Origin of the sequence: Propionigenium maris DSM 9537 (assembly GCF_027925155.1) — a bacterium.
Taxonomy (GTDB): domain Bacteria; phylum Fusobacteriota; class Fusobacteriia; order Fusobacteriales; family Fusobacteriaceae; genus Propionigenium; species Propionigenium maris.
This window is the reverse complement of sequence record NZ_BSDY01000015.1, coordinates 1-57,671: the sequence shown is the minus strand read 5'-3', so window position 1 is coordinate 57,671 and position 57,671 is coordinate 1. Positions and strand designations below refer to the sequence as shown.

Genomic DNA, 57,671 nt, shown 5'->3' with positions numbered 1-57,671 from the left:
CTCTCTCATGGGAATGGGCTTCAGCATGCATATGACCAGTGAGGGAGCCTTTCTCATGGAGAATGTTTCAGAGGAAAAACGGGTTAAGGTATTCAGTTACAACTTTGCATTAAAAAATATTGGAATAATTGCCGGGACCTTTCTGGGAGGAAGACTTTCAGATCTGTTGAAGATTAACTTTACCGGCCTCTCATCCCTGCGAATGATCTTTCTTCTCTTTGCCACCCTTCTATTTTCATTTACCGTTCCTATAAATAAAATTACGGAAAATAATGTGGAGAGGGAGTGGACAGGACTAGGAGAATATCTAAAAAGCTATAGAAGGGTAGTTCGTGGGCAAGTAGTGAAATTCCTCATCTACAATAGCACCATTGGTTTTGGGGCAGGTCTTGTGGTTCCCTTCTTCAGTATCTACCTGAAATATACACTGGATATAGGAAACAGCCTAGTGGGAACTATTTTATCCATAGCTCAGATGGGAGTAGCAGCAGGGGGACTCTTAGTACCCTTACTGGCCAAGAAGGTGGGCAGAGAAAAGACGGTAATACTCTGTCAGCTACTTTCCATCCCATTTCTTATCTCCATAGCATTTCCCCAGGGAATAGTTATAATAACCATATCCTTTCTCATGAGGTCAACCCTTATGAACTTAAACCACCCCATAGTTCAGAACCTTTCCATGGAGATGGTCGATGAGGATGAAAGGCCCATGCTCAGCAGCCTCTTTACCCTGTCTGGCAACTTGACCAGAGCACTGGGAATGGTGGCAGGGGGATACCTTATGGAAAAGGTATCCTACAATGCCCCCTACTACTTCACCATAATCTTCTACCTCTCAGGAACCTACCTCTTCTATAGATTATTCGGCAGAGGTGGAAGTAAGAATGTCTCTCCCAAATAAAAAGTCCCATCCTTATAAATACAGAAAAATTGTTAGACGGGACTTGAAGAAGGGATTAATTTACTTTTGTTTTTATCTAAATAGGCGATCCACAGTCCTTAATCACATCAGGCCACTTCCCCAAAATAGGAAAGTCCATTTTTAAAGATTTCCCTATAAAATAACCTAAAAAACCAAGTTATTCCAACTAATTCTTATAGATCCAATAATATATCTGTAGATAATTGTCATTATACTTAGATTTATTATCAGAGATAATTTTTTAGTGGTTTTTTAGAAATATCAGAAAAAAATGAAGCTCTAATTTAAGTTTTAAGGTCCTCGAATTTTGAAAAAGGATAGAATACAAAGACGGTTGGAAGCGAGTTCTTAAAAGTGAAATAATAAGATATTTTTAATTTCCGCCCTCTTTCTTTCTGTAATTTATTTAACAGGACTTTTTATTTGGGAGGGAGAAAGATTAAAAGAAATAAAAGATATTGGAGTATATATGAATATCAATATTAGGGAGGGATCTGTATGTATATAGAAGAGGTTAAGGGGTTTTATAGTATTTCCCCCTTGAAACTTTTTAGAAAAACCGAGGGAGTGGTATTTGACCTGGTTCCAGAGGGGATAGTGAAATCCACTAGTTCTGTGGACAGAGTAATACATAAAAACAATGCTGTTTCTCCTGGGAAGGTGGGTGAGGTGGAAAGACCCTGGTATATGCACTACCATCAAAAGGATAATCTGGTGGTGATGCACGGTTATAGAAGAGTTGAACTCTATAGCGGAGAACTGGGAAGAAAGCTCACCTTTGAGATACACCCGGACAAGATCTATCGTGACGGTGAGCTGATAGCTTCCGAGGGAGTGGTTCTCTCCTGGGATGTTAAGATCTTCCACAGGATAGTCAGTGGTGAGAATGGGTCGGCTTCCCTTAACTTTGCCATAAGAGATGAGGGGTTCGATATTAAGACCAACTTCAACATCTATGATCTCAATGAAGAAACCGGTGAGTATACAGTTGTGAGGGAGGGGTTCAAAGATCAGTTTAAAATTTAAATTTGTATTTTATAGTACAATGAGTATATAATATGAATATGATGGATAGAGAACTTATAAAAACAATTACAGAAATCGAGAAAAAACTCAGAATCAGGAAGTTAAAGGAGCTTGAGCTCAGAGGTGTAGTGGGACTGGCTCCTACCCACGGAGATATTCTTGTGGCCCTCTTCAGAAATGAAACCCTCTCCATGAGAGATCTCTCTGAAATTATCCAGAGGGACAAATCTACAGTAACAGCTCTTGTAAACAAGCTGGTAAAGTTGGGGTATGTGGAGAAGTATAAGGGTGTTGAGGACAGCAGAATAAACTTTGTGAGACTGACTCCCTTTGCATATGAAAAAAGAGAGGCCTTTATCGAGGCAGCGGATATCATTATAGAACAATTTTCAAGGCATATAACCGAAGAGGAGATAAAAACTGCTTTGAATATAATGAAAAAAATTAATAGTAGTCTCTAAAAAACCTCAGATGTCGAATCTGAGGTTTTTCCTATGGATATAGATTTTAACTTCTTTTTATCACCTTAATACTTTCTGTAATTACATTTATAGGACAAGGGAAATTAACCAGAACTATTAAAATTACAAATATCTGTTCTATGTAAAGCCTCATATAACTTATATCACTGCCCTTGATAAGGTAGGATATTATAAGAGATACTGCTATGGATGCGCTGAGCATAGTGTCTATCAGCCACCCCTTTCTTTCTAATCTCAGTACCTTAGAATCGGTATGTTTACTGCATCTGTCTAGGTAGTAAAAAAATATTCCCCCTCCCAGGACAGATATGAATGTGTATGCCCCTACGCTACCTGTATCTACAAGTTTTCCTCCCTGGAGAACTATGATTATATTTTCCCTGAGAAGATATAACAGAAAGGTTATAATTGCTCCCGATCTCAGTATAAGAAAGTACTCCTTGAGGCACCTTAGCTTCATCCTTTTGCTTCTATCCTCTCCCACCATTGTGGTAACCTTGAGGATCAGAAATGTAAAAAATGAATCCAGCAAACTGTAGCTACCATCCAGTAGTACCAGCTGAGACCTGCTCCACACCGCCATGACTAATCCAATTACTGCAAAGACTACTCCACCCCCAAATGAGATTTTCAGGCCTACTTCCTCTGCATTTGGATACATAAATATCACCCTCTATTTTTTAGATTCGTCTATTCCTTTTCTATGCACCGACTAGATCCCCCCCTTTTTAATCCCTTATATAGTTATTAAGAAAATTTAATCTATTCCTTTTTTTCAGAGGATCTTGATAGATATAAGATACTCTATAATAACTTTTTATGGGAGCCTGGACCTCTAAAAAAGTTCTGTTAGGTCTAGAAAAAACTTTATTAGCTTCGGTAGATCAAGGGAAAGATATTCAGCAGAATATTCATTAATCCTTCTCCCTATATTAATCATTGGTGCTGCCAAAGTTTCCATAGAAAAAAGGAGGCCCTAGCCTCCCCTATACATACCGTAAAATATGGTTTTTCTCCTTAAAAGCTCATGGAAGCTGCCGCTTTCAATAACTCCCTCCTCTCCCAGAACATATATCCTGTCAAAGTTCTTGAGGGTATCCAGCCTGTGAGCCACCGCCACTACAATCCTGTCCTTGAAGTAGCTGTGAATATTCTCCATGATCTTAGCTTCAGTAATGTTGTCCAGGGTATTAGTTGCCTCATCCAGGATTAGGATCTCAGGTTTCTTCAGAAATACCCTTGCAGCAGCTATTCTCTGCTTCTGACCTGAACTTAACTGGATCCCATTGCTTCCCGGTAGGGTAGACTCCCTCTCTGGAAGTTCCTCCACTACCTCATGAAACATAGATCTTTCAAGGCTTTTATTGAAATCCTCTATATCCATATCTCTCCTTACAGCCGTGATATTTTCCTCTACGCTCTCATTCATTATATGTTCATTCTGGTCTATAATTCCCAGCCTTCCCAGGTAATCAACTCTGTCTATAGAGGAGAGACAGACACCATTTATCAGGATCTTTCCCTCCTGTGGGACAAGCGCCTTCTTGATAAGGTTAAGCAGGGTACTCTTTCCTACACCGCTCCTTCCTACAAAGGCTATCTTCTCTCCTTTATTTACAGTGATATTCAGCTTAGAGATCACCTCTCTTCCCCCGTGGGAAAAGGTCAGGTCTTTTAGCTCAAGAGTTTCTATGGGATCCTCTATCTTATTTTTACCAGATTCCTCCTCCTTAGTATTCATTATTTCCCTGAATCTTGAGATACCAGTCATACCTCTCTGATAGATATCCACAAGGCCCATGAGCTTTATAAGGTAGATTCTGAACCTGTTTGTAAGGAGAAGAAAGGAGAGGATTACTCCCATGGTTATCCTTTCTCCGATATAGAGATATCCCCCTGCAAAGATAATTATCATCTGTGTCAGGTTATTGTAAAAGGTAATTCCAGACATAAGAAGGGAGATGTTGAAACAGTTCCTTCTCTCCTCCTCAAGGAGCTCTTCATTCCTTTCCTGAAATTTACCGTATCTATAACCTTCTAATAGATTATCCTTAATAAAAAATATAGTTTTGAGGGTATCGTGTATATTAGAGGTCAATTCACTGTTTTTCCCCCTTATAGCCCCGTAACCCCTCTTAAGCCTTTCATTTCTTAACCATACAAAGGCAGAGGTAAAGGGAAGGGGGAGAAGAGTTAAGACTGTCAGTGCAGGGCTGAATCCTACCATTACAAAAACAGCACCTATAATAGATAATATGGAAAACAATATGTCCTCAAGACCTCTATAGAGGAGTGTAGAGGAGCTTTCCAGGTCTCCGGTGAGCCTCGTTATTAGATCTCCACTCTTATTTTTATTAAAAAACTTCGAGGGAAGATCGAGAATCTTTTTATAGAGGTCATTTCTCATATGATACTTTAGTCTGTTCCCCATTAACTGTCCCCTGCTATAGGAGAAGAGGGAAACAGCAAACCTTAAAATGTATAGCCCTCCCAGAAGAAGGGAAGATCTTGCAAACCTATTCATATCTCTTGCTGGAATAATGTCATCCATGAGAACTCTAACTAAATTTGGAGCCCAGAGATCCATAAGAGTAACAGCAAAGCTGCTGACTAAAAATACTGTCAGCAGCTTCCTTTCCAGCTTGTAGTAATCTCTTAACTTAACTTTCAAGGGATAACTCCTCATATAGCTCCCTCACTACCTCTATTATTCTAGGTGTCGGTCTGAGGATCTTATCTGAATCCACTATAGCGATATTTCCTGTTTTTCCAGCTTCAGTATCCTTTACAAAGGGATTGCTGTTAACAATATCCTCCTTCTTAAATATACCCATTGCTCCCAGAAGGACATTTGGATTGGAGGCAATCATAAACTCTGCTGAGATAATTGGTCTTCCTCCTGGAAGGTTGTCTGCAATATTTTCGATTCCAAGAAGGTTAAAGACCTGTCCTGGTAGAGATTTGGAGTTAAATGCCATCAGTGGAGAAGTACTAAAGAGGAAGGCTCCCTTAAGTCCCAGAGGCTTATCCTCTACCTTCTCTCTTAAGTCACCAAGCTCTTCTTCATACTCAGATCTGACTTTAGCTGCTTCCTTTTCCCTGCCGGCAAGAACTCCATATACACTTACATTATTTAAGATCTCATCAAAGTTGTTTCCGCCATTTACAATGAAGGGAATGTTTCTAGCCTTTAATGTCTCTCCAAAACCTGCAACCATAGGGTTTAATATAACAAGACCTGGGCTATAAGATATAACATGCTCTATAGATGGTTTTGTTATTGTCCCTACAGAGGGAAGGTGCTCTGTCTTATCTTCAGGCCATATCTTAGTAGTAGTAGTTCTAGCAATAGCAGCTATATTCTTCTCTCCACCTATCATGTAGAACACCTCTACAGCTGCAGGATCTATAGCGATTATTCTCTTATACTCCCTAGCCTCTACACTGTTCCCCACAAAGTCTGTTATCTTACCTTCCTCTATACTTAGTGCCATTGAACACACTGAGATTATAAACATATTTAACAGTAATATTATCTTCTTCATTATTTCTCCCATCCTAACGTTTAATATTTTAAAGTTTTATGACCATTGGAAAATATCGTAAATAGAATATGAAAAAGAAGGTTAGAAAGTGTCGACTGTCTGAGCAAAGCGAGTTTCGATTCTTTCAGGCTTCTTTGATTATGAAATAGATATTTTCAACAGGTCTTGATTTCTTGGTTACTTTCTGTATCAAGACAGAAGTAACTATTTCTTTCTATACCAGGGGAATTACATATGGGTTTCCGTCATCGTCTGTAATTACCTTGGACTTAAGGTTGTAAACTTCTTTTAAGATCTCCTCTGTAAGGACCTCCTTGGGAGTTCCCACATACTTAGCCTTTCCACCTACCATGAGAACAAGCTCATCACAGAACATAGAAGCAAGGTTTAGATCGTGGATTACAGCTACCGATGTAAGCCCCTTTTCCCTCACAAGTTTTCTAACCTTGACCATAAGCTCCACAGCATGGTTAAGGTCCATAGCAGATGTTGGTTCATCCAGCAGTAGAATATCCGGATCCTGAGTAAGAGCTCTGGCAAGAAGCACTCTCTGAAACTCTCCTCCAGAGAGGCTAAGTGCTCCCCTCTCCTTAAACCGACCTATATCCATCTCTTCCATGAACTTTTCCGATATCTCCCTGTCCTCTCTGCTGTAGCCCTGCCACGAGCTTACCAGGTGGGGAAGTCTTCCCATTAGGACAAACTCCTCTACCTTCATAGGAGACATAAGACTTGATTTCTGCGGTACAAGGGCCACAGTTCTTGCAAGTTCTTTTTGTGTATATTCCCCTAACTCACTTCCTCCAAGAATGATCTCTCCCTGACTTTTTTTCAGATAACCCAGTATATTTTTAAGGAGGGTGGACTTCCCACAGCCGTTAGGCCCCAGTATCCCGGTAAGTTTTCCCTTATTAATCCTTACATCCACTCCCTTTAGTATCTCCTTTTTTCCATAGGAAAACCTTACACCTTTTACTTCAATAGCCATTACATACTCCCCCTTCCACTCTTAAATGCCAGGTATAGAAAGAAGGGAGCTCCAAAGAAGGCTGTTACAACTCCAATTGGCACCTCCACAGGGGCAAGGACCATTCTTCCAATTGTATCGCAAATAAGAAGAAAAAAACCTCCTGCAAGGGCGGCATTGGGAAGAAGTTTTGAGTTGCTAGGTCCTGTAATAATTCTTATACTATGGGGGATAATAAGCCCCACAAATCCGATCATCCCTGAAAAAGCTACTGAGAAGGCTACAACCAGTGAAGCTACCGACAGTACTCTTACCTTTAACTTATGGACATCTATTCCAAGGGAGTGTGCTTCCTCATCCCCTGATAGAAGGGCATCCAGCTGGCTCCTGTTCATAAAGAAGAAGACCAGGGATAGTATAAGTGGTAGCAGCAGTATCCCCACCTTCCTCCATGTTGCATTCCCAAGGTAACCCATAAGCCACATAGTTATCTTAAAAGAGTCTTCCCCAATGAGGTACATGGCAAAGGAGGTCATAGCCCCTATAAATGACGAAACCGCTATTCCTATTATAAGAAGAGTAGTTACGTTAACCCTCCCTCCTCTGTTAGAAAGGTGGAAGATAATAAATGTGCTGGCAAGACATGAGATAAAGGCCGAGATACCATACATAATATCAGGCATCTTAAAGATAAATGCCAGAACTGCACCAAAGGTAGCACTTGCAGCTATCCCTATAATGTAGGGATCAGCAAGGGGATTTTGGAAAACAGTCTGTACCACTACACCGCTGGATGCAAGCATCATCCCTATTAAAAGTGCCATAAGTATCCTTGGAAGTCTTATGTCAAAAATTATTGTTCTTACATAATCAGGTGCTGTTGAGGGATTAATTATCTGCCCTACAGGAACCTGAATACTTCCCATTCCCGTTGAAATTACTGCCATAACAACAATTCCGCACAGTAGTGTAAGGGGAAGTAACTTTTTTATGTTATTCATGTGAATTCTCCTTGTTCTGTATTTAAAGGAAGAGGTCTCCCCCTTCCTTTAATTTTATAGTTTATTAAAACTCATACTTAAACCCTGCATAGTAGCTTCTCTCATCTGCCGGGTCATATACCATCTCTCCACCGCTTAATCCGGTTCTGTCATAGTTGTTTCTGTTGAATAAGTTGTTTATCCCAGTGTAAAGCTTCAGACCGTTTTCCATAGTGTAGTTAATCGTCATATCTGTAGTGATTGTGCTTCCTGCTTCAAACTCGTTTGCTCTGTCTAAGTAGTAACCGTCCTTATAGTTAACCTTAACTACTGTATTTAGTCTGCTTGTAAAGTCATACTTTGTTCCAATATTAAAGTTCATTCTCGAAGCATATGGAACCTCATTTCCCTCTATGGAAGTATCCGACTCATTCTCTGTAATCTCAGTCTTTACATATGAGAAGTTTTCAAAGAATGTGAACTTTCCAAGATACTGTTCTGCACTAAGTTCGATACCGTATCTCTGAGTTTCTCCCAGGTTGTTGTAGTACCACTCCTTACCGTGCTCTACCTCCTCGTAGAAGATCTCATCCTTAGTTCTTCCTCCAAACACTGTGGCACTAACAAATGAACCGAGGACATAGTCATTTACTCCCAGCTCTATAGTCTGGCTTGTCTCTGCATCCAGGTCGTTATATATATAATTAGTTCCATCCTTATCCTGGAACTCTGTAGGTGCTGGTGTTCTGAAGCTCTGCTCAAACCTTGCATAGACATTACCTGTATCTGAGTATAGGTAGTTTACAGCAAACTCAAAGGCATCATTTCTCATACTCTTGCTGTGAGTTTCCTTCTGAAGTCCTGTATCTACAACACCTCCAGGGAGTCCTGTAATCCATCCAGGAGTAGATGGTGCCATTACCTGGTGATGGTAGTGAGTTGATTTTTCAAAGTCAAAGTAGGTCCACTCTCTTCTGAATCCCTGCATAAACTCAAAGCTTCCTATGCTGGTCTTGTTGAATACATATCCTGCATGACTTTCCTTCTCTGTATCCAGCTCATACACCTCATAGAGGTCTGTAAAGTTATCAAAGTCTCTCATACTCTTCTGCATAGTATAGTCATAACCAACAATCAGGTAGCTGTCCTCTGCATAGTCATATTTGATCTTAGGGCTAACCCTATACTTCTCATCTGTAAAGGTTCCTATAGTATCAGCATAGTAGTTCCCTGAATTAAACCAAGCATCATCCATACCTTCCTTCCATCCAGTTGTAAGGTCCCTTGTATGGGAGTCGTTTTCAGTCTTCTGGTAGCTGGCTTTAAGGTTGAAGGTCAGTCTATCTGTAATATCCCTTTCATAGGTACCCATAAACTCATCTCTTGTAAGCTCACTTCTGTCTGCTATATCTCCGTTTCCAGCAAGATCCGACTCCACTCCGTCGAAGTCGATTCCAGACTGGCCTCTGTCCTCAGTTAGCTGAGCTCTTGTAAGAAGGTCTGCACTGGTTCTATCCTCAGTTGTATGGGCATATTTAAAGGTTAATCTATCTCTATGGGTTATATCGTATTTAGCAGAGATATCCACATACTGCCTTTCATACTCCTCTTCGTCTCTGTTGCCCTGTCTGTCGGTTCCAGAGTAGTTTACCTGAAGCAAGAGGTCCTTTCCTATCCTGCCTCCTGCACCAGCTTCCCACTGTTTATTAGCATTACTTCCATACCTTGCTCCTGCATAAATACTTGGTTCACCACTTGCAGCAGCCTTGGTTATTATGTTTACTACTCCTCCAGTAGCTCCGTCACCATAGAGTACCCCGCTTCCCCCTGGAAGTATCTCTATCTTCTCGATTCCCGAAGCCGGTATGGAGTTTAATGGAAGGGTTCCGTGGTTTATATCCACAGGGTTTATATTTACCCCATCAACCAGTACCTGTACCGTTGCCTTGGAGTTGTTTCCGCTTCCCCTCATCTCCACTATGGGACCAAAAGCGTCCTCTCTTATAGTTACAAGAGGTGAATCCCTTAGGATCTCTGTAACATCCTGATAGTTCTTCTCCTCTATCTCTTTACTTGATATTACCTGAACATTCTTTGGAGTATTCCTCACTGTGGTTTCATACCCCACACCAGATATTACACTCTCCTCTAACCTAACTGAAGATGCCTCCTCCCCACTAGGCCTATCCTCATAAAAAAAATCATCTGAAGCATATGATGTTGCTGCAATCATTAAACTTAATAATGCCAATCTCTTTTTCATTTCTCTCCCCTTTGTTTCTTTTTTTAATATTTTGCTAATCAAAGTTTTTTAACAAACTTTATGGGAGGAACTCCTCCCATAAAAAATTATAACTAACTTTCTAAAGTTTCAATTGTGACCAAATGATAGGTCACACCTAGTAGTACCACTAGGAGAAAGGTTCTCCCGTAGATATTGCTCATCCTGGTAAAGGAAAATCCGATACCTCCCCAAAGAGTGATTAGAGACATGATCTTATCCCTGAGGACAATTCCCCTTCTCTCTGTGTAGTTATAGATATATTTTCCCAGTACTTTGTTCCTCATAAGTATGTCGTGAAACCTCTCTGAAGACTGGGAGAACAGGTATGCTGCCAGAAGCAGAAATGGTGTAGTGGGCAAGAGAGGCAATACAATTCCCAGGCTTCCCAGAGCTACTGAAACTACTCCTCCTGTCATCATAAGATATTTTTTCATCATCTACTTCACCTGTTTTTTCCCGTATAGTACCCTTGCCAAGTGTGTTAATACATCCTTAGAGATATTATTCCCCCAGAATATCCCCTCCTTGGTCAGAGTAAAGGCGTCTCCCGTGTCTGTCATATATCCCAATGTAATGTAATCCTTCATCTTTTCACTGTATATCTTCATCTCTTCTTCAGTTAAGATCTTTGTCAGGTCCCTCTTATCTACCTGAGGAAACTGCATCAGTCCAGACACCATGTCAAACTTTCTGTGCTCATCTGTTTTAACGCTGTAGAAGGATGTCTTCTTCCCCATTCTAAATACACCTACATTTCCGATATTTCCTCCGCCACCTACACCAATAGGGAAGGTATCTCCCCCGGCATTTCTGACCTTGATATACTTATAGAGGTCTCCCCCTTTTTTAGCTATCTTAGTCAATTCAAGCTGGTAGTACTCACCTGTTTTCATCAGTTCATCTGAAAATGCATTGGCCAGTTCCTTCTCTCTTTCAAGAGACCTGCTCAGCTCAACCCTTCCCCTATCTATATCCTTAGACAGGGCTGAACCCTCATGAACCATTAGAGAGTAGTAGCTTGAACTTCCAAGGCCCAGCTCCCTGGTTATCCTTGCATCTTCTATAACATCTTCCCTACTTTGCTCTGGGAAGTTATAGATAATATCGATACATACCTCACCGTTAAAGTATTCCTTTAACTCCTTAAGCCTTTTGATAACCTCCTCCTTCCCGTAGGTTCTGTTATAAAACTTTCTTCCCTCTTCGCTGAAGGACTGGATTCCCACACTTAACCTGTTTACTCCGTACTTCATCATTACATCTAACTTTTCCTTGTTTAGGTTATGCAGTGTAGTTTCAAAGGTAAACTCATATCCTTCCTTTAACCTCACATTTTCCTCTATACTCTTTAATATTATCTCCAGCTGGTTTGCCTTATATACCGTTGGAGTTCCCCCACCGAAGAATATAACCTCAAACTGACTTTCCTTCATATATCTTGTTGTTCCATACTTTTTAAACTCATCGGCTATATAGTTTGCATATTCATCCAGGCTTCCCTTTAGCTGCTCCCTGTTCAGGTTGCAGAATGAACAGATCTTATCGCAGTAGGGTGTATGCACATAGATGGATTTGGGAACATCTGATAAATCTCCCTCTAGGTGCTCTATAAATCCGTTATCATCAAGACTTTTCTTCTCAAAGAAATCATCCAGTATTGCACTTGCGTTGTGGTGGGATTTTATTCTTGTCTCAAAGGGTGACCTGGACCTTTCCTTGCTCTTAGGTGCCCCCATCATGCTCTTCATCATCTTTCTTAGTTTTGGATTTTTGGCTACCTCTCCCATGAGGGCCATCATCCCCCTTTCCTCTATTAACCTCTCTATCCTTGCATACTCCTCATCACCTAATGCACTGTGGAGAGCTTCTCTCATTTTTGGGTTCAAGTATATCACATCCTTTTAGTTTCTATGTCGATGCTTTTAGCACCATTTTCTCTGGCAATGGACATAACATCCACTACCTCTCCGTAATCTATCTCCCTGTCAGCAAGGATTCCCACCCTGCCGTCGGGAGTTCTGTCGATTAATCCCTTTAATTTTACCGGGAGTCCCTCTATATCCACATCCTCCACTGAGGACCTGCCGCCTATTACACTTCTCACCTTCATCTCATTGTCCTTACCCATGAGAACCGAGATCTTGTCTACGTCCTTGTGATTCACTGCTGCAGCAGACTGGGGTATATCTATCCTCATTCCTCCCAGGTCATCAAAGGTTGTGGCTACCATAAAGAATATAAGAAGGAGAAATACAACGTCTATCAGGGGGGTGAGGTCCGGCACAACCTGCCTTTTTTTTCTGACTGCAATACGTCTTGTCTTCATGGCTACACCTGCTTTCTTAAGAAGTTGATAAACTCGACTACATTCATCTCCATATCATTTAATGCTACCTCTATCTTCTTGCTGTAGTAGTTGTAGAAGATAAGTGCCGGGATAGCCACTGCCAGTCCTGCTGCTGTGGTAATAAGTGCTTGGGATATTCCCTTGGCAAGTATTGTAGGGTCTCCCGTCCCATGTGTGGAGATAGCCATAAATGCCTGGATCATCCCTGTTACTGTTCCAAATAGTCCTGCAAGGGGAGTCACGTGAGCTGCTATTCCTAGGATCCACATGTTTTTCTCCAGCTTAGGCACCTCCTTTAGGGCACACTCCCTTGCCTTCTCCTCTAAAAATTCATAGTTGCATCCATTTATACTGCAGGTCTCGAACTCCTTAATTATCTCCTTCATAACAACTGCACTGGTGTTTTTAAACCTGTCACACACCTCTATTGCCTTTTCCTTCTCTCCCTTGAGGATAAACTTCTCCAGATGTTCCAGAAGCAGGGTGCCGCTATACCTTTCATTCCTATAAAAATAAACTCCTCTTTCCACAATCACTGCAAATCCAAATATGGACATGAGCATTATGGCATATACGATTATTCCTCCATTTTCCAATATGTGTCTTAACATACTACTCCTCCTACAAAGTTATTAAAGATATAAGCCCACCTTATTCTTTAAACTCATTTGACATCAAATATTATTTTTATAAAATTTTGATATTCAAAGTTTTCGAACTGATTATAGTCCTCTTAAGAAAGTTTGTCAACAAATTTTTAAAAAATTTTAATTTTTCTAAAAAGACCTTCTATAATAGGGATTTTTAACATAAAAATTAATCTTGACACCCAAAGTTGACATATGATATAAATTTACCCAAGCCCAAGTAGAGAAATCTTTCCGATGTAGTTCTCCTAAACTGCATCCAGGAGAGATTAGAATTTTACAATACCTTATCTTAAAACTTATGAAGGCATTTAGCTTTTGGAGGTTTTAGATGAGGTATTTTTTATTTTCTACAATTATGCACCTGTTACTTTTAGTCTTTGGTATTGCCTTTACCAGGGAGACTCTGGATTTTCAGATGGTGGGAGATCCCACCATCACTATGAGTATGGTGGGGGAAGGTTCCCATGCAGGAGGAAGAGCCGAGGACCTCTCCCTAGGGAAGTCTGCAGCACCAGAAAGCAAACCTAAACCTGCAAAACTCGAGAAAAAGAGGAAGGCTGTGAAGGAAAAGCCTGAGGTAGTAGAGAAGGAAGTTAAAAGGGAGGTAGAGGTTCCTGTGGAAACTGTGGAAGAGGTTATTCCTGAGAAGGTCCCTGAGGAGAAGGTAGAGAAGCCCGCAGAAACAGAGAAAGTAGAGGTTACAGAAGATGAGGTTTCCCATGAGGTCTCAGATGCAACTATAGATGCAGACACGACGGAGGACTCTCAGGTAACAGATGAGGAAGGTGAAACCACCCCTGAAAGCGATAGCAACTCAAAGGCAGTGAAGGGATCCCAGGAGATGGGAGAGGGTTTCATTCAGCTAGCTGACGGAGCATGGGCTGCTAAAAACCAGGGAGTTAAGGGTCTCTCCTATGGATTACTGGCACAGCCTGAACCAGAATATCCAGCCATAGCAAGAAAGATGGGAGTAGATCATGAAGTGGTCATCAAGGTAAGGTTCCTCATTGGGTATAAGGGAAGGGTAGAGGATATCAGGTTCTATGACGATGTGACAAACTTCGGTTTCAGAGAGGAAGTAGTAAAAACTCTGAAAAACTGGAGGGCAACACCAATAGAGGTAGAGGGAAGAAAGATAAAGCTCTACTTCTACAAGACGTTTAGATTTGAAAAACTAGGTTAAAAAAGGCTTCTAAAGCCAGATATGAGGAGAGAAAGATGAGAAAGTTAGCAGAGATAAACTTAGAGGATATAAGAAGGGAGATGGAGGAGTTCAGAGCATCGTGTGGTTCAGTTATGATGGCTACCACCGGTCCCAAGGGCCTCCTTGCATCCTATGCTCCCTATGCAAATATTGAGGGGAGGCACTTTATATATATAAGTGAGATAGCAGACCACTACCATAACCTGAGAGCTAATGCCGATCTATCCCTGCAGTTTATAGAGGATGAAAGGAAAGCCAGCAATATAGCAGCAAGGGTAAGATCAAATGCCAAAGCTAAGGCCAGATTCATGGAGAGAGATGATATATTCGAAGGGATTATGAATATCTTCGAGGAGCTTCATGGAAATATTTACCAGGTTCTTAGAGGAATGGAGGACTTCCACTTAGTCGAGTTAAACCTTGGAGAGGGGAGCTTTGTAAAGGGGTTCGGACTGGCCTTTGATGTAGAGGCAGACGGAGAGGTAGTACACAAGAAGGGACTTGAAGGAATGGGACACAGATAAAATCTAAAATTACTATAAAGCTAAGGAGGCTACAATGAAAACACTTATTGCATATTCAAGTAAAACAGGAAACACAAGAAAGGTTGGAGAGGCTGTATTAAAGGCATTTCCTCAGGGAGAGATAGTGGATATTTCAGATGTTACCGCTGTTAATGACTACGACCTTGTTGTTGTTGGTACATGGATCGACAAGGGAACTGCTGATACAAAGGCCCTTAGGTTTATCGATACTATCGAAGGCAAGAGGGTTGCATACTTCTTTACCCTGGGAGCTTACCCTGATTCAAAGCACGCCGAGGACTGTATTACAGCTATAGACAAGCTCTTTACAGACAAGGGAAATGAGATCGTTGGAAGATTCCACTGTCAGGGGGCTATAGACCCCAAGCTTATCGCCTGGATGTCTGAACTTCCAGAGAAGCACCCTCACTCACCAAACCCAGAAAGACTCAAGAGGTGGGAGGATGCCAGCAAACACCCAAATGAAGAGGATTTCGACAATGCGTGCAATACCTTTACAGAGATTTTAGCAGGACTATAGGAGGAATTAATGAGAACCGAGATAGAGGCACTACAAAAGGAAAATAAGAAGATCTCTCTGGCACAGATTGCCAAGGAGATTGGAGCTGAATATACAGAGGTACTGAAGAATGCTCCCAATGTAAGGGAATACCCGAGAGAAAGGATAGAGGACCTCTTTGAAACCTTAAGAGGCTGGGAGAGAGTATTCCTTCTTCTTGTTACAGAGGGCTTCGTACTAGAGATAAACGATAAGTTCCCTAAGGGATTCTATGGTCACGGCTACCTTAACTTCCACGACAAGGATTCCTCCATAGGAGGACACCTCAGTGTGGGAAGAATTCACTCTATCTATCTGGTAGATGATATCATGTTCGGGAGAAGGAGCTGCTCTATAAAGTTCTATTCAGAGGACAGGAAGGAGATCTTCAGTGTCTATGTTCCTAGAAATGAGAAGAAGGAGCTTATTCCTGAATGCTTAGAGAGCTTTAATAATATTGTCTAGTTAGGGGGCCTATGGCCCCTTTTTTCTTGAAATCCATGGTTCTCTATGTTACTTTAGGTTGAAATACCAAGGTGTTTAAATGAAAAGTATCCAGAGGAGGACATATGAAGAGGATCTTGATCTTTGGGGGAAATCAGTTTGTGGGAAGAAGCATTGGAGAAGCACTGGTAGAAGGTGGCTACAAGGTATACCTTTTCAACAGGGGAAGCAGACCCAATCCCCCGGGAGCCATCCATCTGAAGGGGGACAGGAACAACTCCCAGGATCTGGAGGAGCTTCTGAAGGACCGGTACTTTCACGGAGTTATAGATGTATCGGCATATGAGGACCATCAGGTGGAAAAATCGTTGATAGCTCTACAGGGAAGGTACGGCAAGTATATCTTTATAAGCTCTGCTTCTATCTATCAAGATGAGGAGGAAGCCCCCTTTAAAGAAGGAGACAGGGTAGGTAAGAATCCAGTTTGGGGAGAGTATGCTTTGAATAAGTATCGGTGTGAGGAGACCTTAAAGAAGGTAAGTAAAAAGTATAACTCCTCCTACACTATCTTCAGGCCCTTCTACATCTATGGCCCTGGAAATAACCTGGACAGGGAGACCTACTTCATAAACCGTATCCTGGATAGTAAACCCATCTTCATCCCCAAGAGGAGGACAAGAGTGCACTTTGGATATATAGGAGACCTCACAGGGAATATCATAACCGCCCTTGAAAAAAGCACCTTTGACAATGAGACCTTCAATATAGCAGGAAGGGAAACCATTACCTTCGAGGAGTTTATAGGGGTAGTTGAAAATATCTTAGGAAAAAAATCTAATGTAATATGGGTAGATGAGGAGGTACATGGGATCAAAGCCAGGGACTGGTTCCCCTTCAGGGCAGTGGATCTCCATGGAGATATTTCCAAGCTCCTCCAGGCTGGAGGGAAAATAGAGTATTCCATCGAAAGGGGAGTAGAGGAAACCTATAGATATCTTGTAGAACTCTCTCTCTTAGGAAAATATGAACTTAGTCCACTGGAAACTGGGATCTTAAAGAGAACCTATATAAAATAAAAAAACACTCGTTTGAATTACTATACCTAATAAAACAGTTGGATTTAGTAAAAAAATACTGTATAATTGCTTTTGTTTAAATTATATGGGTTTCTATCCCATCTATGAAAAACAACTATGAACTACTTGGAAAGGAGAGATAACATGAAGAAAATTGCAATTATGGTAGCTGCACTGGCTACAACTGCGAGCATCTACGGTGCACAACTTGAGCTTAAGGCAGGGCTTGAGCCTTGGAGAGAGGGAAAGAACAGCTATGCTGACTTTGATATGGGAGGCAGCTTAGGAGCCGAGGTACTATTCAACGCAGCAGAGATGCCCCTTGACTATGGATTTGGTTTAGAATGGAAGAGTGAGTTTAAGGGAGATTCAGGTTCTAATAACTCCCTGGCATCATCTGAAGCCAATGCATTCCCTCTATACTTAACTGGTAAGTATGGAGTAGGAGAGGACCTATTCTACCTGGTAGGTAGAGCTGGATGGGCTATGTATGATTCTTCCGACGCCAAGGACGGATTCTACGGTGCTGCAGGTATCGGTAAGGAATTTGGAAGAATCACAATGGAAGCTCTGTATGAGTCTATGGATCTTGGAGGTTCTTCAAAGATGTACTCTGGAGACCAGGCAGGAATCCTCTCTGTTAAGTTTGGTTACAGACTGGGAGAGAACAAAAGAGACAGGATAGCAAGAGAAGCTGAGGAAGCTGCTAGACTTGAGCAGGAGAGACACCAGGCTGAAGAAGCTGCTAGACTTGAAGCACAGCAGAAGAAGATTGAAGAGGAGAGAGTAGCTGCTGAGATGGAAGCTGCTAAGCAGGCAGAGATGAGACAGGAGATGCTTTCAAAGTACAGAGATCACATCCTACCTGAAAACTACGATACAAATGGATTTGAGCCTTCAGAGGAGAGCGTAAAGTTCTTTGAGGAGATGGCAGCAGACCTTGCTGAAGAGAAGGGAACTCTTGAGGTTACAGGTTATACAGACAACGTTGGTAGAGAAGCATACAACAAATCCCTATCTCAGAAGAGAGCTGACAGAGCTAAGGATATCATCGTGGAGAACCTTAACAATGAAAACATCGAAGTTATCTCTGAGGGAAGAGGTAATACTAACTTCCTAAATGATAACTCAACTCCTGAGCTTAGAAGAGAGAACAGAAGAGTAGAGGTTAACTTCACACCTGCAAACTAAAAGTAAGTTTCTATTGGAAGAAATTTCAGATATACATATAATTTAAAGGGAGCTCTGATAGAGCTCCCTTTATAGTTATCTCTCTTTTGTCTTCTTAACCTTGCTTCAGAGCCTTTTCCCTGTGGTCCTTTATAATCCTCTCCAATAGCTCTCGATCGGTGCATACATCCCAGATAGTCCCTGCCATGGCTTTGGATCCGTGTATCATTCCCTTCAACCCCAGCTCACTTCCAAAGGAAGCTGTGGCTTGCCAACTATGGGGTGATATACCTGCGGGCATACAGGCTGTAGAGATTATTATAGTAGGGGCTATATAGGAGACATTCCCTACATCTGTGGCTCCCCCTACAGGCTCTACCTCTATCATAATCTTCCTTGTAGAAAAGACCTCCTCTTCCTCTAATCCAATAGCTTTCCTAGCCCTCTCTCTCATCTTAGGATCTATTGTGGCTGACAGTTCCCTAGCATAGTTTTTTTCCTCATCTGTGAGTAGGATCTTCCCTGCAAACTCCAAGTTTTCCTTAGCTACACCTTTTAAGACATTGGAGGGTTCATAGTCATAGATCTCCCCAATGAAATCTACCTCCACTTCGGTTTCAGTCATCATAGCTGCTCCCCTTGCCACCTTCACTACTCTCTCATAGAGAGCCTCTACACTCTCCTTTGATTCAGATCTGATATGGTAGCTTGATGAAGCCTCTCCTGGAACTATATTTGGAGCCTTTCCCCCGTCTGTTATTGTGTAGTGTATTCTCGAGGTTCTTGACATATGTTCTCTTAGGTAGTTGCTTCCTATATTCATTAGTTCCACTGCGTCCAGGGCACTTCTTCCGTCTTCAGGGTTGTAGCCTGCATGGGCTTCCGTTCCCTCGAAGTTAAAGTTAGCCCGTATCATTGCCGGGGTCTTCATAGCCCAGACTGCATTTTTATCAGAGGGATGATAGGAAAGGGCAAGATCTAGATCTTTAAATACTCCCTCCTCCTCCATCCTGACCTTTCCCGTTAAAAGCTCCTCTGCAGGACATCCATAATACCTTATCCTGCACCTTACAATTCCCCTGTCTATCGCTTCCTTAATAGCTAGGCATGCTCCAATACCTGCAACTCCCAGTAGGTTATGCCCGCACCCATGACCGTTGGGATTTTCAGATTCTGTAGCAGCTTTAAAGGTTACCCCCTCCAGCTGGGAGAATCCAGGGAGGGCATCATATTCCCCTAAAACTCCTACTACTGGGCCTCCCTCTCCATACTCAGCTATGAAGGCGGTTGGAAGGTTGAGAACCTCCCTTATGGCAAAGCCATTTTTCTCCATATAATCGCTTTGAAGTTTTGAGGCAAAAAATTCTTCATATCCCAGTTCTGGGTTGTCCCAGATCTTCTTTGCCATCCCTTTCAGTTCCTGAGCTCTCTCCTCTATTACCTCTTTTAAGATCTCTTTCATCTGCCCCCTCCTAATCTTTTAAATTTTAATGATATTTATAAAATTCTACATAAGCCTTTAATCTATAAAGCTTTTATAAAGAATTTAAATTCTCTTTTACAGGTCTATTGTAGTATATTTTTCATCTTCAGAAAACGCAACGTGACGCATAGCTGCATCAATAGTTTCTCTGCTCTGTCTCTTCCTCTTGAAGGTATCTACCTCTCCACAGTAACTTTTATACTCTAATTTTATAGACAGGAAAATATAGGGATGATAGTATGTAAAGAAAGAAATTATCGGGGAGGCCGCATGTTTTTAATAGGATTTTTATCGGGGATCGCCTTTGTAGGGCTATGTATGTCCATCATCCTCATATATACAGCACACAGACAAAACAAGGAACTTCTTCAGCATATGGAGGTAGTAGAAGGGGTAAAAGAAGAAGATGTTAAGAATATAATCAGAGAGAAGAGGAGGGAGTTTACGAAACTGGAAAACTTTGGAATGGGGGCTAACCTGAAGCTTATAAAAAAGAACTCCATAGAGGTAATAAGGGAGATCTCTCAGAGATACTCTCCAGATGCCAGGTATCCCCTCTATGAGCTTACTCTAGAGGAGGCCCTTCTTCTGAATATCCACATCTCAGAGAGGATTCTTAAGAGTTTAGAGGACAAGAAGCTGGAGATATTTAAGAAGCTCAAGCTCTCCAAGGTCTTAGAGCTCAACGACTTTAAGAAAAGGGTCCAATCCAACCCTCTCTACTCCAAGATGGAAAGGTATAGACTCCTGAATCTTCTCTCTAGGGGATGGATGCTGGCAAATCTTGCTAACCCCAAGTACTGGCTAAAGAAGATCTTCTTTGACGGGACCCTGGAGATTGCTTCCAGGACCCTGGGGATTATTATTATAAACTCCATAGGCACCGAGTCCTACCGTGTATACAGCCGTAAATTTAAGGGGCAGCCATAGTGGCTGCCCCTTTTCTTCCTCTATTCCGCTCTCTCAGGAATAAGGTTTACTTCTATATAGTTATCTCTGTCTATTGCTCCCCCGACAAACTTCTCTATATTTCTTCTCTTAATAAGGTCTTCATACTCCTCTGGAGTCATGATCTCAAATCCGTCTCCATAAGCTTCCCTTCTGTAGAGGTAGCTCATCCAAAAATCATTTTCCTTGAGCATATCTGCGTAGTTAAATCTGTAGTTTTCCACGGTGTTTTTGATCATCCTTCCTGGGTAATCTCCCTCCAGGAGTTTATCTACAGACCTCTTCACCGCTTCAGTTACCTCATCTCTTCTGGCAGGATCAGTTGTAAACCTGATGACAAGGTAGTTTTCCTTCTTCATAAGAGGGGTAAGAACAGCATGACTGTTTATACTGTACACTCCTCCTATCTTCTCCCTTACATCCTCTAGCATTATATTGTTGAGGATCTGTGAGCTGGCAAGATAGAGTACCCTGTCTCTGTAAACGTAGTCCCTTCTGTATGGGTATATAAGGGTTACGGCACTCTTCTTGTCCACACCCTTAACCAGATCATCCCTAACCCTTCCCTCAGGGAGTACAATTCCCAGGTCTCTGCTGGAGATATCCTCATCCTCACCAGGAAGGCTTGCTATATACCTTTTAATAAGCTCCTCCATTGGAAGATCCTTCAGGCTTCCCACTATGACAACCTTACTTCCCCTCATATTTCCATAGATTCCCTTAAAGGCTTCCAGTACCCTGTCCTTTCTCAGGGCCTCTACCTCCTCTAAGGTCATAGGTTTTCTTCTGGGGTGTCCCTCAGAAGCTATATCCTTAATCCTGTCCCTGTAGAGGGTGATAGGAGAGTTCCCCCTGTTCAGGATCTCCTCCCTCTGCTGATCTATAGTATTCCTATATATCGTGTCATCTATCTTAGGATCTGTAATGAGAAGGTAGTTTATGGCAAGGGTAGTTTCCAAATCCCTACCTATGGTCTTTATATCGATCCCGTGGGAGTAGTCCTTTATATACGGGGATATTGTGAGGTTCTTGTCCTTTAGAAATACATCCATTCCTATGGAATCCAGGTTTCCTATACCAGAAGCTGGTATCACATCGGTGAACTCAGATGCAAGGAATCCGTCGTAATCCAAGGTTGAACTTCCCCCGTCCTTAAAGAACTTTATGCTTATCTTATCCCTGTCATAAGGGGTATCCTTTACAATAACCTCTATGCCGTTTTCCAGGATATACCTCGTATTATACTTCTCCTCCACAGTTTCAAGGATTCTTCCCTCCTCTATCTCTGGAAGCTGAAGCTCCAGGTTATCCAGATCTAGCTCATACTTAAGAGGCTCCTCGGCTTTTACCTCCTCTATGATCTCCCCTATCCTCTCTTTGCTAGGGACCTTTACACTCTCCCCATTTCCGTTGGTCTTGGGAGCTGTCAGGAAGTATCCCACATTGTTGCTCTCATAGAGCTTTCTTGCATACTCCCTTATATCCTCGGCCCCTATATCCTTTATTACCTCTGTAAAGACCTCAAACTGATAGTCCATCTCAGCAAATATCTCTCCCTCAAGGTGGAGCTTCTTCAGCTCAGCTGTAAAGGACTCACTCTCCATACTGTCCCTGTTCTTCTTCATATCTTCAAAGGTCTTGTAGAGGTTTGCCTTCTCTCCCTTGAGCTCAGTATCGGACACATCAAAGTATGCCATGGTTTTCAGGTATCTCTGAAGCTCATATATACCAGCTTCCATATTATCCTCTCTCAGGAGACCTCCCACTATGTGGATGCTGTCGTGAGGTCCCATGGGGAAGTTATAGGAGTAGCCCTCTCTGAATTTAGGATCGGCTCCCTTTACCTCCCAGGCATATCTGTTTTCCAGGATACCGGTAAAGAGCATCTGCACAAGGTAATCTCTGTACTCCTTCCTTTTTGTTATGGCCCTTCTGTCATCCTTCACGATTATATCAAACATACTCTGGGTAATCTCGTGGTCTGTGAAGGTATAGATCTCGTGATCTCCCCTTCCAAGCCTGTACTCCTTATGCTTAGGTGCCCTTCTTCCCTTATAGTTAAAGTACTTGTCTATATACTTCTCCACTTCCTCCTTGTCAAAGTCTCCCACAGCTATAACAGCCATATTTTCAGGAACATACCACTTTTCATAATACCTCTTCAGTAGTTCTGGTGTGGCATTTCTGATTATATCGGGATCCCCGATGGGAAACCTCTCTGCGTACCTGGATTCACCAAACACGGCCTTTCTCTGGGCATCGGATATCCTCTGCCTCAGCCCCTGTCTCAGCCTCCACTCCTCTAAGATTACATTTTTCTCATCCTCTACATCCTGGGGAAGGAAGGTTATCTCTGTAGCCCACTCCCTGAGGATCTCAAAGGCCTTCTCCAGCTCCTCAGGCCTGTCTGTAGGTACCTGGAGCTTATAAACAGTTTCCCCAAAACCAGTATGGGCATTGAGGTCCGCTCCGAACTTCATTCCCGTAGACTGGAGGTATCTTACCAGTTCATTTTCAGGAAAATTGGTAGTTCCGTTAAATGCCATGTGCTCTATAAAGTGAGCCAGTCCCAGCTGGTCGTCGTCCTCCTGAAGGGAACCAGCTCCCACCACTAGGTGCAGTGATGCCTTCCCCTCAGGTTTATGGTTGGGATAGATATAGTAGGTCAATCCATTTTCAAGTATTCCCATATCCAGCTTGGGAGACATCTTCAGGTCCTCCCCTAGAAGGGTGAAGCTCGATATGAGTATCAGCAATACTACAAGTAGTTTTTTCATGTGTTCTCCTCCTTAATTCTTATCTATTTTAAGAATAACACAAGAATCTCCCATAGTCTAATAATTATAGTAAAATAGGGGGATATAATATAAATTTCACTAAATCCTATGGTATTTTTTATTTTAAAGTGATAATATATGAAAAAAACATGGGAGTGGGTCTATTATGTTAGAAAGATTTTATGAAAAGATGGAAAAGGAGAATATCTGGAGGGGAAGAATTGATGACCCCAGGGACAGGGATTCATATAGATGGCACCAGGTTGTAAAGAGGATAAACCTCTTCGAACTGGAGGAAAGACAGTTTTCTAAGAATGAATTTGGTATCTGTTTCATAGGGTTTTGCTGTGATGCAGGGATAGAGCTTAACCTGGGAAGGGTAGGAGCTTCCAAGGGTCCGAGAGCCATCAGGGAACAGATGTGCAACCTTCCCTTCAACTTTGATGATAATATAAAGCTATATGATATCGGTAATATTGTATGTACCAAAAATACCGAGCTCCAGGATGCCCAGGAAGCCCTGGCAGAGCTGGTTGCCCTTGTGAGAAGGGCGGGACTCTTCCCTGTGGTCTTAGGAGGGGGACACGAGGTAGCCTATGGTAACTACCACGGGATAAAGAGATCCCTTGCCTCTTCAGATGACAGTATTGGAATAATCAACTTCGATGCTCACTTTGATATGCGTCCATATGATAGGGGAAGTAACTCCGGTACGATGTTTAAGCAGATTGCCGATGAGTGTATAGCCGACGATGAGGCCTTCCACTACATGGTGCTGGGAATTCAGGAGTATGGAAATACAAAGAGCCTCTTTACTCAGGCTGAAAAACTGGGGGTTAAGTATATTACCGGGGATAATATAAAGGAAAGTGAGATTTTAGAGGTACTAAATAGGGTACATGGATTTATGAGGGGAAGGGATGCCATCCACCTCACCATATGTTCCGATGTTTTCGCTTCAGCCTTTGCTCCTGGAGTAAGTGCTCCCCAGCCCTTTGGTATAGATCCCAAGGTAAGTCTTGGAATCTTGAAGAATATACTGAAGTCTGGAAGGGTGGCTTCCATAGATATTGCCGAGATATCTCCTAGGTTTGATGAGGACAACATCACCTCTAAGCTGGCTTCCATCCTGATCTTTGAGATGGTTTCCACCTTGGTAAGAGTGTACAACGACGAAGTATAGGGGGATTAAATGATTAGATTATTTTTATTGTGGTCTCTGCTCACCACCCTTACCTTCTCCTTTGGTATGGATACAGAGGTGGTCTACCAAGAAAATACCAGGTATCGTATAGAGGGGCGTATCCCCAAGTTTGTGGATAAGGATAACAGTGCAAGGGAGCTTTCAGATGCCCTGAGGCTTGTGAACAGGGAGATCCAAGGGAACTTCACAGAGATAAAGAGGGAGGTAATCTCCTCGGCTCTGGAATTTGGAGAGGAGTTTCCCAACTCCAACCTTCTCCCCTTTACCCTGAAAAGTACCTATGTCTTCCCAGGGAACAGCAAACTGCCCCTGGCATCCTTTCTCATCGAGACCATCTACTATACTGGTGGGGCACATCCTATAAAGATATACAAGGGCTATACTGTGGACACGTATACCTACTACTCCCTGGATACCTTCTTCAAGTCTCCAGAGGAGGCCAGGAAGTATATGGTGGAGAGGATAGAGGAAAGGATAGAAGAAAATCTGAAGAACTCCCAGCTGGGAAGGGAGGAGAAGATCTACTTTGACAATGCCAGGGTAGACCTGGATGACGCTGCCTTCTACTTCAGGGATAATAAGTTTGTTTTCCTCTTCCAGAGCTATGCCATAGCTCCCTACTCCAGCGGAAACCCTGAGTTTACCTTTACCTTTAGCGAATTAAGGGAATTTTTGCATAATAAATGGACAGGCATATAACCTGTCCATCTTTTTTTTACACCTATTCCAATAATAAGAGTTTAGATATTGTAATCCTCTAGAAGCTCACTGTTTTCCATAGAGGCCATTGCCACAAGAAGGAGAGATTCCTTCTGATCAAATCCCCTGTGCTGAAGGTTTATACCATAGCCCACAGTCCATATCCCTCTGCTGTCTCTATAGGGATACTTTCTGAATCCCTCATGCCTCTTGAGAGTATCTAAGAATGGTTCCTTGGCCACTCCGGTTCTCAGCTGATCTGCTATCTCCTTGGCTCTTCCCTTTACCTGCCTGTAGTAGAGTGTCTTACTCCCTCTAGAGGTATATAGAAGCTCCCTTGCAGCTCTGTCATACTCTCCCCTGTCTAGGTATCCGATGGTCCCCTTAAACCTTAAAAGTCCGGGAACTCCCAGGTTAAAAGCCAGGTTTATAACAGCTTCCTGTCTCACTGTGTCCAGCCTGTTAAACCACTCGTAGTTCTCCAGCTTCTCCCTCTCATCCATTACTATCTTCTCCAGTATACGGGAAGCCGCCCTCTCACTTATACCATACTTACTTATATTGTAATCGTATCCAACTATTATCCCATCCTTAGTTGACTTCATCGTCTCAATATGGGTATAGTTATCCTTTATAGTTGAGACCTCCCTTATTTTTTTTTGCAGCTGCTTCTTTAGTGTATTATCTGCTGCTGCCTTCAGTACCTCTGGATGGCTCAAAAGCTCGTCCAGTGTATTACTCTCTTCCCCCTCAGCTGTTATTGCTGTATCGGTGTTCTCCCTTACCTCTGTATTTCCTGTGTTCATAGCAATAGCAGCCAGTAATAGTATCCCTGAAAAAGTAATTAATTTTTTCATAGTACCCCTCCGTAGTCGAATTCCAGTAGTTGAACCCCACCCCATTAAAGCGATAAAATTAATTATTTGATTTTTATAGACTATTCTCTAAAAATCTGCCCATCACTATCTTGTATCATTCTATCAGTTAAATTAAAAAATCAAAATTCTATCTAGTGACTATACTCCCGATAATTTTAACACCCTATCCTCTACCTGATAAGGACACATGTCCTTTTTGTTCTATAGCAGCCCTTCCTGTACCACTTAATTCTTATTTTTATTATTTCAGTATAAAAATCAACGTGACGTTGCATCCTGGTAATCAATTGGAGCACCAATTATTTTATGTAAAACTTTTGACAATTCTATACTTTCCTTAACAATAAAAAAGAAAGCCCTCTAGAGACTTTCTACTTGATACAGTATTTCTTTAAGAGCTCCCTGTCTACCACCTCTATCCTTCCCCTCTCCCTTCTGATTACTCCCTCATCCTCCAGTTCTCCCAAGACTCTTCTCAGGTGCCTGTCGCTGATTCCATAGGAGAGAGCTACCTCTCCCTGTCTGAAGCCCTCTATTGTGGTGTCCTCCCCTGCCAGATCATAGAGGTAGGTAGCTATCCTGTTCTTCAGGGGATAGAGGATCATACTCGTATATTTTTTTGAAGTATTCACAAGCTTCTTTCCAAGAAATTTGGAGATCATCTCATAGAACTTATAGTTTTCCCTGGCGTTTTTTTCCACGATATCCCTGGGCATGGCCAGAAGGTAGCTGTCCCTTATAGCCTCTACATTACTATATATCCCAGATGAGCTTATATACTCCAGGTCCCCAAAGAGATCTAAGGGTTCCCCAAAATCCAGGTGCATCTCCTTTCCCTCCATGGTTTGCAGGTGCACAAGAACCTTTCCCTCTACCAGGAAATAGAAGTATTCAAAATCATCCTCCATATAGTAGATTATATCCCCCCTTCGATACTTATGGAGCTCTATCTTATCCAGATACCTATCCTTTATTATCCCCTTGAGATTAAACTTCTCTATATAGGCTTCTATCCTCTTGCTGTCATTTATTCTCTCCATAACCCACCACCCTCCGGACAAATGTCCGAAACTTTTAAATTTAAATCTGATATATTATAGCATATTGAAAGGAGGATTCTATGAAACTTACAAAAACAACACCGCTTATCTCTGGTTTTCTAATAGCCCTAATGGTAAGTGTTAATACCACCCTCTCTAAAATAATCGGAGAAACCTATTCAGTCTTTATCATCCACCTCACAGGTCTGACTATCCTATTGGCCCTTTCTGTTTTAAGGAAAAACAGAGTGAGATTCTACAGGGATATCCCCCTATGGATCTACTTTGGAGGAGGACTGGGTATCTTCATCGTTTTGTTTAATAATATCACTATTCAAAAAGTAGGAGTCTCCCTTGCTCTTTCCCTGGGAATTGCAGGGCAGATAATCACCTCTGTTCTCCTGGAACACATAGGTTTTTTGGACAGTGTACAGAATAAATTTTCCCTGGCAAAGCTCCCTGGAGTGATCCTCATCTTCCTGGGAAGCATCATCATTATTTTATAAGGAGGCTCTATGTTATACCTATTTTTAGCATTCTTCACAGGCATCATCCTGGTAGTTCAGATGCATATGAACTCCCACCTGTCAGCGAAGCTGGACACATACAATGGTGTGCTCTACAACTACTTTACAGCTGTTATCCTGTTCTTACTCTACTTTATCTTCAGGCCCGGGCCTCTTACCGAGGGCATTTCCCATATGTCTTCAGCCTCCATGTGGATGTATTCTGGAGGAGCTCTGGGAATCCTGATCGTTATTCTCTGTAACCTGGCTTTCCAGAAGCTCTCAGCAACCTACTCCACTTCCCTAATAATCCTGGGACAGCTTGGGGCAGCTATAGTTATAGACAGGACCTTCTTCGGAGTAGTTATCCAGCCCAAGGAGATTGTAGGAATACTCCTCATTGCATGCGGTATCGCTTATAATTCATACATATCTTCCAGAAGGAGGGGAGTGGCCTAGGTGCCTCCCTCCTCTATTATCTCTACTCTGTTTCTCCCCTTCTGCTTACTCAGGTAGAGAGCTCTGTCCGCTACATTTATGTTTTCCTCCAGGGTAAGATAGGGATTCACCTGGTAGACTCCAAAGCTTATGGTTATCTTAAGCTCCAGCTCTCTGTATCTGAAGATATGCTCCTCTACAGATCTTCTCAGGGCTTCAGCCCTCTGATATGCCGGATACCCCTCACTTTCAATGAGAAGAAATATAAACTCCTCTCCTCCCCACCTTCCAACCAGATCCGACTCCCTGATGCTTCCTCTGAACATCTCACTGACTTCCTTCAGTACCATATCTCCGCACTCGTGACCATAGCTGTCATTGAATCTTTTAAAGAGATCTATATCACACATAATAAGGGAGTAGACTCCCCCATGTCTCTTTAGTCTGGAGTACTCTACTTCAGCTCTCTTTAAAAATCCCCTTCTGTTCAGGAGTTTTGTCAGATAGTCCTGCTCAGACATCTCTTCCAGGTTTCCCCTAATCTCTACTAACTGTGCTATGAGGATCTCCCTCTCCCTCGCTGTCCTCCTTTCCCTATTGACATTCCTCTGACTGAGAAAGAGGATGAAAGCAATGAGGAGGAGGATAGTGCTGTCCTTAAACGCTCTGTAGTATACCCTTACTACTGGAAGGGTATAGTAGAAAAGTCCATCATATCCCCTCAGCCTGGAGGTCATTATATAGTTCCATCCTCTTCTGCTGAGGGTAGTAGCTTTCCTGCTGGGGATTACCCCTTCACCCTTGACTATCTCCTCAGGGGAGGTGGTAAAAATCACCTCACCTTCACTATTGAGGATATACATCTCCACACCCTTCTCCCTGTAGATGGCGGGCTTTATATTACCAGAGAGCATTCCCATAGCTTTTTCACCATAGTATACAGGTATGGAGACGTGTGCTATGACACTCCTCCCCACTCCAGGGATCAGATCCAGGGTAAGTCCTCTCCTGTTATAGTAATCCCTCCTTCCCTCCACCTTTTTCTGAAAGCCAAGAAAGTCATCGTAGAGGTTGTACTTGGGATATTCACTGAGAAGATCGCTATGGGTATAGTAGTAGATCCATATACTGCCACCAAGGGCCCTCTTTATATTTCTACTGTACTTTAAGGTAGTATAGGCTATCCTTGCTTCATCCTGGAGAAGGTCTCCATCCCTTCTCCTGAGGGAGGTTATAGGAACCCTTTCCCCCTCTTTATCTATATAGCCTATCCCCAAATTCAGCTCCTCATCTATATCCTCCAGGGACAGGTGGTCTTCATCGTGCATATAGTGCTCCTCATAGAGGTGGCGGGACAGATCCGAGGAGGCCTCAAGGAAGCCAGACATCACATCTATCTTCTGCTCCAGTAGGTTGATATAGCTAAGGTTATCCTCCCTGAACTTCTCCACAACCCTGTTTTTATTGTTAGTAAAGATAAATCCATATACTATCAAAAAGACCAATACCTTTATTATGGCTCCCTCTCCTATAAACTTAGATACTCTCATACCTTCACCTCGATTAAACCTTCCTCTCTATTTTATACCCTCCACCACTTGAAATTCCTCCTCTCCTGAATGGATGAGGATTTATTTTTAAAAAAAACGTTGACATCTGATCGATACTTTAGTATATTAATCCCAATACAAAAAACAGGATTTAAATGAAAGGAGGGAAACTATGAAAATTCTAACTACTATGCTGCTCATACTGCTCACAAGATTATTCCGTACAAATCTCATAGCAGTATATAACCATATTAGGATATTCATAGAGAATCTCTTAATTCCCTCTAAACCAGGGAATTCTTTTAGTTAATCAAGATCACCTTGACCGACCATAAGTGAGATAGATAATGACAGCCTAGATGGCTGTCTTTTTTTTATACTTTTTTAGCTTCATCAATTCAAAATTTCAAATATTTAAGGGGGAAGTATTATGAGAAGGATTAAAATTTTTGACACAACCTTGAGAGACGGGGAGCAGACACCGGGAGTAAACCTAAATGCCCAGGAGAAGGCACTTATAGCCAAAAAGCTGGATAGGATGGGGGTAGACGTCATTGAAGCTGGGTTTGCAGCAGCTTCAAAGGGAGATTTTGAAGCTATCAGAGAGATCTCCAGGGTAGTTGAGACCGCTACAGTGGCCTCCCTTGCCAGGGCCCTTCCAGGGGATATAGACAGAGCATGGGACTCCATAAGGGAAGCTAAGTTTCCAAGGATCCATACCTTTATCGCCACCTCGGATATCCACATGAAGTATAAGCTTAAGATGACAGAGGATGAGGTATATAAGCAGGCTGTGGATATGGTGAGGTACGCCAAGGGGAAGTGCAGGGATATAGAGTTTTCATGTGAAGACGCCAGCAGGAGCAGGAGGGAGTTCATCTACAGGGTACTGGAAGGAGTCATAGAGGCCGGGGCTACAGTCGTTAATATTCCAGATACAGTGGGGTACTCCTACCCCGATGAGTTTGGAACCCTTATTAGGGATATAAGAAACAATGTCCCCAACATAGAGAGGGCTGAGATCTCTGTTCACTGCCACAACGACCTAGGACTTGCCACAGCCAATGCTGCGGCTGCCATAAAAGCCGGTGCTCATCAGGTAGAGTGCACCGTAAACGGTCTGGGAGAGAGAGCAGGGAACACTGCCCTTGAGGAGATCGTGATGCTTATGAGGGTAAGGGAGAAAGAGCTTAATGCCACTACTAATATAGCATCCACCCACATAGCTCCAACCAGTGCCACTGTGAGCCAGCTTGCAGGTATAGGGGTACAGCCAAATAAAGCTATTGTAGGGGGAAATGCCTTTGCCCATGAATCTGGGATCCACCAGCACGGGGTGCTGGAAAATGCTACCACCTATGAGATCATGACTCCAGAGAGTGTAGGGTACAGTAAAAATAAGATGGTTTTCGGTAAGCACTCTGGTAAGCATGCCTTTACAGATAAGCTTAGGGAGATGGGGTATGACTTTAATAGGGAAAAGATCGACGAACTTTTCAAAAAGTTTAAAGCCCTTACAGATGTGAAGAAGGAGATATTTGATGCAGACATAGAGTATCTGGCTCAGGGATCCATAAAGGAGGTAGAGGAAAAAACTAAACTTGTGACCTTTGAGGTGGTAAGACACTCACTAAACTGTATTAAGGCCGATATAGTCATGGAATCCTCAGGTAGGAAGGAGTTCGGCAGCGGAACAGGAGATGGTCCGGTAAATGCTATCTACCAGGGTATAAATACCCTGCTTGGCAGAGAGTATGAGCTGAAGGAGTATTCCATCCATGGGATAACCGGTGGTGCTGATGCCCAGGGTGAGGTAAGGGTAAGGGTAGCTCACGGAGATAGTGTAGGAAGTGGTAGAGGGATACATACAGATATAGTAAGAGCCAGTGCAGAGGCATATATAGATGCCATCAACTGTATAGAGAGCATAAGAATTGCATAGGGGGAGAAGAGAATGAATGAGATGACTATTATAGAGAAGATAATTGCAAGAAGAGCCGGAAGGGAGAGGGTATCTCCCGGTGATAATGTATGGGTGGATGTAGACACCCTTCTTACCCATGATGTATGTGGTCCCGGATCAGCATCTATATTCAAGAGGGAGTTTGGAGAGGATGCAAGGGTATGGGACAGGGAGAGAGTGGTTATCATACCAGACCACTATATCTTCACCAATGACAAGCATGCTAACAGAAATGTTGAGCTCATAGGGGAGTTTGCCAGGGAGCAGGACCTGAAATACTTCTATGAACCCTTTACAGATAAGTACAAGGGGGTATGTCATGTGGCCCTGGCTGAGGAGGGGCACACCAGACCCGGGGAGATCCTCTTTGGTACCGACTCCCATACATGTACTGCAGGGGCCTTCGGGCAATTTGCCAGCGGTATTGGAAATACCGATGCGGCATTTATAATGGGAACGGGTAAGCTGTGGGTAAAGGTTCCAGAGAGCATTAAGTTTACCTACAACAACTCCCTACCTGACTATGTAATGGGGAAGGATGTCATCCTCCATGCAATAGGTCATATAGGCTTTGACGGAGGCACCTACAGGTGTATGGAGTTTCAGGGGAGTGCCATCAAGGAGCTGAATATAGATGAGAGGATGACTATCTGCAATATGGCTGTGGAAGCTGGGGGAAAGTGTGGAATCATAGAGGCCGATGACAAGGTGGTGGAGTTTCTAAGGGATAAAACTGACAGGGAGTATGAGATATTTAAATCGGATCCCCATGCTGACTACCACAGCAAGTACACCTTCAATGGAGAGGAGATAGAACCCCTAGTAGCCAAACCCTACTCCCCCTCCAATGTGGAGAGGGCCAGAGACCTTGAAGAAATAAGAATAGACAGGGCATATATAGGGTCCTGTACTGGGGGAAAGGCCACAGATTTTATTGCGGCTGCCAGGATCCTCAAAGGTCGGAGAGTGGCTGTGGAGACATTTATAATTCCTGCCACTACCCAGGTGGAGGAAGATATAAGAACTATGGAGGTAGAGGGCATCAAGATGATAGATATCTTCACAGAAGCCGGTTGTCATGTGGGAAAACCCTCCTGCGGAGCTTGTCTTGGAGGGCCTGCAGATACAGTGGGGCGAACCACAGGAAACGAGGTGGTCATATCCACCACCAACAGAAACTTTCCAGGGAGGATGGGATCCATGGATTCAAAGGTCTACCTGGCCTCACCCCTTACAGCAGCAGCTTCTGCCATTAGAGGGTATATAACAGATCCAAGAAGATATATGTAGGTTCTATAGGGAAGAAAAAAGAGTTACTGACTTTATTATCGATAGTTTGAGGAAGGAGAGAGGTATGAGGGAAAGTATAAGGGGAAGAGTTTATGTAGTGGGGGATGATATCGATACAGACCAGATCATCCCTGCAAAGTATCTGGTATACAGGGTAGATGACCCTGAGGAATCAAAGTTATATGGAAGGTATGCCTTTGCAGGGCTTCCCACGGAGGTTAAAAGGATAAATCCCTTTAAGGAGGAGGAAAGTCTTACCTCTGAGTTTACCATCGTCATAGGAGGGAAAAACTTCGGTTGCGGTTCCTCCAGGGAGCATGCTCCCCTTGCCCTTAAAAGGGCAGGAATTGGAGCTGTAGTAGCTGAAAGCTACGCCAGGATCTTTTACAGAAACTCTGTGGACGGAGGATTTATAGTCCCCTATGAGTGTGCGAAAGGACTTTCAGATGGATTCTCCTCAGGAGATGAGGCAGAGATATGCAGAAAGAGTAACACAATAAAAAATATCACCAGGGGAACCGAGTATCCACTAAAACCCCTTGGAGATGTAGAGGAGATCATAGAAGCCGGGGGAATATTTGAATATGCAAGAAGAAATAGGGGAGGTAGGATCCATGTCCAATAAAAAATTAAGGGTAGCTGTGCTTCCTGGAGACGGAATAGGAAGAGAGATAACAGAGAGTGCTGTCAGGGTAATGAGGGAGGCCATAGGAAAGGATAAAATAGAGTTCATAGAGGGAGATATAGGAGGGATCGCCTATGACAATACAGGAGATCCCCTCCCAAAGGAAACAGTAGACCTATGTAAAAACAGTCACGGAATACTTCTGGGAGCTGTGGGAGGAGATAAGTGGGATCACCTTCCGGGAGATAAGAGGCCTGAAGCAGGTCTTCTGAGGCTCAGGAAGGAACTGGGAGTATACTCCAACCTGCGACCTGCTGTAATCTACACCGAGCTTAGGGAAGCCAGCCCCCTTAAACCACACATTATAGGGGACAAGCTGGATATAATGATAGTGAGGGAGCTCACAGGTGGGATATACTTTGGAGAAAAGGAGAGGATAGAGGAGAGGGCCTCAGATAAGATGGCCTACAGTAAGTATGAAGTTGAGAGGATAGCAAGGATTGCATTTGAACAGGCCATGGGCAGAAGGAAGAGGATCACCAGTATCGATAAAGCCAATGTGCTCTTTTCCTCCAAGCTCTGGAGGGAGACTGTAGAGGAGGTAGCAAAGTCCTATCCGGAAGTAGAGGTTAACCACCTCTACATCGACAATGCAGCTATGCAGATGGTCATAGACCCAGGTCAGTTCGACGTCATAGTTACCAGCAATATGTTTGGAGATATCATCTCCGATATTGCCAGCGTAATAACGGGATCCATAGGTATGCTTCCCTCTGCCAGCATGGGAGATGGGGTATCCCTCTATGAGCCCATCCACGGATCTGCACCGGATATAGCAGATAAAAATATAGCAAACCCCATGGCCACCATTATCTCTGGGGCAATGCTCATGGAAAACTCCCTTAATATGATGGAGGAGGCTCAGAGGATCTATAGAGCCATCGAGAAGGTATTAGAGGCTGGCTACAGGACCTCGGACATCTCCACCAAGGGTGGGGTTCCCCTGGGAACAAGGGAGATCACCCAAAAGATAATTGAATACCTGTAAAAAGCAATATGACGTTGTATTCTGATAATTAGTTGAAACATTAATTCCTTCACGTAGTTTTTATAAAATCTATATTTTCTTAATAATAAAAAAGCTGAAGGATATCCTTCAGCTTTACTTATTTATCTTATAGAGTCTAAATCTGTCTCCTGGCTTTATCCTGTTAAGGAGCCTTCCTCTATCCTCTACCCTTCCCACAACATTGACCCTCTCATCTGCTGAAAGATTCCTCTTAACTATCTGGAGCTCCCCCTGATATCTTCCATAGAGGCAGTTATCTATTGTAACACTCCCTGCCTTCCTCTCACTACATATTTTCTGAGGTATCTCTTTGAGGACCCCCTCCTCTGATAGGTTTCTGCTCCTCACTACATACTCCCCCTGGTCTATCCTCTCTCTGTGGAAACCTTCAAAAATTTCTCTCTCCTCAGAAGACATGGGATATCCCTTGGTAGGAAGGAGCCACTCTCCTTCTGTGATCTCCCCTATAGCTCTTAACTCCTTTCCAGAGGCCATGGTATCTCCTATTAATACCACATCGCACCCCTCAGCCAGAAGTTCCTGGGTTCCCACAAGGATATTCAGGTTTCTGTGGGCCTCTACAGTGGGCATCCCCTCGAAGAGAGGTCCCATCCTCTTATTCTGACTTCCCACAAAAGCCATTACCTCCATCCCGTATCTCTTAAAGACCTTATTTCTCTCCCTTAAGAGTTCTATGGAGATTCCTGTGTCTCTTCTGGGATAGCAGTCATAACCCATGCTTATCTCCTCTGGGGACACTCCAAGCTCCATAAGCTCCTCCAGTACCTCCTCATGCATGGTACCTGCATCTAGCTGTATCCTGTAGTCCTTGGAAAGCGCAACTATCTCCTTCCCTGTAAAACCCCTACTCACTCTGAATATAAACTCCCCATATCTGCTCCACTCATATCTCTCAAAATCTTTCTTGGATATCTGCAGTATAACGGTCATTCCCAGGGACCTAGCCTTCTCAACTATCTCCGCAAGCTCAGAGTCCCCTGTCTCTGAGTTAGCTTCCAGAGTTTCTGGCGAGGTAAAAAGATACTTCCCTCCCCCCTCAGCTGCTCTTTCCATATATTTAAGCTTCTTCTCTACTTCCACTCCCATGCCAGGGAACACCGATACTCCATACATCTTATCCACACCCATCCTTTTATTATTTCTATACCCGTTTCAAACCTTCTTTTATACCTTCAATTTTAAATTTAGTTCTATTTGTTCTATTTTCATTCTCTAGACCCCTCTATTAGACTTTAGGCTAAAATTCCCTTCCTGTCAACAGTAATCTGTTAAAAATATTTAATACTTTCCTACAATATGTCTTCTTTAGTACAACCCTCCCTAAGTGTTACAAAAAAGTTTATTGTTCAGCTTCCTCTACTACGCCTTCTAGAGTGTTTTTAAAGGACTCCTGCTTCTCATTTTTTCCCATTCTGGGCCTTTTATCCAATCATGCCTTTAAACCTTCTCTACTAAACATCACCCCAGGAAATGGTAGAATTTATTATTCCTTCAATCCCTTGCTATATGAATAATAAATTCATAAATTTGTACTTTTTATCTAACTTGGTGTATAATTATTTATTGAATTACAAGGGAGGTTTTGATTTGTCTATAAAATTTTTAATCAATGATTTTTATGACAAGCTTTCTAAAACAGAGAAGAAAATAGCTGACTACATACTTAATCATATAGAGGAAGTAAAGGAGTTTACATCTGCTGAGCTGGCTAACAATGCCCAGGTAGGCCAGTCCAGTGTAATAAAGTTCATTAAGAAGATTGGATTTCAGGGGTTCACAGACTTCAAGATCAAGCTCAGTGAGGAGCTGGCAAGCCAGAAAGCCCTTAAGCCCCTCTTTCTGCACAACAACATCTCATCAGCAGACACAATCTATGAGGCCACCAAGAAGATAGCCTACAGTCATATAAACTCCATAGAGGAAACCACAAGCCGTATATCATACAACCACCTGAATAAGGTTATCGATCTATTAGAGAACTCTAAAAAAGTTGTCATTGTAGGAGTAGGTGCCTCCTCCTTGGTTGGAAAGGATTTTCAACACAAACTTACCAAGGTGGGAAGACTGGTTCTTCATGATCTGGATCCCCACGTTCAGATTACCCAGGCTGTAACTGCAGACTCAGATGACCTGATCCTGGCTATCTCCCACAGCGGAGAAACAAAGATAGTTATTGAGGCTATAATTGCAGGAAGAAAGAATGGAGCAAAGATAGTATCCATTACCGGTTCTAAAAATAACTCCATTTCAGCTCTATCAGACATCAGCCTCTACACCATTGCTGGGGAGGACTTTCTCAGATCTTCAGCTCTTTCCTCTAGAATAGCTCAGCTCACACTAATAGATGCCCTCTTTATAGGTCTCATAAAAAGGGATCATGTAAAATTAATGGATTATATCACCGAGAGTTCTAGCGTTCTTAGAAAACTCAATAGTATAAAGTAGTTGTTCCAGCTGAGATATTCAGCTGGTCTTTTTATTTAAATCTTTTTACTTTTTTATCTTTGTTTCTTCTACTTTTTATTTTATCTATTGATTTATTTTTATGATTTAATATATTTTATCCTATAGGTTTTTATTTGAGTTTGTTTTATATTTTTTAAAAAAAATTTTATATTAATTAATTATAGGACTTTTGATATCGGTGTAATAAAAAAAGCTCAGCTAAGAGCTTTTCTTTAATCTATGGATTCAAACTTTACCTTAAACTCATCCAGCTCCCTTACAAAGTGCATCTCAGGTTTCTCCTCTGGATAGTAGAGCACCATTATCTTACCGTCATCCTTGTTGGTTGCATTTATAATATCCTCCCTCAGAGAGATATAAGTTTTACCATTTTTCTTGTTTTTGTACTTTTTCATACTACTACTCCTTCATCTAGATTCCACAGACTACCAATTCTCTGTTAAACAGCTCCTTAAACCTATCATTGGACATGAGCATCCTGCTTATCTGAATATCCAGAAGGTTTTTCTTTTCCACACTGAAGATAACCTGTTTATCCCTCACCTCTATCCTAAATTCATCCTTATCCACAAGGAAGTTCTTGTTAAGAAGCTTGGATACTCTCAGGATTATAGAGAGCTTCTTTATACAGTTTAGGTCCTTCTTTCCCAGAAGATCCTCAAAATTCTTATGGAGATCGTTGAACTTATTCTGCTGGGATACGATGAGGGCTGCTGTTACAAGATCTCTGTGGGACATTCCTCTGAGACCTGAATTAAGGATCATATAGAGAGAATGAAAGGGGTGGTCGTAAAAGTTAATATTTACCCCTGCCCGTCCCAGGTAGCATGCAGTTTTAAGGATCTTTTCATCCCTTATATTTATCTTGTTTACCGTCTGTATCTTATCATAGATCTTTTTAAAAACCCTATAGGTTTTTTCCCCCTCCTCCACAGAGAGGCTGAACTTATTCATAATCTCCAACAGAGAGTTCTCAAATATCTCCTCTGTACTCTTGAATACCTTCAGGTAGTTGGAATAGACCATCCCCTCACGCATACCATTACCGCTGATTATAAGGCTCTCTATTCCAGAGAAGTTAAGTACCTCCTCCATAACAAAGAGTGCTCCAGTAAAGATAGGTGCCCTGGATACAGCCAGCCCCTTTACCTTGAGTTTCTCCTCATACCCCTTTGTTTTGATGCGGTTGTATATTACCTCTACATCTCCCTCCTTCAGGTGGTAGTTGTGAAGAAGGTTTAGGGGATACTCACACATATTGGCATGGATCTTGGCAAGGTTTCTCATGCTCCCCCCTACTCCTATAAGGGGAAGGTCCCCTACATCCTTTAGCCACTCCACAGATGTGATCCTGCTCTTTACGTGCTCCCTTAACCTTTTTTCCTCCTTGTTGCCTATAATATCCCTTATATTGGCGATCTCCCCAAGGGAAGCTGCTCCCATGGGAAGGCTCTCCCACTTCTTTATCCTTCTCTTCTCAAACCATATGATCTTAGTTGTAGTTCCCCCCATATCCAGAAGAACTCCGTCATTCAGTCCCAGGTTGTTCACTGCCCCTGTAAAGGAAGCATCCACCTCCTCCTTCTGAGAAAGAAGTCTTATCTCTATTCCCGTTTCCTCAGCTCCCCTTGCTATTAACTCCTCTAAGTCGCTGCACCCTGTATATGCAGATGAGAGGTAGCAGTTAATATCCTCTACTTCATACCTGTGGGAAAGTTCCTTGTACAAATAAATAGTGTGTAAAATCAGCTCAATCTTGGATCTGCCTATCAGCTTTTCCCTTCTGATCCTCTCACCAAGGGCTATATTTTCCTTTATATCCTCTATAATTTTAAAGGTAGAATCAGATAGTAATTCAAAAATTACCAGTCTTGCTGTCATAGAACCTATATCTATTATCCCTATTCTTTTCATTACAACCCCCTCCTCTCAAAAGTATATTATACTCCAAACCCCATATCAACTTTTTTTGGCAATTAATCCGACCTCTCTATAAAAAGCAGCGATCTTGCATATCAATGATCATTTGAAATACCAATTACTTCATGGAATTTTTTTATAAACTCTATGCTTTCCTTAATACTAAAAAAGAGGCAGCCTCAGCTGCCTCCCTCCTGTGAATCGCCTTTAAAAGAGTGTCCCAAGGGCCAGTCCGATACACGTTGTGGCAAAGAGGATTCCAAGAAGAGGTCCCATATACCTTACCCACTTGGTGTAGTCGATCCTTCCAATGGACAGGGCTCCCATTACCACTGCTGATGTAGGTGTAATCAGGTTGATTATACCTGAAGCAGACTGGTATGCTGTCACCACAAGACTCTTAGCTACCCCTGCAAACTCTCCCAGTGGAGCCATAATAGGCATAGAGAGGGTTGCAAGCCCAGAGGTAGATGGAATCAGGAAGGACATAGGGAGATAGAATACATATGTAAAGATGAGAAATGGTATCCTACCCAGACCTGCAAGGGACTTCTCTCCCCAGTAGAGTACCGTGTCCGTCATTCCCCCTGCATTCATCACAATGGTAATTCCTCTGGATACCCCTACTATAAGAGCTACTCCCAGAAGATCTCTGGCTCCAGTTACAAAGGCTCCCACTATCTCCTTCTCCTGCATTCCGTAGATCTTACCACAGATAACCGAAGCAACCAGGAACAGTACCGTCATCTCTCCAAACCACCAGTCTCCCAGAGGTAAAGGACTTCCCACAAGACTTCCAACTACCGGAAGGTTCATAACTGCACTATTCAACCTCTCAAATATAGTAATATTAAACTTATATGCCCATGGAATTACCCCCAGGATCATTACAAGGAAGGTAGCAGCAAAGACCCAAAGAATAGCTACCCTTCTTCCAGTGAGCTCCAGCTCCTCCTCTGAACTCTGTCCCAGGAAGTGTTCCTCATTTGCCTTTCTTAGGTCCGACACAAGGGATCTCTCAGGATCATTTTTTACCCTCTCAGCATACCTCATTACAAACACTATGGATATTCCTAGTTGGATTACAAGCATAGCCAGTCTAAAGAAGAGGCCCTCACCTATGGAGATTCCTGCAAAACCAGAAGCCACTCCAGTGGCAAAGGGGTTAACTGTTGAGTTTAATACCCCTATACCAGCCCCCAGTAGCACCGTTGATACCGCTGTAATCGTATCATAGCCGGCAGCTATGAACACCGGGATTATAAGGGGGTAGAAGGCTATGGTTTCCTCTGCCATACCAAAGGAGGTCCCTCCCAGGGAAAAAGCTATCATAAGGATGGGGATCATCATCCTCTCATTTCCCTTGAGCTTCTTAACTATATTTCCTATTCCAGCATCTATTGCTCCTGTTTTCATTATTACTCCCAGAAATCCTCCTATTACTAGAACGAATAGGGCTATATCCTGGGCATCGGCAAAACCTGCTATAGGTGCATTGATAATCTCCCATGCCCCCTGAGGGTTGGAATCAACGACCTTATAGGTCCCTGGTATTGGTTGTGGCTTGGATGCTGTGGGATCTACATAGTCATATTGACCAGCTGGTATTACCCATGTAAGTACCGCCACAGCTATTATTATTGATATAAGTATAGTATAGGCTGTAGGCATTTTAAAATTCTTCTTTTTTGACATAATTACCTCCCTCTATATTTTATCTCTAATTCAATTATCACTCCATAATTGGAAAAAATCAATAATTTTGCACCTCCCCCGCAGACTATACCATGATTTTCTAAGCATTAAATTGTTTTTTATTTAAATTTATGTTATAATTTTTAGTATTTGGCAATGGTTATATTCGTTAACTTTAATTTTTAATAGAGGTGTATAAGATGATAAAGATCGGTAAGAGACAAAAGATGAGAATAAATAATATCTCCAGTATTGGAGCGTACCTGGATGCAGGAACTGGAGAAACAGCAGACAACATCCTTCTTCCCAACAATGAGCTTGAGGAGATGGAGGTAGAGGTAGGGGATGAGTTAAACGTATTCATCTACCGTGACTCAGAGGACAGACTTATTGCTACACTAAAGCAGACTAAGGCTGTAATTGGAACAATGGCAAAGCTTGAAGTTGTAGATATCACTCCATTTGGAGCATTCCTTGATTGGGGATTAGAGAAGGACCTGCTTCTCCCCAAGGGACAGGAAGATGGTAACATCAAAATAGGTGAAACTTATCTTGTTGGAATTTATGAGGACAACAAGGGAAGAGTTTCAGCTACTATGAATATCTACAAGTTCCTTCTTCCTACCTTCAACTTTGAGGAAAATGACAAGATCACTGGTACTGTATACAGAATCGAGCCTGAGATTGGTGTATTCGTTGCTGTAGAGGACAGATACTTCGGTCTTATTCCTAAGAGTGAGTGCTTCAGAGAGCACAAGGTGGGAGAGACTGTAGAGGGAAGAGTAATGAGAGTCAGAGAGGATGGAAAGTTAGATCTTAGCCTTAGAGAGCTAAAGATCCAGCAGATGGACAAGGATGCTGAGCTTATCCTTAAAATGATGAAGGAAGGAAACTTCAACCTTACAGATAAGAGCTCCCCAGAGGAGATTAAGAAGGCCCTTGGTATGAGTAAGAAAGCCTTCAAGAGAGCTATGGGTACTCTATATAAGAACAAATTAGTCATAAAGACTGAAAATGGATTCATTCTTCAAAAATAATTTAGAGAGCGGCTGTGCCGTTCTCTTTTTTTATTATATTTTCCATAAATTTTAAAGGAATTGATAATAATTAGGGAATATCATTTAATAACGTATTATGTCTTATTGTAGAAGGGGTGAGAATGGTGGGGGGATTTTTATTACTTTTAACTATAGCTGTTATAATTTCTTTTTTCGCTTTTAGAGAGGGCAGGGATGTGTCCAAGCCCGTTGAGTATAATAGTGGAGCTTTTGCGAAAAACAGGCTCCTCAAGGACAGAAATAAATCCAAGGACGAGATCCAGAAGTTCAATGAGGAACAAATCCTAGAGGAGGTTCAGACCAGCGAGGTAAGATACGTCTTTGCCTCCAGTAAGAAGTACCATAGAGGGGAGTGCAGATTTGCCAACAAAAACTCCGCCCCAATTACTCTGGAGGAAGCTGAAGCCAGAGGTCTGTCTCCATGCAAGATATGCAATCCACACAAGGGTTAATAGAAGGAGCGTGACGCTACAACCTTTATAAACTTATGTAGTTGCTTTTTATATTGAAATCGATCTAGTATTCTATACTTTCCTTAAAAATAAAAAAAAGAGTAGAAGTGATTCTACTCTTTTTTCATTTGAATATCTATTACACTGCCCTTCTCCACCTCTATGAAGGGATTCTTATCATAGTCCTGGGTATAGGTAGTATCCTCGTCTGTAATCCTTATATTTGCATAGTAGCTTGCCCCGTCCTTGTCCCTTACAGGAGGATCTATAAGCTCCTGGGCGTTCTCAGGAAGCTCTACTATAACTTCCCTATCCTGGTTTAGCTCCTCTCTGTGGATAACGATGAGGGTTGCTCTGTGATCTGCCAGCATCTTGTCGTATCCATAGACCTCTACCCTTACCTCTCCAGTAGCAGGAAGCTCCCCTTTGAGGTTAAGAGTTATCCTTCCATCTTCCTTTCTTCCACAGGCTGCCATAATAAGTACTACCATTAAAATAAATATCTTCTTCATAGCTCATCCTCCATCTGTGTAGCATCATGCAGGACTCCCTGCATACTAATTTATTCTACACCATCGCCTGCTCCTATGCAAGATTTCCTCTTAATTATACTACTTAAAGATTCTATCTGGGAGATAGACTATAGAGAGCCTTCTGGTCCGAGGATTCTTATGGATCTCCACCTCTACCTCAAAGACCTCCCTGAAGAAGTCTTCCGAGAGGATCTTCTCAGTCTGACCGACTCCCCATATCCTTCCATCCTTAATTGCTACCACCTCATCGCAGTAGAGGGAGGCTATATTCATATCGTGAACTGCAGCTACCACTGTAATATCCAGGCTCTTAAGTATCTCCATGATCTGAAGCTGATACCTTATATCCAGGTGATTTGTAGGTTCATCTAAGACTATTATATCCGCTTCCTGGGCCAGAGCTCTGGCTATGAGTACCCTCTGACGCTCTCCTCCAGAGAGGGTAAAAAACTTCCTCTCCCCCATCTCTGAAAGACCTAAGCTTTTAAGGGCTTCCTCTACAATCCTCCTGTCCTGTCCATTATAGGTCTTGAATATCCCCTTGTGGGGATACCTCCCCATCATCACCATCTCTTTTACTGTAAAATCAAAGTCACTGCTGCCATGCTGACTTACCACTGCCATCTCTCTGGCAAGCTCTCTGCTGCTCACTGCTTTAAGCTTTCTTCCCTTCAGGTGGATATCTCCCTTACCCTCCACAGCCTTATATATATTCTTTAAGAGGGTAGATTTACCGCTGCCATTGGGACCTACGATCCCGATAAAGCTTCCCTCCCTTACCCTAAAGGACATATCCTCTATTATGGTTTTATCCTCTATACCATAGGACAGATTTTTTACTGCCAGCATCTCCTACCTCCAAATCAAAATTTTAAGCTCTCTGCCCCCCAAAGGCATAACCCCTCCTGATTATCCATAGGAAGAATGGCCCTCCAAGGGCCGAGGTCAGTATCCCAATGGGAAGCTCCTCTGGAGTAAAGACTATCCTTGCAAGGGTATCAGCTCCAGCCATAAATGTCCCCCCTATTAGAACTACCAGGGGGATCAGCTGTCTGTGCCCGCTTCCTGTGAGCCTTCTGGAAATGTGGGGTATTATCATCCCCACAAATCCAATTGTCCCGGTTATTGCAACTATCGTTCCAGTGAGTATTGAAGATACTCCTATTAGAAGCAGCTTCAGCCTCGTAGTGTCTATCCCTAAAACTCTGGCTTCCTCCTCACCCAGAAGAAGGGTGTCCAGCTCCTTGTGCAGAAGGATGCCGGCTCCTCCTCCTAATAGAAGAACTGCTGCCGGAAGAAGAAGGAGTCCCCACTGGGCTCCCCCAAGGCTTCCTGCCATCCAGAATACTGCATTTCTTACCTTGGATTCATCCTTTACCAGATATATCATAATACTTGTAATAGATGAAAATAGAGCGGATACAGCTATCCCTGTTAGCACCAGTCTGCTGGATGAGTAGTCCCCCTTAGTAAGGCCTATCACCATAATTGTAGCAAGAAAGGCTCCTATAAAAGCTCCCCCTCCCACACTGAGTCCTCCCAGTCCGAAGAACATGCAGAGAACAGCTCCTGTAGAGGCACCGCTGGAGATACCCAGAATATATGGATCTGAGAGAGGGTTTTTAGTAACAGCCTGCATAAGTACTCCCACAAGAGCAAGGGTCCCTCCTGTTAAAAAGGAGAGAATTGCCCTGGGAAACCTTATCTTCCAGACTATTACCCCCATCCCTCTGCTCCACTGGGGATGGAAGATCTCACTTCCTGAAATATTGTTTGCAGCTATCTTCCATACTGTAAGAAAGGGAATATCCACAGCTCCAAGGCTTATGGCCACTGTAAAGACAATAAGAAAGATTATAAATGCCATCTTCTTCAAATTCCTCTACCTCACTTCGAAAAACTCTTTTGACATGTGCTCCAGTACCCCTGCTATTCTCGGCCCTGGTGATATCTCAGCCAGGGAAACTACAACAAACCTGTTGTTTTTAACTGCTTCCAGCTCCCTGGTAAACTCATTCTTTCTTAAAAAATCTATCTTCTCCTCATATGCCTCGCTTCCGTAGTCAACTATGAGGATTACCTCTGGATCTCCATCAAGGATAGACTCCCAGCTGGCAGTTGCATAGTTTCCCTTAAGATCGGCAAATATGTTCTCCCCACCAGCCTTGGTGATGATATCATTCCCAAGTCCTCCACCGGCTACAACCAGAGGAGCCTCCCTTCCAGAGTCATAGGCAAATACCCTTACCCTGTCACGGCTTCCCCTCGTCCTCTCAGCTTTATCCACAGCTTCCTTCAGGTCTGCTACCACAGCCTGAGACCTCTCCTCTATATCAAAGATCCTTCCCAGGGTCATATAGTCCTCATATACCCTCTCTATAGTGGCTCCCCCCTCCAGGGAGGAGATTATATAGGGGTTGATTCCATTTCCCATGAGCTCCTCTACCCCCGCAAGTCTTTTGGGGTCTAATGATGAATGCCATCCGCTGATGAAATCTGGCTCCACCGAGTAGAGCACCTCCTTGGACGGATACCTTTCAGAGAGCACAGGTACCCTATCATAGGCTTCCTTGAGATCTGGAAGGATCTCATTGTCTGCCCAGCTTGTTCCCACCATGCTATCCTCCAGTCCCAGGGAAAGAAGCATCTCCGTCATAAAGTGTGAGGTGGTCACTGCCCTCTTAGGTGCTTCCTCAAAGGTCACCTCATACCTCTTTCCCCCTACATTAAAGTCCACCGTTACAGGCTCATAAGCATAGACACCTCCTGCAAGGGTCAGAAGTAAGCCCACTGCTATTCCCTTTAACTTCATCTACACTACCTCCCTCAGGATATTATCCTTCTTCTTGGCCATATCCTCCTCTACGTGGTCTATGGCATCCTCTATGTGGTGGATCAGCAGGTGCTGTATCTCAGCTATCTCACCCATCCCCTCCATGGATACCTCTACCTTTATCCCTCTTTTTTCAAGGGTTTCCCTCCACTCACCGGCTATGTCCTCCTCTGCATGGACCCCGGCTACGACCATGAGGGGCACCAGTACTACCTCCTTTACATCTCTGCTCTCCAGCTCTCCTATGATTTCATCTAAGCCGGGATACCCCTCCACAGTTCCTACCAGGATATTTTTATATCCCCTTCTGTCCAGGATATACTGGAGCATCCCGTAACTGGCCCCTGCATGGTGGGGAGTTCCATGTCCCACAAGGACTACCTCCCTCTCTGGATACCTTCTGTGAAAGATATCGGCCACCTCCATATAATCCTCTGGAGAGGTGAGAAGGGGTGCCCCTACTCTGATATCCTTAAAGGCAGCAGATACCTTTCTCACCTCCTCCTTCAGGTGCTCCGATTCGATCCCGTTTATCACGTGGGTAGCCTGTACAACTACATGGGTGAAACCATCCTCTGCCATCTTTTTAAGAGCCTCCCCTGGAGTTAAGAACCTCTTTCCAGATTGTGTATATACCTTTTTAATGACCATCCTCGAGGTATAGGCTTCCCTCACCTCATATCCGCCGAAGTCCTCCTCCACATGGTTTTTTATGCTATCTAAAGCTCTTTCTCTTGCCGTCTTTTTGCTGGTACCAAAGTGAACGAGAAGAATTCCCTTTCTGTCTCCCCCCTCCAACACCATCTCCGAGTGGATCTTGTGGTGACCCCCGTGGGCAAATGATCTCCTTGCTAAAAATATTCCCAGTAATCCTGCTGCTAATAACTTCATACTCTTCCCCAACTCCGCTTTAATAATTTTTTAATAAAAAAGATCCCGAGCAAAAACTCAGGATCACCAAAAACACAGTGTCCATCATCTCGTCCTCGCAAGTGACAGTAGTCTTATCTCTTAAGGCAGGTCTCCTGGCTCGGTTTCACCTCAGAGACAACCTTCCCAAGACTAGCTCAGTGGTATCCTGTCTCCGATCAACCTTACAGTGGCGGGACCGCGGAGGACTCTCACCTCACTTCCCTTTTAACCCTGATCTCCAGGGCACCTTAAAGATATATTTCGACTGAAACTATACTAGTTTTAAAGTTAAAAGTCAAGAAAATAAACACTTTCAAACTCTAAAGTCCTTTTTAAGTTAATATATTTCGAAAAACATTCATTTATTTTATTTTTATCTGATCTAGAATTTAAAATTTAAATATCTTCCCCCTACCTCAATATTAATAGTGATCTTCAACAGTATTTTGTTCAAATTTAAGATATTTTTTTTGACATCTGAATATTTTATTGGTAGGATCGGACCTGTGTAAAATTTTATGGTTCTTTAAGATTAATAGGGAAGAGGAGTGAGATTCTCCCACGATCCCGTCACTGTGAAGCGGACTGCAGGCCATTGAATCCACTGGGAAACCGGGAAGGAGGCTGAAGGGATGATGCCAAGTCAGGAGACCTGCCATAAAAATATTTCTGCGAGGACGGAAGAGTATTGGATACTTTTCCCCAAATTAAAGTTACCTATAAAAAGATACTAAGAAGGGGAGAGAGATGAAGAAAAAGTTATTGCTAGGGGCATATATACTATGCTCAATTTCAGCTACGTCAATTGATAATATTGATTTTTTTGAGGTAGAAGGGGAGTCAACTATCGTTCAGAGGTTGGATGATAGTGTTATCACAACGGAAAACTTTGAGACCAGTGTGAGGGACACTCCGAGAAATATCACTGTTATCACCAAGGAGGAGATCCAGAAGAAGGGGGCCAACGACATCCTGGATGTTGTGAGAAACGTTCCCGGTCTTACTGCAAGAAAGTACAATGACGGCGAGGTAAGGTTTGATATCAGGGGCCAGAACACCATGTATGCCAACAGAAATGTGGTAGTTACAGTGGATGGGGTTCCCATAAATAGGATAAATGGAGGATACAGCACCAGCCAGATCCCCGTGGACTCCATTGAGAGGATAGAGGTTGTTCCAGGGGGAGGGGGAGTCCTCTATGGTAACGGAACCCTTGGAGGGGTGGTAAATATCATTACCAGGTCACCTCAAAATCAGAAAAACTACGGTAGTGTGGGAATCAAGCTTGGAAGCAACAACCTTCTTGAAAACACAGTAGATTACGGGACTAAACTTACAGATAACCTCCTTGCTGAGGTGGGGTTCACAGACCTCAACTCCGACGGTTGGAGGGATGATGAAAAGGATGACAGGCAGAATGCAAGATTGAGAACTATGTATCTCTTAGACGGTGGAGACCTGGAGTTTAAGTACAACTACTCTAAGAAGGACTATAAGTACGGGACAACCATTCCATACTATATGATAGATGACAGGACCCAGGTAAATAGCTGGAGCCAGGGGAAGACCCAGGAGGACGACTTCTATCTCAAGTACAGACAGGAGATAGGGGAGGACCTGGAGTTTCTTGTCTATGGTAACTACTACCAGAAGGACTACGACTCATATGATAAGAGCAAGGGAAGCTACTACAGGAGGGATGAGGAGGAGAGGTACTATACCAAGGCCCAGATAAAGTACTCCTATGGTAGGGAGAACTACCTGATCCTCGGGGGAGACTTCTCAGACAGCAGCCTCCTGGATGTAAGGTCCCACAAGGAGTCCAAGAGGGAGGCCTACGGTGGATTTGTTCTGAACAAATTTAAGTGGGGAGACTTCCAGTTTACCCAGGGATACAGAAGGGACTACTCAGATTACGACTACTGGTACAGTGCTTCGACTATGATTCCAGAGGATAGGAGGGGGCAGCATAGTACAGAATCCTTCACCAACGATGCATGGGAGCTGAGTCTGAGCTACTCATATTCAGACACCGGTTCAGTCTATACAACCTACAGCAGAAACTTCAGAACTCCCACAGCCTCAGAGATTGGATTCTGGGTAGGTCCGGTAGAGCCCCAGGTAGACGATACCATAGAGGTGGGAATCAAGGACTTTATCGGTAATACCTATATCTCAGCCTCTACCTTCTACAAGAGGAGTAAGGATCAGATCCACATGGCCATCCCAGAGGATCCCCACTACTGGCAGTACAGTGCAAACTTCGGAATCGGAGACGTGGAGAGATATGGAGCTGAGCTCTTCCTGGAACACTACATAGGAAGGCTTACCCTTAGATCATCGGTGACATATATAGAGCATGAGATTATCTCTGGTAAGTATGAGGGGAACAAGGTCCCTTCCGTTCCAAATCTTACAGGTAGCCTGGGGGCGTCATACCTCCTTGCCCAGGGACTTACTGTAAATGCAGATGCCATCTACCACGGTAAGATGTATGACCTGGATGACCTGGAAAATGAAAGGGGAGAAGATGTAGATGACTACGTTGTTGTGGACCTTTCAGCAATATACCAGATGGAAAACGGGGTAACTATTACCGGTAGAATAAACAATGTCTTCGATGAGGGATATGACAGGTATGTTGGAGCCTGGGAGGACTTCTCTCAGCCAGGTCAGCCTATTGTAAGGCAGCACTACCCGGCACCTGGAAGAACCTACACCCTTGGAGTAAAATACACCTTTTAATACAAAAGAAGAAGGCTATAGCCTTCTTCTTTTTCTTATACTGCTTTCACATAGAGATTTCATGTAAACAGGAATCTGATAATATCTTATATTTACCTATTCTTTATAGCTTTTATAAATAAAAACTGTGGCCTCTTGGTCAGGGTTTCATATGCTTTACTATTCTTTTCCTTGAATTTCAAGGTAGGCATTGGTTCCAGGATCTCTTCTATTAAAAAACCAGCACCTGTTATACTGTTTATTACTTCATGGAGGGGTCTTGTGTAAAACCTTACCTCTACTTCCCTTCCATTCATATTCCAAATATCTGTAGTCAGTTCCCTCCTAAAATAATCCTCCTTTTCAAAGACCAGATATTCCATAAAGGGGTGGTGGATCGATATTACCAGCTTCCCCTCATCCTTTAAGACCCTGTTAAATTCATTGAGAGCAGTACTCCAATCTTCCAAATAATGCAGCGTCAGGGAGCTTACAACCTTATCAAAGGTCTTATCCTGCAGGTAGTCCATCCTCTCATTTAAATCATGGCAGTAGAAATTATAACTCCCCTTTACTTCACCCTTTAAACGGTGATTTGCGATCTTTATCATTTCAGGACTAAAATCTAAACCTACAACACCCCTTGCTTCCATCTCCAGAAACTTCTTACTATACCATCCTGCTGCACACCCTGCATCTAAAATCTTCTCACCCCTTACCTCCCCCACAAGGGAAAGGGTTGCCGGCCTTTCATAGTCAGCATTCCAGGGTTTATTGTCCACATATTCTGCATAGTCATCAGCCATTTTTTCATAGGACTCCAAAGAAAGTTTATTCATATTCCACCCCCATATTTTTCATAGCGAGGAGTTATATTAACAAAATAGAGAGGATATGTCAACTCTCCCTACTCATCTTTATCAAACACCTTAAAAACCAGGTATCCATTTTTTAAAGAAAAAATCATTGTCTGACTATAATGAGATTTTAAAGGCTACCACCCACTAATTCGGTTTTATACCTTCGGGACTCCCCCTATTCCCCACAAAAAAAGGAGACAGGTTTATCTGTCTCCTCCACTATCTAATATCAACCCTTCAGTTTTCCTGCCAATACCGATCTGAAGGACCTCTTCAAATCACTGGCACTGTACTTCTTGTGCCTGGACACAGTTGCCAGTACCTGGTTTACCATCTCATCTCTCATTTCATCTGTGATAAACTCCTCATACTCTCCCATAACATCGTAGACCAACTTATCTAACTCCTTCTTTATCTCTTCCCTTGTTATAGCCATTGTTCCTTCCCCCTTCCTTATCCTACCAAATAAGGAGACAGCTCCACCGTCTCCCTATCTATTTTTTTTTATTTTGAACTTTCAATCACTCCCTGAGCCAGGTTATCAGGCATCTCCTGGAACTTCTCAAAGGAGAGTTCGAAGCTTCCTCTTGCCTGGGTAAGAGCTCTCAGGTCTGTTGCATACTTGAGCATCTCATTTTGAGGCACCTCAGCCACTACCTTCTGCTCTCCGTGATCCGTTGGATCCATTCCAAGTATCCTTCCCCTACGCTTGTTGAGGTCTCCCATGATATCTCCCATGTAGTCATCTGGTATTGTTATCTCCACCTTCATTACAGGCTCCAGCAATACCGGCTTTGCCTCAGGGATCCCCTTTCTGAAGGCGAGAATTGCTGCCTGCTTAAAGGAGTGCTCATTGGAGTCCACCGAGTGGTAGGATCCGTCGTAGAGGGTTGCCTTGAAGTTTATCATTGGATATCCAGCCAGCACTCCCTTTACCTTGGCCTCTATAAGTCCCTTCTCTACTGCAGGGATATATTGCTTCGGCACAGATCCTCCGTGGATCTTATCCTCAAATACAAACTCCTCTGAGGAAGGTTCAAATTTAATATGTACATCTCCGTACTGTCCCGATCCTCCAGTCTGCTTCTTGTGCTTTCCCTGTACCTCTATTACCTTCTTTATAGTCTCCCTGTAGCTGATCTTCGGTTCTGAGATCACACTGTGTACCCCAAACTTATTTTCAAGCTTATGGATTACCACCTTAAGGTGCTTCTCTCCCTGTCCCCCTATGAGGAGCTGCTTAGTCTCATAGTTTCTATCCACCACAAAGGTTGGATCCTCCTCTGTAAGCTTCTGAAGGCATGTACTTATCTTCTCATCATCGGTCTTGTCCTGAGGCTCCACTGCCAGGTATAGGCAGGCCTTAGGGAAGTTTATATCCTCATACCTTATAGGGCTGCTCTTATCACAAAGGGTATCTCCAGTCTGTGTATACTGTAGCTTAGTTGTAGCTCCTATATCACCAGCCTTGATCTCATTTGCCTCCAGCTGATTGATTCCTCTGAGGAAGGATATATTGGCTATCCTCTCCTTCTTGTTTCTATTGACATTGAGTACCTCTGTATCCCTCTTGAGGCTTCCTGAGTTCACCTTAAATAGAGAGATCTTACCCACAAATGGGTCAACTATAGTCTTAAAGACGATTGCCGAGAATGGATCCTTCTCATCTACCCTTCTCACCTCTATCTCATCGTTTGTTGGGTTTATCCCCTCTCTCACTCCCTCATGCATCTCCTGAGGTGTGGGCATATAGTCGTAGAGCATATCAAAGAGGGTGTGTATTCCTATCCCCTTGAGGGCAGATCCTACCACCACAGGGACTACATCTCCAGCTACTACTCCCTTGTGAAGCCCTCTGTGGATCTCCTCCACGGTAAACTCCTCACCGCCAAAGTACTTCTCCATGAGCTCCTCATCTGTTTCAGCCACCGCTTCAAAGAGCATATCCCTTACTCCAGAGTAGTCTATATCCTCTGGAATCTCACAGTCCACACACTTCTTCCCGTCAAACCTTCTTCCCTTGAGGTCGACTACATTTACAAAACCTTGGAAATCATCCTTTTCACCCATAGGAATACAGAATGGAGCTACCTTCTTACCGAGCTTCTCCTTCATCTCACCAAGAAGCTTCTCATAGCTAATGAATCCCTTATCCATCTTATTTATAAAGATAAGCTTTGGAATTCCTCTCTCCTCCAGCATTCTCCATGCCTTCTCAACTCCTACCTCTACTCCAGCTGTGGCATCTATAACTATTACTCCGCCACCAGCTACTCTAAGGGCTGATACTACCTCTCCCTTAAAGTCAAAGTAACCGGGAGTATCCAAGATATTGTACTTGTGTCCACCATACTCCAGAGGTATTACAGAGGTGTTTATAGAAAACCTTCTGTGGACCTCCTCCTTATCAAAATCCGAGATTGTTGTTCCCTCTTCCACGCATCCCATCCTCTTTGTTGCGCCGGAAGTATACAGGAGTGACTCTACCAGGGTGCTTTTACCGCTTCCTCCATGACCAAGAAAAGCTACATTTCTTATCTGACTCATTTCATAGTTTTTCATTACTTTTCCCCCTTTTTCGCCTTTGATATTATATTGCAACAACCTTTTGAATAATTTATTTACATTAAGTTTATTTAAAAAATAATTATGTTTCCTTTTTTATTTTTTTATATAACTTGCCCTTACAAAATTTAAAAGGATTTTTTTTTAGAGGATAATATACTTTAATTGAGGGAAAAGGGAGGGAGTCTCATGATTAATTTAGTTTCCATGACCAATCTCATAGATAACTGGGTAAACCCCAGAGGAATAAAGAGGATCCTGGTTGTAGTCCTTCTTCTTGGATTACAGCTTCTCATAGGAGGTGTGGTGTACTTCACTGGAGGGACTAAGTTTGCCTATCTTCACCTCATGTACTTCCCTATCTTTCTGGGAAGCCTCCTCTTTGGTACCCTCGGGGGAGCTGTCTTTGGTGCTGCTGGAGGACTTATACTGGGGCCCTATATGCCCATAGAGGTAGCCCTCATGACCATGCAGCCGGTGGAAAACTGGACCATAAGGGTTGTCTTCTTTGTAATTATAGGTTCCCTCATGGGAGGAGTACTGGAGCTTCTGGTCAACTACCTGAAGCAGATAAACACCATCACCTTCTACAACACCACAACCAACCTTAGAAACAGAAAGTACTTTGAGAATACCAATTTTGAGGGGGATAAGGAATACTTTCTGGCCCTCCTCAAGATAGAAAACTACTCCAAGGCTATCTCAAACCTGGGATACGATGTCACCAGCGACATCATTAAAAAGTTTGCCAGCAAGCTCACTAACATCGACGATACCATAGGAGGAGGAGAGGTCTTCCACTTCTCAGACAACCAGTTTGCCATACTCCTTACCCAGGTGAGCACCGAGGAGGTCTTCAAGGACCTCTCAAGGATCCTCAGGGGCACTATAAAGCTGGAGGAGGCTGAGTTCTACCCTGAGATCTCCCTGGGAATCTCCGGATACACCAAGGATACCATCGAGCTCATCAAGAAGGCTGAGATGGCCAGACTCTTTGCCAGAAAAAACCTGCTGGACTTCTACCTCTTCATCCCCGAGGTCTCCCAGAGGGACGTTATGAACTTCCAGCTCTTCAGTGAAATGCCAAGAGCCCTCAAGGGGAAGGAGTTCTACCTCTGCTTCCAGCCTAAGGTGGATGTTAGGTCCAGGAGGTTGGAGGGGGCTGAGGTCCTCATCAGGTGGCTCCATCCAGACAAAGGGATAATACGTCCCGATGAGTTTATTCCCTACCTTGAGACCACAACCTTTATCAACAAGATCACCCACTGGATTATCTGGGAATCCCTAAAGGCTATAAACCTATTCAGGAGGGAGGGGATAGATATAAACCTCTCTGTAAACGTCCCCCTAAAGTATATAAAAAACCCCGCCTTTATAAGTTCGTTAAAGGGGTTCAGCAGCCTGGGACTGCCCCTGCATAAGATTGAGATAGAGGTACTGGAAAGGGACCTTATAGAGGACTTCACAGACATCGCCTCAGCCATGAGGGAGGTCAAGTCCTATGGCCCTACCTTCTCATTGGATGACTTTGGTACAGGCTACTCCTCTGTATCCTATATCAAGAAGCTTCCCTTTGATAAGATAAAGATCGATAAGATGTTCGTCACCGATATAACTACGAACCGGGAGAACAGGGATATAGTGAGATCCTCCATTGAGCTGGCTCACATAATGAAGGTAACGGCTTTGGCTGAAGGAGTAGAGGATGAGGAGGCCTTCAACATCCTAAGGGATCTGGGATGCGACTATATCCAGGGCTACTACCTTTCAAAGCCCCTGCGGGACAGGGAGTTTATAGAGTGGTGTAAGGATCCCAATAGCGACTTTAGCCTCTAAATTTCCATAATAAAAAAACCTTCCATTACGGAAGGTTTTTACTTTATTAATTAGTTAACTTTATCGTTAAGCTTCTTTCCAGCCTTGAACTTTACAACTTTCTTAGCTTCGATCTGGATCTCTTCTCCAGTCTTAGGGTTTCTTCCCATTCTAGCTGCTCTCTCAGCTACTTCAAATTTTCCCCATCCGATGAAGTTTACTTCTTCACCTTCGTTAAGTACTTCTTCTACAGTTCCAAGGAATGCATCTAGCTTTCTTTCAGCGTCTGCTTTTGATTCAAATCCACCCTTTTCAAAAAATAATTTTACAAACTCTTTTTTAGTCATTATTACTACCTCCTATTATTAACCCTTGAAATATAAGGGCTTTACGCTTAATCTTTTATACCATAGAATTTTTATTATTTCAACAACTTTTTTTAAAAAGCCCTTATTTTTTAAGGGTTACAAGCCTATCCGTACACTTTTGTTCTAAAAAAGTTCATTTTATCCACTATCTTCTTCACCCCTTTAACCCCAGTAAAATCAATGTTTTTTTTGTATCTTTTAATTCTCTATTAAAAAAGTGTCATAATATCAACTGATCCATACAAAGATTGAGTATTTTTGGGATAATTCGTCTGATAGTGATTTTAATCTTCTATTGGAACCGCCATTTATTGGGGATTTGCTCCCTGCACCTACGAAATAACCTTTTTCCTACTCACTCCAAGCCCCTAATTTTCACCTGAATACTAAATTATTCTCCAATAATTTAAATCCTAAATATTAAAAAAAGCTGGAATAAGATCCAGCTTTTCTCTATAAGATATTTGTTTTATTTGAATAAGTGTTGTCATTCCCATAAACAAACAACACGCTTCCATTCTTAATGGTATCGATAACCTCTTTACTCAGATTATCTGGCAGTGCAGGGCATCCCCAACTTCTCCCCAGCCTCCCGTTTCTTCTAATAAAGTCATCTGTAGCATAGGCTGCTCCATGAATAACAATGGTTCTTTCTCTGGCTCTGTCGTTTATCCCCTTCTCCAGGCCATCCAGCCTAAGGGAGTAACCATTTCTCCCGTAGTAGGTTTCATTGGTTAAGAAGAACCCTAAAGAACTCTGACGGGAGTTCAGTGTGTTGGAAAATCTGCTTGCTTCATTCCCTCCAGTATTCACCCCATGGGAAACATAGGTCTTAAAGATAACCTCTTTTCTTTTCAGGTCGAGAACATAAAATCTCTCTTCAGTAGAGGGCTTTGAGTAGTCGATAATAGTTATAACATCCTTTTTTTTCTTTGCATCGATCCTGCTGTAGCCGATCATTGCATCCTTGAAAAGGTCGTAGGAAATCTCCTTAGATAACTTCATCTCGTTGTAGAGAGTTTTTATTTCATTCTCCCCCATACTGAAACTTGTAATAGAAACAAGTAGCAGCAACAGTGTTGAAATAATTAAAAAACTCTTTTTCATCTGTATCCTCCTGATATAGTTTAACAAATCCATTATAACGTTTTTGTCCAAAAACAAAAAGGGTTTTCTATGACAATTTGCGTTTTATGTGTTTTTTAATAGTTTTTTAAGTATTCAACTGAGACTGTCATACTCCATTTAAAATATAATTATGTAGGAAATCCCAATGAACACTTGAAAAGTGTAGATAATGTCTTCAGGAGGTTTTATCTATGAAAGATTACTTTTTTAATTTGCTTGATAGTGATTTTTTCCCACACATTATAAGTATTCTTCTCTTTATTTTTTATCTTATATTTATAAAAATTTGCTATAGAATCCTTAATAAACTCAAGCTGAAAAAGCTTTTAAAAATCCTAGAGCCTGAAGAGGACCTAAATGAAACAAAGCCAGATAAGCCCGTTTTTTTTGACAGAGGTATGCGCATGTACCTGTACTCTATCCTCATAAAGCTTCTCAGGGTAGTATTGTTCACACTGATTCTAATTTTCACACTCCCTGCGCTATTCTACATCAATCCCCCCACTAAAATTATTGCTACTAAATTGCTAGGGCTGATTCTTCTCCCACTACAAAAGGTGGCAATGGGAATATTGGAGTATCTGCCAAGCCTGTTTACCATTATAGTGATTGTTCTTGTTTTAAAGTATTTCTTAGAAGTTTTCAGGTATATATCTGTCAAAGTGGAGTCAGAAAAATTAAAAATTCCGGGTTTCTATCCTGAATGGGCAGGTCCCACCTATAACCTTCTTAAGTTATTTATATATCTGATGGGATTAGTAATTTTGTCCCCCTATCTCCCAGGGGCAGGTTCCGCAGCCTTTAAAGGAATTACAGTATTTGTTGGTTTTATTGTATCTCTGGGTTCATCCTCCTATGTGGGAAATGCTGTAGCAGGAATTATCCTTACCTATATGAGAGTCTTTCAAGTGGGAGACAGAATAATGGTAGATAATACTTTGGGGGATGTTCTTGAGAGAACTCTTCTGGTAACAAGGTTAAAGACCCCTAAAAATGAAAGGATTACAATCCCCAACTCCAAGATCCTCTCAGGCTCCATTATCAACTATACCTATTCAGCCAGCCAGTACAAGGTTATAGTTTATACAAGCATCACCATCGGCTACGATGTGGACTGGCATGTTGTTCAAAGGCTTATGATAGAGGCTGCTAAGGAGATTGATGAGGTGGCAGATACACCTACTCCCTTTGTACGCCAAAAGTCTCTGGATGACTTCTATGTGACCTATGAGATAAATGCATATACTACCCATGAGAAGAAGATTCAAAGCATCCTTTCAAAACTTCACGAAAATATCCAGGATAAATTTCATTCAGAAGGTGTTGAAATCATGTCCCCTCATTACAGGGTCGCTAGAGCCAATGAGGATCTTGCTATTCCTAGAGATTACCTCAAAGAGAAGTAGTTTCTTCTTTTTCACCTTCTAAAATCCATTAACTGACACTCTCATATGCTAAAAAGGAGCGTGACGCTCCACCCTTTCTAACCTCATGTAACTGTTTTTTATCAAGGTCAATAACTTATAATTCTATACTTTCCTTAATTAGGCTGTTGCAAAAGTATTGTATAATTTTCAATATTGCAATGGCCTTTTCTATTGTAAATAATAATATCTTTAAACTAACATTAAAAAACTTCCTGCTTAGCCCTCTAACTCTATGATTATCAAT

General features: G+C 42.7%; 53 protein-coding genes and 2 riboswitches (1 of these 55 running past the window's edge). Of the genes, 24 read left to right on the top strand and 29 right to left on the bottom strand.

Annotated elements, in window-relative coordinates; genetic code table 11:
- From QMG11_RS14095 to QMG11_RS14085, 3 genes are all read left to right on the top strand, one after another.
- On the top strand, window positions 1-901 hold the 3' portion of the coding sequence (locus tag QMG11_RS14095; RefSeq protein ID WP_281836824.1) for an MFS transporter. 311 nt of this gene lie to the left of the window's left edge; the window shows 901 of its 1,212 coding nt (coding positions 312-1,212); the start codon falls outside the window, past its left edge; its stop codon occupies window positions 899-901.
- A gap of 519 nt (window positions 902-1,420) precedes the next feature.
- Complete coding sequence (locus QMG11_RS14090; RefSeq protein WP_281836823.1) at window positions 1,421-1,948, top strand: hypothetical protein; 528 nt, start codon at window positions 1,421-1,423, stop codon at window positions 1,946-1,948.
- A gap of 32 nt (window positions 1,949-1,980) precedes the next feature.
- A complete protein-coding gene (locus tag QMG11_RS14085; protein WP_281836822.1) occupies window positions 1,981-2,409 on the top strand; it encodes a MarR family winged helix-turn-helix transcriptional regulator in 429 nt (142 codons plus the stop codon).
- A gap of 46 nt (window positions 2,410-2,455) precedes the next feature.
- Here QMG11_RS14085 and QMG11_RS14080 read toward each other — a convergent pair whose 3' ends face one another.
- From QMG11_RS14080 to QMG11_RS14035, 10 genes are all read right to left on the bottom strand, one after another.
- Entirely contained in the window at window positions 2,456-3,091 is a 636-nt protein-coding gene (locus QMG11_RS14080; RefSeq protein ID WP_281836821.1) for a cation efflux transmembrane domain-containing protein, read from the bottom strand.
- Window positions 3,092-3,406: 315 nt separating this feature from the next.
- The gene (locus tag QMG11_RS14075) at window positions 3,407-5,101 is read right to left on the bottom strand and encodes an ABC transporter ATP-binding protein (RefSeq protein ID WP_281836820.1); all 1,695 of its coding nucleotides are present in this window, start codon (window positions 5,099-5,101) and stop codon (window positions 3,407-3,409) included.
- The gene (locus tag QMG11_RS14070; RefSeq protein ID WP_281836819.1) at window positions 5,091-5,975 is read right to left on the bottom strand and encodes an ABC transporter substrate-binding protein; all 885 of its coding nucleotides are present in this window, start codon (window positions 5,973-5,975) and stop codon (window positions 5,091-5,093) included. Before QMG11_RS14070 ends, QMG11_RS14075 begins: the two co-directional genes overlap by 11 nt.
- Before the next feature lie 214 nt (window positions 5,976-6,189).
- Window positions 6,190-6,963: an ABC transporter ATP-binding protein gene (locus QMG11_RS14065; protein ID WP_281836817.1), complete on the bottom strand. Its 774-nt coding sequence runs from the start codon at window positions 6,961-6,963 to the stop codon at window positions 6,190-6,192.
- Entirely contained in the window at window positions 6,963-7,934 is a 972-nt protein-coding gene (locus QMG11_RS14060; protein ID WP_373877236.1) for a FecCD family ABC transporter permease, read from the bottom strand. The genes QMG11_RS14065 and QMG11_RS14060 overlap by 1 nt, the downstream gene beginning before the upstream one ends.
- Before the next feature lie 73 nt (window positions 7,935-8,007).
- A complete protein-coding gene (locus QMG11_RS14055; protein WP_281836814.1) occupies window positions 8,008-10,185 on the bottom strand; it encodes a TonB-dependent receptor in 2,178 nt (725 codons plus the stop codon).
- A 92-nt stretch (window positions 10,186-10,277) separates the two neighbouring features.
- Window positions 10,278-10,643: a YbaN family protein gene (locus QMG11_RS14050; protein ID WP_281836812.1), complete on the bottom strand. Its 366-nt coding sequence runs from the start codon at window positions 10,641-10,643 to the stop codon at window positions 10,278-10,280.
- On the bottom strand, window positions 10,644-12,092 hold the full coding sequence (locus QMG11_RS14045; RefSeq protein WP_309302094.1) for a radical SAM protein: 1,449 nt from the start codon (window positions 12,090-12,092) through the stop codon (window positions 10,644-10,646). It lies immediately after the preceding gene.
- Window positions 12,093-12,097: 5 nt separating this feature from the next.
- On the bottom strand, window positions 12,098-12,532 hold the full coding sequence (locus QMG11_RS14040) for an ExbD/TolR family protein (protein ID WP_281836810.1): 435 nt from the start codon (window positions 12,530-12,532) through the stop codon (window positions 12,098-12,100).
- Between the two features lie 2 nt (window positions 12,533-12,534).
- Window positions 12,535-13,164: a MotA/TolQ/ExbB proton channel family protein gene (locus QMG11_RS14035; RefSeq protein ID WP_281836808.1), complete on the bottom strand. Its 630-nt coding sequence runs from the start codon at window positions 13,162-13,164 to the stop codon at window positions 12,535-12,537.
- A gap of 367 nt (window positions 13,165-13,531) precedes the next feature.
- On the opposite strand from QMG11_RS14035, the gene QMG11_RS14030 reads away from it, so the two are divergent.
- The 6 genes from QMG11_RS14030 to QMG11_RS14005 all read left to right on the top strand — a co-directional run bounded on the left by QMG11_RS14030 (window position 13,532) and on the right by QMG11_RS14005 (window position 18,201).
- Complete coding sequence (locus QMG11_RS14030; RefSeq protein WP_281836806.1) at window positions 13,532-14,386, top strand: energy transducer TonB; 855 nt, start codon at window positions 13,532-13,534, stop codon at window positions 14,384-14,386.
- 35 nt (window positions 14,387-14,421) lie between these two features.
- Window positions 14,422-14,931 (top strand): pyridoxamine 5'-phosphate oxidase family protein, encoded by a 510-nt coding sequence (locus tag QMG11_RS14025; RefSeq protein WP_281836804.1) that lies wholly within the window; start codon window positions 14,422-14,424, stop codon window positions 14,929-14,931.
- Between the two features lie 34 nt (window positions 14,932-14,965).
- A complete protein-coding gene (locus QMG11_RS14020) occupies window positions 14,966-15,472 on the top strand; it encodes a flavodoxin family protein (protein WP_281836803.1) in 507 nt (168 codons plus the stop codon).
- A 9-nt stretch (window positions 15,473-15,481) separates the two neighbouring features.
- Entirely contained in the window at window positions 15,482-15,955 is a 474-nt protein-coding gene (gene hutX / locus QMG11_RS14015; protein WP_281836802.1) for a heme utilization cystosolic carrier protein HutX, read from the top strand.
- A gap of 104 nt (window positions 15,956-16,059) precedes the next feature.
- Window positions 16,060-17,010, top strand: coding sequence for an NAD-dependent epimerase/dehydratase family protein (locus QMG11_RS14010; RefSeq protein WP_281836801.1), 951 nt, complete (start codon window positions 16,060-16,062; stop codon window positions 17,008-17,010).
- Between the two features lie 144 nt (window positions 17,011-17,154).
- A complete protein-coding gene (locus QMG11_RS14005) occupies window positions 17,155-18,201 on the top strand; it encodes an OmpA family protein (protein WP_281836799.1) in 1,047 nt (348 codons plus the stop codon).
- Between the two features lie 94 nt (window positions 18,202-18,295).
- Here QMG11_RS14005 and QMG11_RS14000 read toward each other — a convergent pair whose 3' ends face one another.
- A complete protein-coding gene (locus tag QMG11_RS14000; protein WP_281836797.1) occupies window positions 18,296-19,642 on the bottom strand; it encodes an amidohydrolase in 1,347 nt (448 codons plus the stop codon).
- 291 nt (window positions 19,643-19,933) lie between these two features.
- Between QMG11_RS14000 and QMG11_RS13995 the strand changes: the two genes are divergently transcribed.
- Window positions 19,934-20,593, top strand: coding sequence for a hypothetical protein (locus tag QMG11_RS13995; protein WP_281836795.1), 660 nt, complete (start codon window positions 19,934-19,936; stop codon window positions 20,591-20,593).
- Window positions 20,594-20,613: 20 nt separating this feature from the next.
- Here the strand turns inward: QMG11_RS13995 and QMG11_RS13990 are convergent, their stop codons facing one another.
- Window positions 20,614-23,388 (bottom strand): M16 family metallopeptidase, encoded by a 2,775-nt coding sequence (locus QMG11_RS13990; RefSeq protein ID WP_281836794.1) that lies wholly within the window; start codon window positions 23,386-23,388, stop codon window positions 20,614-20,616.
- Window positions 23,389-23,554: 166 nt separating this feature from the next.
- On the opposite strand from QMG11_RS13990, the gene hutG reads away from it, so the two are divergent.
- Both hutG and QMG11_RS13980 read left to right on the top strand, forming a co-directional pair.
- The gene (gene hutG, locus QMG11_RS13985; protein WP_281836793.1) at window positions 23,555-24,571 is read left to right on the top strand and encodes a formimidoylglutamase; all 1,017 of its coding nucleotides are present in this window, start codon (window positions 23,555-23,557) and stop codon (window positions 24,569-24,571) included.
- A gap of 9 nt (window positions 24,572-24,580) precedes the next feature.
- Entirely contained in the window at window positions 24,581-25,291 is a 711-nt protein-coding gene (locus tag QMG11_RS13980; RefSeq protein WP_281836792.1) for a DUF3298 and DUF4163 domain-containing protein, read from the top strand.
- 41 nt (window positions 25,292-25,332) lie between these two features.
- Here the strand turns inward: QMG11_RS13980 and QMG11_RS13975 are convergent, their stop codons facing one another.
- Window positions 25,333-26,148 carry a glycoside hydrolase family protein gene (locus tag QMG11_RS13975; protein ID WP_281836791.1) on the bottom strand — a complete coding sequence of 272 codons (816 nt, stop codon included), beginning with the start codon at window positions 26,146-26,148 and terminating at the stop codon, window positions 25,333-25,335.
- Window positions 26,149-26,540: 392 nt separating this feature from the next.
- Window positions 26,541-27,209, bottom strand: coding sequence for a Crp/Fnr family transcriptional regulator (locus QMG11_RS13970; RefSeq protein ID WP_281836789.1), 669 nt, complete (start codon window positions 27,207-27,209; stop codon window positions 26,541-26,543).
- 80 nt (window positions 27,210-27,289) lie between these two features.
- On the opposite strand from QMG11_RS13970, the gene QMG11_RS13965 reads away from it, so the two are divergent.
- Together QMG11_RS13965 and QMG11_RS13960 are read left to right on the top strand one after the other, a co-directional pair.
- Window positions 27,290-27,715 carry a DMT family transporter gene (locus QMG11_RS13965; protein ID WP_281836787.1) on the top strand — a complete coding sequence of 142 codons (426 nt, stop codon included), beginning with the start codon at window positions 27,290-27,292 and terminating at the stop codon, window positions 27,713-27,715.
- Between the two features lie 9 nt (window positions 27,716-27,724).
- Complete coding sequence (locus tag QMG11_RS13960) at window positions 27,725-28,174, top strand: DMT family transporter (protein ID WP_281836785.1); 450 nt, start codon at window positions 27,725-27,727, stop codon at window positions 28,172-28,174.
- On the opposite strand, the gene QMG11_RS13955 is transcribed toward QMG11_RS13960, so the two are convergent.
- A complete protein-coding gene (locus QMG11_RS13955; RefSeq protein ID WP_281836784.1) occupies window positions 28,171-29,703 on the bottom strand; it encodes a GGDEF domain-containing protein in 1,533 nt (510 codons plus the stop codon). The genes QMG11_RS13960 and QMG11_RS13955 overlap by 4 nt on opposite strands.
- Window positions 29,704-30,133: 430 nt before the next feature.
- Here QMG11_RS13955 and QMG11_RS13950 point away from each other — a divergent pair, with 430 nt between their 5' ends.
- The 4 genes from QMG11_RS13950 to leuB all read left to right on the top strand — a co-directional run bounded on the left by QMG11_RS13950 (window position 30,134) and on the right by leuB (window position 34,629).
- Entirely contained in the window at window positions 30,134-31,645 is a 1,512-nt protein-coding gene (locus tag QMG11_RS13950; RefSeq protein ID WP_281836783.1) for a 2-isopropylmalate synthase, read from the top strand.
- 12 nt (window positions 31,646-31,657) lie between these two features.
- Window positions 31,658-32,956 (top strand): 3-isopropylmalate dehydratase large subunit, encoded by a 1,299-nt coding sequence (locus tag QMG11_RS13945; RefSeq protein WP_281836781.1) that lies wholly within the window; start codon window positions 31,658-31,660, stop codon window positions 32,954-32,956.
- 64 nt (window positions 32,957-33,020) lie between these two features.
- Window positions 33,021-33,581, top strand: coding sequence for a LeuD/DmdB family oxidoreductase small subunit (locus tag QMG11_RS13940; RefSeq protein WP_281836780.1), 561 nt, complete (start codon window positions 33,021-33,023; stop codon window positions 33,579-33,581).
- Window positions 33,541-34,629: a 3-isopropylmalate dehydrogenase gene (leuB, locus tag QMG11_RS13935; protein WP_281836779.1), complete on the top strand. Its 1,089-nt coding sequence runs from the start codon at window positions 33,541-33,543 to the stop codon at window positions 34,627-34,629. The genes QMG11_RS13940 and leuB overlap by 41 nt, the downstream gene beginning before the upstream one ends.
- Before the next feature lie 114 nt (window positions 34,630-34,743).
- Here the strand turns inward: leuB and QMG11_RS13930 are convergent, their stop codons facing one another.
- Complete coding sequence (locus QMG11_RS13930) at window positions 34,744-35,784, bottom strand: MupG family TIM beta-alpha barrel fold protein (protein WP_281836851.1); 1,041 nt, start codon at window positions 35,782-35,784, stop codon at window positions 34,744-34,746.
- A 474-nt stretch (window positions 35,785-36,258) separates the two neighbouring features.
- On the opposite strand from QMG11_RS13930, the gene QMG11_RS13925 reads away from it, so the two are divergent.
- Window positions 36,259-37,116, top strand: a complete 858-nt coding sequence (locus QMG11_RS13925; RefSeq protein WP_281836777.1) for a MurR/RpiR family transcriptional regulator — start codon at window positions 36,259-36,261, stop codon at window positions 37,114-37,116.
- A 233-nt stretch (window positions 37,117-37,349) separates the two neighbouring features.
- On the opposite strand, the gene QMG11_RS13920 is transcribed toward QMG11_RS13925, so the two are convergent.
- The 3 genes from QMG11_RS13920 to QMG11_RS13910 all read right to left on the bottom strand — a co-directional run bounded on the left by QMG11_RS13920 (window position 37,350) and on the right by QMG11_RS13910 (window position 40,752).
- The gene (locus QMG11_RS13920) at window positions 37,350-37,532 is read right to left on the bottom strand and encodes a hypothetical protein (protein WP_281836775.1); all 183 of its coding nucleotides are present in this window, start codon (window positions 37,530-37,532) and stop codon (window positions 37,350-37,352) included.
- Window positions 37,533-37,548: 16 nt separating this feature from the next.
- A complete protein-coding gene (locus QMG11_RS13915) occupies window positions 37,549-39,051 on the bottom strand; it encodes a Ppx/GppA phosphatase family protein (RefSeq protein ID WP_281836773.1) in 1,503 nt (500 codons plus the stop codon).
- 213 nt (window positions 39,052-39,264) lie between these two features.
- Window positions 39,265-40,752 (bottom strand): YfcC family protein, encoded by a 1,488-nt coding sequence (locus QMG11_RS13910; RefSeq protein WP_281836772.1) that lies wholly within the window; start codon window positions 40,750-40,752, stop codon window positions 39,265-39,267.
- Between the two features lie 200 nt (window positions 40,753-40,952).
- Between QMG11_RS13910 and QMG11_RS13905 the strand changes: the two genes are divergently transcribed.
- Window positions 40,953-41,789, top strand: coding sequence for a CvfB family protein (locus QMG11_RS13905; RefSeq protein WP_281836770.1), 837 nt, complete (start codon window positions 40,953-40,955; stop codon window positions 41,787-41,789).
- A 122-nt stretch (window positions 41,790-41,911) separates the two neighbouring features.
- Window positions 41,912-42,262 carry a hypothetical protein gene (locus tag QMG11_RS13900; RefSeq protein WP_281836768.1) on the top strand — a complete coding sequence of 117 codons (351 nt, stop codon included), beginning with the start codon at window positions 41,912-41,914 and terminating at the stop codon, window positions 42,260-42,262.
- A 113-nt stretch (window positions 42,263-42,375) separates the two neighbouring features.
- On the opposite strand, the gene QMG11_RS13895 is transcribed toward QMG11_RS13900, so the two are convergent.
- The 5 genes from QMG11_RS13895 to QMG11_RS13875 form a co-directional block, all read right to left on the bottom strand.
- Window positions 42,376-42,774, bottom strand: a complete 399-nt coding sequence (locus QMG11_RS13895; protein ID WP_281836766.1) for a hypothetical protein — start codon at window positions 42,772-42,774, stop codon at window positions 42,376-42,378.
- A gap of 99 nt (window positions 42,775-42,873) precedes the next feature.
- Window positions 42,874-43,644: an ABC transporter ATP-binding protein gene (locus QMG11_RS13890; RefSeq protein WP_281836765.1), complete on the bottom strand. Its 771-nt coding sequence runs from the start codon at window positions 43,642-43,644 to the stop codon at window positions 42,874-42,876.
- A 22-nt stretch (window positions 43,645-43,666) separates the two neighbouring features.
- Window positions 43,667-44,662, bottom strand: coding sequence for a FecCD family ABC transporter permease (locus QMG11_RS13885; RefSeq protein ID WP_281836849.1), 996 nt, complete (start codon window positions 44,660-44,662; stop codon window positions 43,667-43,669).
- Between the two features lie 15 nt (window positions 44,663-44,677).
- Window positions 44,678-45,607 carry an ABC transporter substrate-binding protein gene (locus QMG11_RS13880; RefSeq protein ID WP_281836764.1) on the bottom strand — a complete coding sequence of 310 codons (930 nt, stop codon included), beginning with the start codon at window positions 45,605-45,607 and terminating at the stop codon, window positions 44,678-44,680.
- Window positions 45,608-46,519, bottom strand: a complete 912-nt coding sequence (locus QMG11_RS13875) for a sirohydrochlorin cobaltochelatase (protein ID WP_281836763.1) — start codon at window positions 46,517-46,519, stop codon at window positions 45,608-45,610. It abuts the gene before it with no gap.
- 107 nt (window positions 46,520-46,626) lie between these two features.
- Window positions 46,627-46,805, bottom strand: a riboswitch (cobalamin riboswitch).
- A gap of 237 nt (window positions 46,806-47,042) precedes the next feature.
- Window positions 47,043-47,214, top strand: a riboswitch (cobalamin riboswitch).
- 73 nt (window positions 47,215-47,287) lie between these two features.
- Between QMG11_RS13875 and QMG11_RS13870 the strand changes: the two genes are divergently transcribed.
- Window positions 47,288-49,285, top strand: a complete 1,998-nt coding sequence (locus tag QMG11_RS13870; RefSeq protein ID WP_281836762.1) for a TonB-dependent receptor — start codon at window positions 47,288-47,290, stop codon at window positions 49,283-49,285.
- Window positions 49,286-49,377: 92 nt separating this feature from the next.
- Here QMG11_RS13870 and QMG11_RS13865 read toward each other — a convergent pair whose 3' ends face one another.
- The 3 genes from QMG11_RS13865 to fusA form a co-directional block, all read right to left on the bottom strand.
- Window positions 49,378-50,103 (bottom strand): class I SAM-dependent methyltransferase, encoded by a 726-nt coding sequence (locus tag QMG11_RS13865; protein ID WP_281836761.1) that lies wholly within the window; start codon window positions 50,101-50,103, stop codon window positions 49,378-49,380.
- Between the two features lie 250 nt (window positions 50,104-50,353).
- On the bottom strand, window positions 50,354-50,560 hold the full coding sequence (locus tag QMG11_RS13860; protein WP_281836759.1) for a hypothetical protein: 207 nt from the start codon (window positions 50,558-50,560) through the stop codon (window positions 50,354-50,356).
- 68 nt (window positions 50,561-50,628) lie between these two features.
- Window positions 50,629-52,686, bottom strand: coding sequence for an elongation factor G (fusA, locus tag QMG11_RS13855; RefSeq protein ID WP_281836758.1), 2,058 nt, complete (start codon window positions 52,684-52,686; stop codon window positions 50,629-50,631).
- Window positions 52,687-52,878: 192 nt separating this feature from the next.
- Between fusA and QMG11_RS13850 the strand changes: the two genes are divergently transcribed.
- Complete coding sequence (locus tag QMG11_RS13850) at window positions 52,879-54,525, top strand: bifunctional diguanylate cyclase/phosphodiesterase (protein WP_281836756.1); 1,647 nt, start codon at window positions 52,879-52,881, stop codon at window positions 54,523-54,525.
- A 50-nt stretch (window positions 54,526-54,575) separates the two neighbouring features.
- Here QMG11_RS13850 and QMG11_RS13845 read toward each other — a convergent pair whose 3' ends face one another.
- Together QMG11_RS13845 and QMG11_RS13840 are read right to left on the bottom strand one after the other, a co-directional pair.
- Window positions 54,576-54,851 carry an HU family DNA-binding protein gene (locus QMG11_RS13845; RefSeq protein WP_281836754.1) on the bottom strand — a complete coding sequence of 92 codons (276 nt, stop codon included), beginning with the start codon at window positions 54,849-54,851 and terminating at the stop codon, window positions 54,576-54,578.
- A gap of 474 nt (window positions 54,852-55,325) precedes the next feature.
- On the bottom strand, window positions 55,326-55,979 hold the full coding sequence (locus tag QMG11_RS13840) for a murein L,D-transpeptidase catalytic domain family protein (RefSeq protein WP_281836753.1): 654 nt from the start codon (window positions 55,977-55,979) through the stop codon (window positions 55,326-55,328).
- 584 nt (window positions 55,980-56,563) lie between these two features.
- Here QMG11_RS13840 and QMG11_RS13835 point away from each other — a divergent pair.
- A complete protein-coding gene (locus QMG11_RS13835; RefSeq protein WP_281836751.1) occupies window positions 56,564-57,406 on the top strand; it encodes a mechanosensitive ion channel family protein in 843 nt (280 codons plus the stop codon).
- Window positions 57,407-57,671 lie beyond the last annotated feature (265 nt).

What these genes read in the sequence shown, in the direction of transcription:
- QMG11_RS14090 (WP_281836823.1), top strand. Translation starts at nt 1,421, where the DNA reads ATGTATATAGAAGAGGTTAAGGGGTTTTATAGTATTTCCCCCTTGAAA.
- QMG11_RS14085 (WP_281836822.1), top strand. Translation starts at nt 1,981, where the DNA reads ATGAATATGATGGATAGAGAACTTATAAAAACAATTACAGAAATCGAG.
- QMG11_RS14080 (WP_281836821.1), bottom strand. Translation starts at nt 3,091, where the DNA reads ATGTATCCAAATGCAGAGGAAGTAGGCCTGAAAATCTCATTTGGGGGT.
- QMG11_RS14070 (WP_281836819.1), bottom strand. Translation starts at nt 5,975, where the DNA reads ATGAAGAAGATAATATTACTGTTAAATATGTTTATAATCTCAGTGTGT.
- QMG11_RS14065 (WP_281836817.1), bottom strand. Translation starts at nt 6,963, where the DNA reads ATGGCTATTGAAGTAAAAGGTGTAAGGTTTTCCTATGGAAAAAAGGAG.
- QMG11_RS14055 (WP_281836814.1), bottom strand. Translation starts at nt 10,185, where the DNA reads ATGAAAAAGAGATTGGCATTATTAAGTTTAATGATTGCAGCAACATCA.
- QMG11_RS14050 (WP_281836812.1), bottom strand. Translation starts at nt 10,643, where the DNA reads ATGATGAAAAAATATCTTATGATGACAGGAGGAGTAGTTTCAGTAGCT.
- QMG11_RS14040 (WP_281836810.1), bottom strand. Translation starts at nt 12,532, where the DNA reads ATGAAGACAAGACGTATTGCAGTCAGAAAAAAAAGGCAGGTTGTGCCG.
- QMG11_RS14035 (WP_281836808.1), bottom strand. Translation starts at nt 13,164, where the DNA reads ATGTTAAGACACATATTGGAAAATGGAGGAATAATCGTATATGCCATA.
- QMG11_RS14030 (WP_281836806.1), top strand. Translation starts at nt 13,532, where the DNA reads ATGAGGTATTTTTTATTTTCTACAATTATGCACCTGTTACTTTTAGTC.
- QMG11_RS14025 (WP_281836804.1), top strand. Translation starts at nt 14,422, where the DNA reads ATGAGAAAGTTAGCAGAGATAAACTTAGAGGATATAAGAAGGGAGATG.
- QMG11_RS14020 (WP_281836803.1), top strand. Translation starts at nt 14,966, where the DNA reads ATGAAAACACTTATTGCATATTCAAGTAAAACAGGAAACACAAGAAAG.
- hutX (WP_281836802.1), top strand. Translation starts at nt 15,482, where the DNA reads ATGAGAACCGAGATAGAGGCACTACAAAAGGAAAATAAGAAGATCTCT.
- QMG11_RS14010 (WP_281836801.1), top strand. Translation starts at nt 16,060, where the DNA reads ATGAAGAGGATCTTGATCTTTGGGGGAAATCAGTTTGTGGGAAGAAGC.
- QMG11_RS14005 (WP_281836799.1), top strand. Translation starts at nt 17,155, where the DNA reads ATGAAGAAAATTGCAATTATGGTAGCTGCACTGGCTACAACTGCGAGC.
- QMG11_RS14000 (WP_281836797.1), bottom strand. Translation starts at nt 19,642, where the DNA reads ATGAAAGAGATCTTAAAAGAGGTAATAGAGGAGAGAGCTCAGGAACTG.
- QMG11_RS13995 (WP_281836795.1), top strand. Translation starts at nt 19,934, where the DNA reads ATGTTTTTAATAGGATTTTTATCGGGGATCGCCTTTGTAGGGCTATGT.
- QMG11_RS13990 (WP_281836794.1), bottom strand. Translation starts at nt 23,388, where the DNA reads ATGAAAAAACTACTTGTAGTATTGCTGATACTCATATCGAGCTTCACC.
- hutG (WP_281836793.1), top strand. Translation starts at nt 23,555, where the DNA reads ATGTTAGAAAGATTTTATGAAAAGATGGAAAAGGAGAATATCTGGAGG.
- QMG11_RS13980 (WP_281836792.1), top strand. Translation starts at nt 24,581, where the DNA reads ATGATTAGATTATTTTTATTGTGGTCTCTGCTCACCACCCTTACCTTC.
- QMG11_RS13975 (WP_281836791.1), bottom strand. Translation starts at nt 26,148, where the DNA reads ATGAAAAAATTAATTACTTTTTCAGGGATACTATTACTGGCTGCTATT.
- QMG11_RS13970 (WP_281836789.1), bottom strand. Translation starts at nt 27,209, where the DNA reads ATGGAGAGAATAAATGACAGCAAGAGGATAGAAGCCTATATAGAGAAG.
- QMG11_RS13965 (WP_281836787.1), top strand. Translation starts at nt 27,290, where the DNA reads ATGAAACTTACAAAAACAACACCGCTTATCTCTGGTTTTCTAATAGCC.
- QMG11_RS13960 (WP_281836785.1), top strand. Translation starts at nt 27,725, where the DNA reads ATGTTATACCTATTTTTAGCATTCTTCACAGGCATCATCCTGGTAGTT.
- QMG11_RS13955 (WP_281836784.1), bottom strand. Translation starts at nt 29,703, where the DNA reads ATGAGAGTATCTAAGTTTATAGGAGAGGGAGCCATAATAAAGGTATTG.
- QMG11_RS13950 (WP_281836783.1), top strand. Translation starts at nt 30,134, where the DNA reads ATGAGAAGGATTAAAATTTTTGACACAACCTTGAGAGACGGGGAGCAG.
- QMG11_RS13945 (WP_281836781.1), top strand. Translation starts at nt 31,658, where the DNA reads ATGAATGAGATGACTATTATAGAGAAGATAATTGCAAGAAGAGCCGGA.
- QMG11_RS13940 (WP_281836780.1), top strand. Translation starts at nt 33,021, where the DNA reads ATGAGGGAAAGTATAAGGGGAAGAGTTTATGTAGTGGGGGATGATATC.
- leuB (WP_281836779.1), top strand. Translation starts at nt 33,541, where the DNA reads ATGCAAGAAGAAATAGGGGAGGTAGGATCCATGTCCAATAAAAAATTA.
- QMG11_RS13930 (WP_281836851.1), bottom strand. Translation starts at nt 35,784, where the DNA reads ATGTATGGAGTATCGGTGTTCCCTGGCATGGGAGTGGAAGTAGAGAAG.
- QMG11_RS13920 (WP_281836775.1), bottom strand. Translation starts at nt 37,532, where the DNA reads ATGAAAAAGTACAAAAACAAGAAAAATGGTAAAACTTATATCTCTCTG.
- QMG11_RS13915 (WP_281836773.1), bottom strand. Translation starts at nt 39,051, where the DNA reads ATGAAAAGAATAGGGATAATAGATATAGGTTCTATGACAGCAAGACTG.
- QMG11_RS13910 (WP_281836772.1), bottom strand. Translation starts at nt 40,752, where the DNA reads ATGTCAAAAAAGAAGAATTTTAAAATGCCTACAGCCTATACTATACTT.
- QMG11_RS13905 (WP_281836770.1), top strand. Translation starts at nt 40,953, where the DNA reads ATGATAAAGATCGGTAAGAGACAAAAGATGAGAATAAATAATATCTCC.
- QMG11_RS13900 (WP_281836768.1), top strand. Translation starts at nt 41,912, where the DNA reads ATGGTGGGGGGATTTTTATTACTTTTAACTATAGCTGTTATAATTTCT.
- QMG11_RS13895 (WP_281836766.1), bottom strand. Translation starts at nt 42,774, where the DNA reads ATGAAGAAGATATTTATTTTAATGGTAGTACTTATTATGGCAGCCTGT.
- QMG11_RS13890 (WP_281836765.1), bottom strand. Translation starts at nt 43,644, where the DNA reads ATGCTGGCAGTAAAAAATCTGTCCTATGGTATAGAGGATAAAACCATA.
- QMG11_RS13885 (WP_281836849.1), bottom strand. Translation starts at nt 44,662, where the DNA reads ATGGCATTTATAATCTTTCTTATTGTCTTTACAGTGGCCATAAGCCTT.
- QMG11_RS13880 (WP_281836764.1), bottom strand. Translation starts at nt 45,607, where the DNA reads ATGAAGTTAAAGGGAATAGCAGTGGGCTTACTTCTGACCCTTGCAGGA.
- QMG11_RS13875 (WP_281836763.1), bottom strand. Translation starts at nt 46,519, where the DNA reads ATGAAGTTATTAGCAGCAGGATTACTGGGAATATTTTTAGCAAGGAGA.
- QMG11_RS13870 (WP_281836762.1), top strand. Translation starts at nt 47,288, where the DNA reads ATGAAGAAAAAGTTATTGCTAGGGGCATATATACTATGCTCAATTTCA.
- QMG11_RS13865 (WP_281836761.1), bottom strand. Translation starts at nt 50,103, where the DNA reads ATGAATAAACTTTCTTTGGAGTCCTATGAAAAAATGGCTGATGACTAT.
- QMG11_RS13860 (WP_281836759.1), bottom strand. Translation starts at nt 50,560, where the DNA reads ATGGCTATAACAAGGGAAGAGATAAAGAAGGAGTTAGATAAGTTGGTC.
- fusA (WP_281836758.1), bottom strand. Translation starts at nt 52,686, where the DNA reads ATGAAAAACTATGAAATGAGTCAGATAAGAAATGTAGCTTTTCTTGGT.
- QMG11_RS13850 (WP_281836756.1), top strand. Translation starts at nt 52,879, where the DNA reads ATGATTAATTTAGTTTCCATGACCAATCTCATAGATAACTGGGTAAAC.
- QMG11_RS13845 (WP_281836754.1), bottom strand. Translation starts at nt 54,851, where the DNA reads ATGACTAAAAAAGAGTTTGTAAAATTATTTTTTGAAAAGGGTGGATTT.
- QMG11_RS13840 (WP_281836753.1), bottom strand. Translation starts at nt 55,979, where the DNA reads ATGAAAAAGAGTTTTTTAATTATTTCAACACTGTTGCTGCTACTTGTT.
- QMG11_RS13835 (WP_281836751.1), top strand. Translation starts at nt 56,564, where the DNA reads ATGGGAATATTGGAGTATCTGCCAAGCCTGTTTACCATTATAGTGATT.